At 48.6% G+C, this 57671-nt stretch carries 53 protein-coding genes and 1 riboswitch (1 of these 54 running past the window's edge); of the genes, 44 read left to right on the top strand and 9 right to left on the bottom strand.

Going from position 1 to position 57671, the window contains the following annotated elements:
• The 18 genes from LUCIF_RS14370 to eno form a co-directional block, all read left to right on the top strand.
• Nucleotides 1-709 carry part of the coding region annotated (locus LUCIF_RS14370; protein ID WP_122628579.1) for an amino acid permease on the top strand (this coding region is incomplete at its 5' end). The annotated region extends 302 nt beyond the left edge of the window, so 709 of the 1011 annotated nt are shown.
• Between the two features lie 157 nt (nucleotides 710-866).
• The gene (locus LUCIF_RS14365) at nucleotides 867-2624 is read left to right on the top strand and encodes a sigma-54 interaction domain-containing protein (RefSeq protein WP_122628582.1); all 1758 of its coding nucleotides are present in this window, start codon (nucleotides 867-869) and stop codon (nucleotides 2622-2624) included.
• Nucleotides 2625-2912: 288 nt separating this feature from the next.
• The gene (locus tag LUCIF_RS14360; RefSeq protein WP_122628578.1) at nucleotides 2913-3992 is read left to right on the top strand and encodes a Leu/Phe/Val dehydrogenase; all 1080 of its coding nucleotides are present in this window, start codon (nucleotides 2913-2915) and stop codon (nucleotides 3990-3992) included.
• Nucleotides 3993-4357: 365 nt separating this feature from the next.
• Nucleotides 4358-4561 (top strand): 4Fe-4S dicluster domain-containing protein, encoded by a 204-nt coding sequence (locus tag LUCIF_RS14355; protein WP_122628577.1) that lies wholly within the window; start codon nucleotides 4358-4360, stop codon nucleotides 4559-4561.
• Between the two features lie 15 nt (nucleotides 4562-4576).
• Entirely contained in the window at nucleotides 4577-5653 is a 1077-nt protein-coding gene (locus LUCIF_RS14350; RefSeq protein ID WP_122628576.1) for a 3-methyl-2-oxobutanoate dehydrogenase subunit VorB, read from the top strand.
• Nucleotides 5646-6398 carry a thiamine pyrophosphate-dependent enzyme gene (locus LUCIF_RS14345; protein WP_122628575.1) on the top strand — a complete coding sequence of 251 codons (753 nt, stop codon included), beginning with the start codon at nucleotides 5646-5648 and terminating at the stop codon, nucleotides 6396-6398. Before LUCIF_RS14350 ends, LUCIF_RS14345 begins: the two co-directional genes overlap by 8 nt.
• Nucleotides 6395-6934: a 2-oxoacid:ferredoxin oxidoreductase subunit gamma family protein gene (locus LUCIF_RS14340; RefSeq protein ID WP_122628574.1), complete on the top strand. Its 540-nt coding sequence runs from the start codon at nucleotides 6395-6397 to the stop codon at nucleotides 6932-6934. The genes LUCIF_RS14345 and LUCIF_RS14340 overlap by 4 nt, the downstream gene beginning before the upstream one ends.
• Nucleotides 6935-6975: 41 nt before the next feature.
• Entirely contained in the window at nucleotides 6976-7893 is a 918-nt protein-coding gene (locus LUCIF_RS14335) for a bifunctional enoyl-CoA hydratase/phosphate acetyltransferase (protein ID WP_165866007.1), read from the top strand.
• Nucleotides 7894-8022 carry a 4Fe-4S binding protein gene (locus LUCIF_RS27325; protein ID WP_122628572.1) on the top strand — a complete coding sequence of 43 codons (129 nt, stop codon included), beginning with the start codon at nucleotides 7894-7896 and terminating at the stop codon, nucleotides 8020-8022.
• Nucleotides 7976-8188, top strand: a complete 213-nt coding sequence (locus tag LUCIF_RS14325) for a 2-oxoacid:acceptor oxidoreductase family protein (RefSeq protein WP_122628570.1) — start codon at nucleotides 7976-7978, stop codon at nucleotides 8186-8188. Before LUCIF_RS27325 ends, LUCIF_RS14325 begins: the two co-directional genes overlap by 47 nt.
• 311 nt (nucleotides 8189-8499) lie before the next feature.
• Nucleotides 8500-9465 carry a ferredoxin-like domain-containing protein gene (locus tag LUCIF_RS14320; protein ID WP_122628569.1) on the top strand — a complete coding sequence of 322 codons (966 nt, stop codon included), beginning with the start codon at nucleotides 8500-8502 and terminating at the stop codon, nucleotides 9463-9465.
• 13 nt (nucleotides 9466-9478) lie between these two features.
• Entirely contained in the window at nucleotides 9479-10150 is a 672-nt protein-coding gene (locus LUCIF_RS14315) for a hypothetical protein (RefSeq protein WP_122628568.1), read from the top strand.
• 254 nt (nucleotides 10151-10404) lie between these two features.
• Nucleotides 10405-11439 carry a sugar-binding transcriptional regulator gene (locus LUCIF_RS14310; RefSeq protein WP_122628567.1) on the top strand — a complete coding sequence of 345 codons (1035 nt, stop codon included), beginning with the start codon at nucleotides 10405-10407 and terminating at the stop codon, nucleotides 11437-11439.
• Between the two features lie 19 nt (nucleotides 11440-11458).
• On the top strand, nucleotides 11459-12466 hold the full coding sequence (gap, locus tag LUCIF_RS14305) for a type I glyceraldehyde-3-phosphate dehydrogenase (RefSeq protein WP_122628566.1): 1008 nt from the start codon (nucleotides 11459-11461) through the stop codon (nucleotides 12464-12466).
• Nucleotides 12467-12532: 66 nt separating this feature from the next.
• On the top strand, nucleotides 12533-13714 hold the full coding sequence (locus LUCIF_RS14300; protein WP_122628565.1) for a phosphoglycerate kinase: 1182 nt from the start codon (nucleotides 12533-12535) through the stop codon (nucleotides 13712-13714).
• A 20-nt stretch (nucleotides 13715-13734) separates the two neighbouring features.
• Entirely contained in the window at nucleotides 13735-14553 is an 819-nt protein-coding gene (gene tpiA, locus LUCIF_RS14295) for a triose-phosphate isomerase (protein WP_442405257.1), read from the top strand.
• Between the two features lie 17 nt (nucleotides 14554-14570).
• Complete coding sequence (gpmI, locus tag LUCIF_RS14290; RefSeq protein WP_122628564.1) at nucleotides 14571-16115, top strand: 2,3-bisphosphoglycerate-independent phosphoglycerate mutase; 1545 nt, start codon at nucleotides 14571-14573, stop codon at nucleotides 16113-16115.
• Between the two features lie 49 nt (nucleotides 16116-16164).
• On the top strand, nucleotides 16165-17451 hold the full coding sequence (gene eno, locus LUCIF_RS14285; RefSeq protein ID WP_122628563.1) for a phosphopyruvate hydratase: 1287 nt from the start codon (nucleotides 16165-16167) through the stop codon (nucleotides 17449-17451).
• 72 nt (nucleotides 17452-17523) lie between these two features.
• Here eno and LUCIF_RS14280 read toward each other — a convergent pair whose 3' ends face one another.
• On the bottom strand, nucleotides 17524-18843 hold the full coding sequence (locus tag LUCIF_RS14280; protein WP_207857713.1) for a hemolysin family protein: 1320 nt from the start codon (nucleotides 18841-18843) through the stop codon (nucleotides 17524-17526).
• 159 nt (nucleotides 18844-19002) lie between these two features.
• Here LUCIF_RS14280 and LUCIF_RS14275 point away from each other — a divergent pair, with 159 nt between their 5' ends.
• The 8 genes from LUCIF_RS14275 (at nucleotide 19003) to LUCIF_RS14235 (ending at nucleotide 25780) form a co-directional block, all read left to right on the top strand.
• Complete coding sequence (locus tag LUCIF_RS14275) at nucleotides 19003-19629, top strand: hypothetical protein (RefSeq protein WP_122628561.1); 627 nt, start codon at nucleotides 19003-19005, stop codon at nucleotides 19627-19629.
• Nucleotides 19630-19747: 118 nt separating this feature from the next.
• Nucleotides 19748-19978, top strand: coding sequence for a preprotein translocase subunit SecG (secG, locus tag LUCIF_RS14270; protein WP_122628560.1), 231 nt, complete (start codon nucleotides 19748-19750; stop codon nucleotides 19976-19978).
• 123 nt (nucleotides 19979-20101) lie between these two features.
• The gene (locus tag LUCIF_RS14265; RefSeq protein ID WP_122628559.1) at nucleotides 20102-22111 is read left to right on the top strand and encodes a sodium-translocating pyrophosphatase; all 2010 of its coding nucleotides are present in this window, start codon (nucleotides 20102-20104) and stop codon (nucleotides 22109-22111) included.
• Between the two features lie 157 nt (nucleotides 22112-22268).
• Nucleotides 22269-22907, top strand: coding sequence for an MBL fold metallo-hydrolase (locus LUCIF_RS14260; protein WP_122628558.1), 639 nt, complete (start codon nucleotides 22269-22271; stop codon nucleotides 22905-22907).
• Nucleotides 22908-23267: 360 nt separating this feature from the next.
• A complete protein-coding gene (locus LUCIF_RS14255; RefSeq protein ID WP_122628557.1) occupies nucleotides 23268-23651 on the top strand; it encodes a hypothetical protein in 384 nt (127 codons plus the stop codon).
• A gap of 563 nt (nucleotides 23652-24214) precedes the next feature.
• Nucleotides 24215-24772, top strand: coding sequence for a hypothetical protein (locus tag LUCIF_RS14245; RefSeq protein ID WP_122628555.1), 558 nt, complete (start codon nucleotides 24215-24217; stop codon nucleotides 24770-24772).
• Nucleotides 24773-25028: 256 nt separating this feature from the next.
• Nucleotides 25029-25229: a hypothetical protein gene (locus LUCIF_RS14240; protein ID WP_122628554.1), complete on the top strand. Its 201-nt coding sequence runs from the start codon at nucleotides 25029-25031 to the stop codon at nucleotides 25227-25229.
• A gap of 185 nt (nucleotides 25230-25414) precedes the next feature.
• Nucleotides 25415-25780: a VOC family protein gene (locus tag LUCIF_RS14235; protein ID WP_122628553.1), complete on the top strand. Its 366-nt coding sequence runs from the start codon at nucleotides 25415-25417 to the stop codon at nucleotides 25778-25780.
• A 199-nt stretch (nucleotides 25781-25979) separates the two neighbouring features.
• Here the strand turns inward: LUCIF_RS14235 and LUCIF_RS14230 are convergent, their stop codons facing one another.
• Complete coding sequence (locus LUCIF_RS14230; RefSeq protein ID WP_122628552.1) at nucleotides 25980-26708, bottom strand: MBL fold metallo-hydrolase; 729 nt, start codon at nucleotides 26706-26708, stop codon at nucleotides 25980-25982.
• Nucleotides 26709-27188: 480 nt separating this feature from the next.
• Between LUCIF_RS14230 and ilvB the strand changes: the two genes are divergently transcribed.
• Nucleotides 27189-28886, top strand: coding sequence for a biosynthetic-type acetolactate synthase large subunit (gene ilvB / locus LUCIF_RS14225; protein WP_207857710.1), 1698 nt, complete (start codon nucleotides 27189-27191; stop codon nucleotides 28884-28886).
• Between the two features lie 3 nt (nucleotides 28887-28889).
• Complete coding sequence (ilvN, locus tag LUCIF_RS14220; protein WP_122628550.1) at nucleotides 28890-29387, top strand: acetolactate synthase small subunit; 498 nt, start codon at nucleotides 28890-28892, stop codon at nucleotides 29385-29387.
• Between the two features lie 5 nt (nucleotides 29388-29392).
• Here ilvN and LUCIF_RS14215 read toward each other — a convergent pair whose 3' ends face one another.
• Nucleotides 29393-30688 (bottom strand): acetyl-CoA hydrolase/transferase family protein, encoded by a 1296-nt coding sequence (locus LUCIF_RS14215; RefSeq protein ID WP_122628549.1) that lies wholly within the window; start codon nucleotides 30686-30688, stop codon nucleotides 29393-29395.
• A gap of 408 nt (nucleotides 30689-31096) precedes the next feature.
• On the opposite strand from LUCIF_RS14215, the gene LUCIF_RS14210 reads away from it, so the two are divergent.
• Nucleotides 31097-32755 (top strand): ribonuclease J, encoded by a 1659-nt coding sequence (locus LUCIF_RS14210; RefSeq protein ID WP_122628548.1) that lies wholly within the window; start codon nucleotides 31097-31099, stop codon nucleotides 32753-32755.
• A 319-nt stretch (nucleotides 32756-33074) separates the two neighbouring features.
• Here LUCIF_RS14210 and hprK read toward each other — a convergent pair whose 3' ends face one another.
• The gene (gene hprK / locus LUCIF_RS14205; protein WP_122628547.1) at nucleotides 33075-33953 is read right to left on the bottom strand and encodes an HPr(Ser) kinase/phosphatase; all 879 of its coding nucleotides are present in this window, start codon (nucleotides 33951-33953) and stop codon (nucleotides 33075-33077) included.
• 496 nt (nucleotides 33954-34449) lie between these two features.
• Here hprK and LUCIF_RS14200 point away from each other — a divergent pair, with 496 nt between their 5' ends.
• From LUCIF_RS14200 to LUCIF_RS14190, 3 genes are all read left to right on the top strand, one after another.
• On the top strand, nucleotides 34450-35049 hold the full coding sequence (locus LUCIF_RS14200) for a type II glyceraldehyde-3-phosphate dehydrogenase (protein WP_122628546.1): 600 nt from the start codon (nucleotides 34450-34452) through the stop codon (nucleotides 35047-35049).
• Nucleotides 35042-35575, top strand: a complete 534-nt coding sequence (locus LUCIF_RS14195) for a TIM barrel protein (protein ID WP_165866006.1) — start codon at nucleotides 35042-35044, stop codon at nucleotides 35573-35575. Before LUCIF_RS14200 ends, LUCIF_RS14195 begins: the two co-directional genes overlap by 8 nt.
• Nucleotides 35576-35738: 163 nt before the next feature.
• The gene (locus tag LUCIF_RS14190; RefSeq protein WP_279386962.1) at nucleotides 35739-37187 is read left to right on the top strand and encodes a sugar porter family MFS transporter; all 1449 of its coding nucleotides are present in this window, start codon (nucleotides 35739-35741) and stop codon (nucleotides 37185-37187) included.
• Nucleotides 37188-37350: 163 nt separating this feature from the next.
• Here the strand turns inward: LUCIF_RS14190 and LUCIF_RS14185 are convergent, their stop codons facing one another.
• The 4 genes from LUCIF_RS14185 to LUCIF_RS14170 all read right to left on the bottom strand — a co-directional run bounded on the left by LUCIF_RS14185 (nucleotide 37351) and on the right by LUCIF_RS14170 (nucleotide 41682).
• Nucleotides 37351-39189, bottom strand: a complete 1839-nt coding sequence (locus tag LUCIF_RS14185; protein ID WP_122628543.1) for an ASKHA domain-containing protein — start codon at nucleotides 39187-39189, stop codon at nucleotides 37351-37353.
• 25 nt (nucleotides 39190-39214) lie between these two features.
• Nucleotides 39215-39958, bottom strand: coding sequence for a DUF1638 domain-containing protein (locus LUCIF_RS14180; RefSeq protein WP_122628542.1), 744 nt, complete (start codon nucleotides 39956-39958; stop codon nucleotides 39215-39217).
• A gap of 82 nt (nucleotides 39959-40040) precedes the next feature.
• Complete coding sequence (locus tag LUCIF_RS14175; protein WP_122628541.1) at nucleotides 40041-40361, bottom strand: DUF6951 family protein; 321 nt, start codon at nucleotides 40359-40361, stop codon at nucleotides 40041-40043.
• A gap of 34 nt (nucleotides 40362-40395) precedes the next feature.
• Entirely contained in the window at nucleotides 40396-41682 is a 1287-nt protein-coding gene (locus LUCIF_RS14170; protein ID WP_122628540.1) for a PocR ligand-binding domain-containing protein, read from the bottom strand.
• Between the two features lie 242 nt (nucleotides 41683-41924).
• On the opposite strand from LUCIF_RS14170, the gene LUCIF_RS14165 reads away from it, so the two are divergent.
• The 4 genes from LUCIF_RS14165 (at nucleotide 41925) to LUCIF_RS14150 (ending at nucleotide 46434) form a co-directional block, all read left to right on the top strand.
• Complete coding sequence (locus tag LUCIF_RS14165) at nucleotides 41925-42935, top strand: uroporphyrinogen decarboxylase family protein (RefSeq protein WP_122628539.1); 1011 nt, start codon at nucleotides 41925-41927, stop codon at nucleotides 42933-42935.
• 109 nt (nucleotides 42936-43044) lie between these two features.
• Nucleotides 43045-44073: a LacI family DNA-binding transcriptional regulator gene (locus tag LUCIF_RS14160; RefSeq protein WP_122628538.1), complete on the top strand. Its 1029-nt coding sequence runs from the start codon at nucleotides 43045-43047 to the stop codon at nucleotides 44071-44073.
• A gap of 90 nt (nucleotides 44074-44163) precedes the next feature.
• The gene (locus LUCIF_RS14155; RefSeq protein ID WP_122628537.1) at nucleotides 44164-45462 is read left to right on the top strand and encodes a uroporphyrinogen decarboxylase/cobalamine-independent methonine synthase family protein; all 1299 of its coding nucleotides are present in this window, start codon (nucleotides 44164-44166) and stop codon (nucleotides 45460-45462) included.
• Between the two features lie 48 nt (nucleotides 45463-45510).
• On the top strand, nucleotides 45511-46434 hold the full coding sequence (locus LUCIF_RS14150; protein ID WP_122628536.1) for a PocR ligand-binding domain-containing protein: 924 nt from the start codon (nucleotides 45511-45513) through the stop codon (nucleotides 46432-46434).
• An 89-nt stretch (nucleotides 46435-46523) separates the two neighbouring features.
• On the opposite strand, the gene LUCIF_RS14145 is transcribed toward LUCIF_RS14150, so the two are convergent.
• On the bottom strand, nucleotides 46524-47171 hold the full coding sequence (locus LUCIF_RS14145) for a cobalamin B12-binding domain-containing protein (protein ID WP_122628535.1): 648 nt from the start codon (nucleotides 47169-47171) through the stop codon (nucleotides 46524-46526).
• A 271-nt stretch (nucleotides 47172-47442) separates the two neighbouring features.
• Between LUCIF_RS14145 and LUCIF_RS14135 the strand changes: the two genes are divergently transcribed.
• The 8 genes from LUCIF_RS14135 to LUCIF_RS14100 form a co-directional block, all read left to right on the top strand.
• Entirely contained in the window at nucleotides 47443-49161 is a 1719-nt protein-coding gene (locus LUCIF_RS14135) for a methyl-accepting chemotaxis protein (protein WP_122628533.1), read from the top strand.
• Nucleotides 49162-49251: 90 nt separating this feature from the next.
• A riboswitch (cyclic di-GMP riboswitch) is annotated at nucleotides 49252-49337 on the top strand.
• Nucleotides 49338-49525: 188 nt separating this feature from the next.
• Nucleotides 49526-49879, top strand: a complete 354-nt coding sequence (locus LUCIF_RS14130) for a response regulator (RefSeq protein ID WP_122628532.1) — start codon at nucleotides 49526-49528, stop codon at nucleotides 49877-49879.
• 70 nt (nucleotides 49880-49949) lie between these two features.
• Nucleotides 49950-52016, top strand: a complete 2067-nt coding sequence (locus LUCIF_RS14125; protein WP_122628531.1) for a chemotaxis protein CheA — start codon at nucleotides 49950-49952, stop codon at nucleotides 52014-52016.
• Nucleotides 52017-52105: 89 nt separating this feature from the next.
• Nucleotides 52106-53950 (top strand): methyl-accepting chemotaxis protein, encoded by a 1845-nt coding sequence (locus LUCIF_RS14120; protein ID WP_122628530.1) that lies wholly within the window; start codon nucleotides 52106-52108, stop codon nucleotides 53948-53950.
• Between the two features lie 41 nt (nucleotides 53951-53991).
• Complete coding sequence (locus tag LUCIF_RS14115; RefSeq protein ID WP_122628529.1) at nucleotides 53992-54489, top strand: chemotaxis protein CheW; 498 nt, start codon at nucleotides 53992-53994, stop codon at nucleotides 54487-54489.
• A gap of 29 nt (nucleotides 54490-54518) precedes the next feature.
• Nucleotides 54519-56246 (top strand): methyl-accepting chemotaxis protein, encoded by a 1728-nt coding sequence (locus tag LUCIF_RS14110; protein ID WP_122628528.1) that lies wholly within the window; start codon nucleotides 54519-54521, stop codon nucleotides 56244-56246.
• 62 nt (nucleotides 56247-56308) lie between these two features.
• Complete coding sequence (locus LUCIF_RS14105) at nucleotides 56309-57127, top strand: CheR family methyltransferase (protein WP_122628527.1); 819 nt, start codon at nucleotides 56309-56311, stop codon at nucleotides 57125-57127.
• Nucleotides 57124-57671, top strand: a 548-nt coding sequence (locus LUCIF_RS14100) for a response regulator (RefSeq protein WP_122628580.1), incomplete at its 3' end; no start/stop codon positions are given. The genes LUCIF_RS14105 and LUCIF_RS14100, both read left to right, overlap by 4 nt.

The following is a 57671-nucleotide window of genomic DNA, read 5'->3' as shown; positions in this document are numbered from 1 at the left end:
TGACGCCGTATCGACGGCGGCGGAAGAATGTAAAAATCCCAACAGGGACATTCCGATCGGCATCGTCGGGTCTCTGGTAGTCTGTACGGTGCTGTATATTGCCGTGGCAGCCGTTCTTACCGGCGTTGTTCCTTATACGTCTTTGAACAACAGTGAGCCTGTTGCTTTTGCTCTCCGGGCGATCGGCATGAATTTCGGTAGCGCATTGGTTGCGCTTGGCGCGATTTGCGGGATTACAACCGTTCTTCTGGTCATGATATACGGTCAGACTCGCGTGTTTTTGGCAATGTCTCGCGATGGGATGATCCCCCGGAAGCTGGTGAAGATTCATCCCCAATATGGTACGCCCCATGTAATCACTGTCATTACCGGAATTATTGTGTGCGTGCTGAGCGGACTACTGCCCATCAACATTATTGCGGAACTCTGCAACATGGGAACGTTATTCGCGTTTTGCGTAGTATCGATCGGGGTTTGGGTACTCAGAAAGACACAACCGAATGTTCATCGGCCTTTCCGTTGCCCGGCCTACAAGATTGTGCTACCGCTTGCTGTTCTTTTCTGCGGGTATCTGATTGCCAATCTGCCGATAGAAACGTTTATCTTCTTTGGAAGCTGGTTTGCCATCGGTATGGTGGTCTATTTCAGTTACAGCCGTCATAACAGCGAACTGGCGGTAAAACCTACAGAAATATCTCTCCGTCAATAGAATATATAAAATGAATAAATCTCCCTTCACACTGTGGGCGCGGCTAAATGGCCTGCGCCTCCTTTTTTTGAGGCTGTTAGCAGGATGCTGCATACCACCACGTAGAAATTAGCATGGAGGGAAGGCGCTGAATGTGCAGAGTATGGGGGAATTTGATATGGCGAAAGTACGCAGTCTAATCACGAAGACTGAGTGGAATATCAGCAGCCGAGAAATGCGGGATATTTTGAATTCGACGCACGACGCCATAGTGGCTGTAAATGAAAAGGGAGTGATCGTTCTCTTCAATACTGCGGCGGAGAGACTCTTGGGCGTATCATCGTGGCAGGCGTACGGTGAGTACGCACAGGATATTATTCCTGGTTCGCGCTTGCACTGCGTACTGGAGAGCGGGATGCCGGAACTTAATCAGCGGCAGGAAATTGGGGGTACCTGTATCATCACCAATCGCGTACCGGTTAAGGACGAAGACAACCGGACAGTCGGTGCGGTGGCAGTATTTCGGGATATGACCGAAATTAGTCACTTGGCGGAAGAAATTACCTGTATGAAAGAGGTGAAGGAATTACTGGAATCGATTATTAACACCACACAGGACGTAATTTCCGTCGTGGACGATAAAGGGAAAATTATTATGGTAAATCCGGCATATACGCGGCTGATTGGCATGCGTAAGGAAGAGGTGCTGGGCAGGCCGCCGACAGTAGACATTCGCCAGGGAGAAAGCGTTCATCTGGAAGTTATGAAGACCCTTGAGCCGGTTCGGGGGGTACCACTAAGAGTGGGACCGGCTAATCGTGAAGTAATCATTAATGCGGCACCGATAATCGTTAACGGCCGTTTGCGCGGCAGTGTGGCGGTAGCTCACGACATTTCGGAAATCAAGCATCTTACCGAAGAGCTTGCCCGGGTAAAATCTTTGATGAATCAGGGGCAGGCCCGCTATACCTTTGAAAATATTATAGCAAACAGCCCGCTCATGCAGGTGGTGGTGGAGAACGCCCGCCGCGCTGCTGTTACACCTGCTACGGTATTGTTGACCGGTGAGAGCGGAACAGGAAAAGAGCTACTCGCCCATGCTATACACAATATAAGCCAGCGAAAATCTAGGCGGCTTGTTCGGGTGAATTGTGCTGCCATACCGGAAACGTTGCTGGAAAGCGAGCTCTTTGGGTATGAAGCAGGGGCTTTTAGTGGAGCTCTTAAAGGCGGGAAAAAGGGTCTTTTTGAAGAAGCTAATGGTGGTACGCTGTTTCTTGACGAGATTGGTGAAATCCCTCCTCCTATCCAGGTGAAATTATTACGGGTGTTACAGGAAAGAGAAATTACGCGGGTCGGCGGGGTAAAACCTATAAATATAGACGTAAGGATTATCGCTGCCACCAATCAAAACTTAGAAGAATCTATAAAAAACGGAACGTTTCGCGAAGACCTCTATTATCGCATTAATGTTTTCCCGATTACAATCCCGCCGTTACGCCATCGCGTGGAGGAGTTACCGCAATTGGTGAGACATATGTTGACAAAATTAAACCGGGAATATGGCCGCAGCGTGCAGGGAATTACCAATGACGCAATTGCCATACTATCCGAATACCACTGGCCGGGCAACGTTAGAGAACTTGAGAATGTCCTCGGCCGCGCCCTTATTAATATGCGATTTAATGAAGATACAATAATGGCCAACCATTTGCCGCTTCTTAATGAAATGAGCAGGGCGAATAGTGGGCAGGAACCTTTGAAAAATGCCGCGTTGTCTCGCCGGACTTTAGTGGAAATAGTGGAGGACGCAGAGCGGAGAGCCGTGGCGCTTGCCCTTGCCGAGTATGACGGTAATAGAGCGGAGGCCGCGATGCATCTTAATATCTCTTTGCGCGGCCTGTATTATAAACTTGAGAAGTATGGCCTAAAATAAACAGAAGCATGATATAAACTGCAAAATAATTCACTGCAAAACTTTGCGATAGTGCAAAACTTTGCAGTGAATTATTTTTATGGGATCGGAAAGTATAACTTTTCGGGTTGTTTCTAAATAATACATTCTTCTTAAAAATACCGAAAAGTAAAATACTTTCCTTCCACTCAAAGACCCTTTGGGTCTTTCTTGTCTGATCGCATTTTAGGGAAATTCAAGTATGGCATATATATTGCATTTTGAAACAGTAGTAATCTGCGCAATATTTTAAACTAGGGAGGATATTTTATGGAAATCTTCAAGCACCTGGAAAGGTATGGTTACGAACAACTGGTTATTTGCCATGATCAGGCATCCGGATTGAAGGCCATCATATGCATCCATGATACCACACTCGGTCCGGCACTGGGCGGTACCCGCATGTGGAAATACGCGAGCGAAGACGAAGCTATTTGGGATGCTCTACGTCTTGCCAGGGGTATGAGCTACAAAAACGCTGCCGCCGGTCTTAACCTGGGCGGGGCAAAAGCAGTGATTATCGGGGACTCTAAAACGGACAAGAGTGAAGCCCTCTTCAGAGCCTTCGGCCGTTTTGTCCAAAGCTTGAATGGCCGGTACATCACTGCGGAAGACGTGGGAACTTGTATGGAAGACATGGACTATATTCGTATGGAGACCAATTATGTAGCAGGTCTCGGGTCGGTTGCCGGCTCCAGTGGTGATCCTTCTCCTATTACCGCCTACGGAACTTGGAAAGGCATTAAAGCATGTGCTAAGGAAGTGTGGGGAACCGACTCTCTCGAGGGGAAAAGCGTGGCGGTACAAGGGCTTGGCCATGTGGGCTACACTCTGTGCAAACATCTCCATGAGGAAGGTGCCAACCTCATTGTTACCGACATCAATGCAGAAAATGTCAGCCGCGTGGTTAAGGATTTCGGCGCCACTGCCGTGAAACTCAACGAAATCTACGGTGTGAACTGCGATATCTTCACACCCTGCGCCTTAGGTGCCATTATTAATGATGAAACAATTCCTCAGTTCAAGTGCCGCATCATCGCTGGTGCCGCGAATAACCAGCTAAAGGAGGAGCGCCATGGGGATATACTTACTAGCAAAGGCATTCTATATGCTCCTGATTTTATCATTAATGCCGGTGGTGTTATCAATGTGGCGGACGAATTGCAGGAAGGTGGGTACAATCGTAATCGGGCAATGCACAAAGTGGAGACCGTTTACGATAATATTGAAAAGGTGATCGCCATCTCTAAGCGGGACAACATTCCCACGTATAAGGCGGCGGATATTCTGGCCGAAGAGCGAATTGAAGTTATCCGAAAAGTCAAGAAAACTCTTCTGCCGTGCGGTTAGGTTTAGAACAATTTGGAGCGGGCTTTTCTGCGGGTATCTGATTGACAATTTGCCTAAAGAAACTACGAAAAGCCAAATACTAGGTTTTGGGCGCCAACTTGGCGCTCCTTTTATGGGAGCGGAAAGTATAACTTTTCGGGTTGTTTCTGAATAACGCGATCTTCTTTTAAAATACCGAAAAGTAAAATACTTTCCTTCCACTTAAAGACCCTTTGGGTCTTTCTTGTCTGGAGGATAATGCTGTAGTAATTTCTGCAGCATTACTCTACTTGATCTTTAGCATGACCACTATTTTATAACCCCATTTTCTGTAGTAACGGCGGCGAAAACCTCTTTTTGTCAATTTAAAAGAAGGAGGCATACAGATGCCAAAACCTGTGTTCAATCAGGAAAGATGTAAAGGTTGTGAACTGTGTACCTTAGTTTGTCCGAAAAAGATTGTTGTCATATCCAGCCGCATTAACAGTAAGGGATATCGGCCGGCAATGTGTACCGACGAATCCCTATGTATTGGTTGCATGTTGTGTGCGAGAGCATGCCCGGATGTGGTAATTGAAATTCATAAATAGACGGGAGGGACTATTATGGCCGAGAAGATTCTCATGAAAGGCAATGAAGCAATCGGTGAAGCGGCTATTGTCGCCGGATGCCAATATTATTTCGGATATCCGATTACGCCGCAGAGTGAACTGATCGAGTACATGGCCCGCCGCATGCCCCAGGTTAACGGAGTATTCCTGCAAGCTGAGAGTGAAGTTGCGGCCATCAACATGGTTTATGGCGCCGCCGGCGCCGGAGCCAGGGTCATGACCTCTTCATCCAGTCCGGGGATTAGTTTAAAACAGGAGGGTATTTCGTACATCGCCGGAGCTGAACTACCCTGCGTTATAGTAAATATTATGCGCGGCGGTCCCGGTCTGGGGAGTATCCAGCCTGGGCAGTGCGACTATTTCCAGGCTACCAAGGGCGGTGGTCACGGAGACTACCATAACATCGTCCTGGCACCGAATTCAGTGCAGGAAATGGTGGATATGACCATCAGGGCTTTTGATCTTGCCGATAAATACCGCAATCCGGTCATGCTGTTGGGTGACGGCGCCATTGGCCAGATGATGGAACCGGTGGAATTAGAACCCAGCAATATTTCTCCGGCGGCGAAACCTTGGGCTATAACCGGAATGAGGGGACGTAGCGAGCCCAACATTGTGAATTCGTTGTACCTGCAGCCTGACGCGCTGGAACGGCATAATATTCGCCTTCAAGCGAAGTATAAGATGATTAAAGAGAATGAAACGCTCTATGCAGCGACCAATACTGAAGACGCCGAACTGATTTTAGTTGCTTATGGTATTACTTCGCGCATTGCCCAAACGGTGATGGCGAGAGCACGGGCGGAAGGTATGAAGATTGGGCTGGTTCGGCCGGTCACTCTCTGGCCGTTCCCGGTCGAGCCCTTTGCCCGGCTTGCCCATGAGGCCAGTGGATTCTTAGTGCTGGAACTGAGTGCTGGACAAATGGTGGAAGACGTCCGGCTGGCGGTAAACGGCGTTAAGCCGGTTGAACATTATGGCCGCTTGGGTGGCATGATACCCAGTCCGAAGGAGATTCTGGCGGTAGTCAAAAAGATCATGGAAGGCAAGGGAGGAAAGGAAAATGGCTGATAAAATATTTGCCAGACCGCAGTCTCTACGAGATATGCCGTTTCACTATTGTCCCGGTTGCCATCACGGAATCATTCACCGTTTGGTGGCAGAGGTAATTGATGAACTTGGCGTCCGGGACAGGGCTGTTGGCGTTGTGCCGGTCGGATGTTCCGTTCTAGCCTATGAATATTTCAACTTTGATACCGTGCAGGCCGCCCATGGACGTGCTCCGGCCGCTGCCACCGGGGTCAAGCGCGTGCACCCTGATGCCGTTGTATTTACTTATCAGGGTGACGGTGATCTTGCCGCCATCGGTTGTGCAGAAATTGTGCATGCTGCGGCCCGGGGCGAAAAAATTACCACAATCTTTGTTAACAATGCGATATATGGCATGACAGGGGGGCAGATGGCGCCCACGACCCTTGTGGACCAGGTCACTACAACTTCACCTTATGGTCGCAAACAGGATTCGGCGGGATCACCGATCCGTGTTTCTGAAATGCTGGCAACCCTCGATGGCGCCAAATTTATCGCCCGGGTTGCGGTTAATAATCCGGCTAATATGGTCAAAGCTAAAGCAGCCGTCAAGAAGGCCTTTGAGTTACAGCTTGGCGGTGAGGGGTTCGGCATTGTGGAAGTGCTTTCTACCTGTCCTACCAATTTGGGAATGACCCCGGTTGAGGCAACTTCGTGGTTGGAGAAAAACATGGTTCCGCTATACCCGCTGGGGGTCGTAAAAACTGCTGAGGGGGTGGCAAAATGACCAATGAAATGATTATGGCCGGGTTTGGCGGTCAAGGTGTCATGCTTATCGGCCAACTTATGACTTACGCTGGTATGCTGGAAAAGAAACATGTTTCATGGATACCGTCCTACGGTCCGGAAATGCGAGGGGGGACCGCCAATTGTTCGGTGATTATTTCCGACGAGCCGGTAGGAGCACCGATAGTAACCGCGCCGACCACCGTGATGGCTATGAATCTGCCGTCGCTGGATAAGTTTGAACCAATGTTACGCCCCGGCGGAATTCTAATTATAAATAGTTCGTTGATTGAGCGCGGAGCCAAGCGATCCGACGTCAAGACGTACCAGATTCCTTCCAATGATATTGCCAATGAGCTGGGAAATCTCAAAGTGGCCAACATGGTCATATTGGGGGCATTGGTTGCTGCTACTGGGGCAGTGAGCCATGAATCAATTATGAAGGCTTTCGCGAAAATGTTTGCCAAGAAACCGGAATTACTGGCAATAAACAGGAAAGCCATCGAGCTTGGTGCCCGTCGCGTAAATCCCCAATAACCACACTAGTAAACTTAATGGTTAGGCAGGAGGAAGCTACTGTGTTTCGGAATTTGGCTGAAATTTTGACTAAGGCTCAAACATTAGGGAGAATTACCGTTAGTGTGGCGGTTGCCCAGGACCGGGATGTACTGGAAGCGTTAAAGGCTGCGCAGGACGTCGGTCTGGCCAGGGCAATTCTGGTTGGTGATGCTGCGGCAATTCGTCCAATTTTAGTTTCAGTGGGCTTGCCGGCAGATACGCCGATTGTCGATGAACCGGATATCCCTAAGGCGGCTTTGGCTGCTGTTTCCATAGTACGACAGGGAAAAGCCCAGGTAGTAATGAAAGGAAAAGTCAACAGCAGCGATTTTTTGCGGGCGGTGTTAAACCGTAAAGAGGGGCTGAGAACCGGCCGGTTACTTAGCCACCTGGCGGTCTATGAAATTCCGGGAGAAGAAAGGCTGTTATTTTTAACCGACGGCGGGATGAATATCGCTCCTTCTTTGCCGGAAAAGAAAGATATTCTGGTGAATGCCATGTTGGCTCTGAATAGCCTGGGCATAAAAATCCCTAATGTAGCCCTCTTGACCGCTAATGAACTGGTCAATCCTAAGATGCCGGCCACCATTGACGCCCAGGCGCTGGCGGATATGAGTGCGGCCGGCAAGTTGCCGCCCGGCATAGTCGAAGGACCCATTGCCATGGATGTGGCAGTCAATCCAGAGGCAGCAAAACATAAGGGGCTGACAAGTAAGGTATCCGGGCGAGTGGATCTCTTTCTTGCGCCGAATATTGAAACCGGGAATGCCCTTGGTAAAACGTTAATCCATTACGGCAAAGCCAAGATGGCCGGAATCGTGCTTGGCGCAACTCATCCGGTGATCATGACATCCCGGGCGGAAACAGCCGAAGGAAAACTAAACTCGATTGCTCTGGCCTGTCTGGTGGCAGCCGGCACGGGGAAAGGCGATGACTAAATGGCTAAAGTGGTAGTTTTGAACGAATATTGTAAAAGCTGCGGGCTGTGTATCAATATTTGTCCGCAGAGGGCTCTGACAATTGGCGATAAGGCTAATCAAAAAGGGTATTGCCATTCCGGCCGGTGATATCGCCAATGATCTCGGTAATCCAGCCATGGCCAATATGGTCTGTCTGGGCGCGCTTTTACCCAAACTGACAATGGTGAACATGACCAGCGTGGAAAAGGCGATGGATGCCTTGACCGGCAAGAAGAAGCCGGAGCTTTGGCGAATAGGGGTTGTCTCAAAATAGGTTTTTAAACCTGTTTGAGGCACCCCTTTTTGATATTTGGCTAATCAAAATATATCAAGTTTACTCTTCCAAGTACCACTCGTTTTACGGGTGGTCATGACTATGATATGGTAAAATAAGACAATTCGTCTACCTGAGTGAGCTGCAAGATGTATCGGTGAGAATCATTGCCGGGCGGATTTTCTGCGCCCCGCGCCTTGCGCCATGAGCCGAAAAAACGCACTAAGCGTTTTTTTCTATAAATGTGTTTTATATCACATTAGACGCTGCCGAAACAGGGTATGATATAAATAAGAAGGAGGGAGAACCATATGTTACCGAAAGGAGCCAATCTGCAAAAAATCCGGGACGGGAAAAAGACCTATGCTGTAACGCCCCATATACCCGGAGGATTTATAAAACCGGACATGATACGGAAATATGCCGATGTAGCGGAAAAATACGGTGGTATTCTCAAACTGACGTCGGCCCAGCGGATTATGATTACCGCTTTGAGAGCGGAAGATATTGACAAGGTTTGGGACGACCTGGGCATGCAGCCGGCGATCGGTTTTGCCAATTGCGTGCGGAGCATCAAGGTTTGTCCGGGAAATTCGTTTTGTAAACGGGGCAAACAGGACAGTGTCAAGTTGGGACTGGAACTGGATAAGCTGTATCATAAAAAGGAAATGCCTTCCCGGATGAAACTGGGGGTGGCGGGGTGCCCGAATTCTTGCTCGGAAGTCTATATTAAGGATATTGGGGTAATGGGCACCGATAAAGGCTGGGATGTATATGTAGGCGGCAGCGCCGGCTCGCATCCCCGTCTGGCCGACTTGTTAATGCAGGATGTAACCTATGAGGAAGTATTGCGTCTGGTGGACATTATCATTCGTTATTATCAAAAAAATGCCGATATTGAGCGTATGGGACAATTTATCGACCGGGTCGGCTTTAAAAAATTTAAAGCCGATGTATTGGCTGAATTCTATCAGAATGTAAGCGCACAAACGCCGCCTAAAATTGAGCAGTCGGCAGCGGGAGCAAAGATTGCCCCGGTTGCAGGCGGACTTACGGAAGGGTCCTTAGTGTTTGGCGATCCAATTACGGCAGATAGCGTAATCAGTGATATTATCCGTGTTTATCCGCAAACCGTCCCGGTGTTCCGTTCTCTTGGCATGGGATGTCTGGGTTGTCCGTCGGCTACCGGTGAAGCCGTGAAAAAGGCGGCGGAAATTCACGGTTTGAATTTGACGGAAGTATTGGCGGCATTAAATAAGGTGATTGCTGAAAAATAGAGGAGGCAGGAAAATGAGCGCATTTTTGGGACAAATCCATTACTGGCTGTATGGTAAAATCAGGCGGGTTATTGAACGGGAAGAATTAATCTGTGAAAAGGCGGCTGCCATGTGCAGGCCTACGGCGGAAGAATTGCGGGAACAGGTGTGGCAGACTTACGGCAGTCCGCTGCCGGATGCCGAACTGGCCGGATTGATCGACCATGATAATATTCACGGCTGGCTGCAGCGGCAGATTAATATTGCCGAAACGCGGGAAGCGGCGTTCATTAAAGAACTGCTGGATATGTGCGGCGAAGCGGCCCGGGAAAATGTCGGCCAGGCTTTTACCGAGCACGGGATATTATGCGGCCGTCACGCCAGAGAACAAAGCAGCGGTGAAATTGCCGGCGCCGATGCCATCTACAAGGTACTGAATGATTATTATTTGAACGGTATGCCCTGTGACCAGGCGGACATGGTGGTATCAAGCAATTCCGATTCCGTTGCCTGGGAAAATGAAAGCTGTTTGCAGGCGAAAAACTGGTCGCGGGCCAGAGTCGGTGAAACCGACATGAAAGAGTTCTATCAACGTTGGCTTGCAGGCTTCGTCCAAGGCGCAAATCCGGCTTATGAGTATAAACAGATTGCCGATACCGCGAAAGGGGACCGGGTAAACCGGTACGAGGTACGGAGACGGGGATGATTGGAATTTTGGTAATTGGGGATTGGAAATTGGACGGGCACGGAGTTCCAACCCCCAATACCCAACGTCCAACATCCAATATCCAAAATTTTATACAAACCTCTTGCATGTTTAGCCAAGATTCGGTATTATATTAGTAGAATATGTTGTTTCGCAGATGCATAAAATATAGTGAACTGTGAGACATTTTTTTATTCTTAGATTGGGACGCGATATGTTCCAGTGGGGGCATGTGATGTCCCAAAGGAGAGCCTGTGGAAAAAGTTGTTCAGCTGCATCATAAGATTGCACCGGAGTTAATTTCCGTAATTGAAGAGCGTTACAATATTCTCCGCCATATTCAATATGCGCAGCCACTGGGACGGCGGGCTTTGGCAGGCATGCTGGAGACCGGCGAACGGGTGGTCCGGACCCAGGTTGATTTTCTTAAAAGCGCAGGCTTGGTTGATTTCTCTCCCTTAGGTATGACTGTTACCCGGGAAGGGGAAGAAATCCTGGCCGATCTGGCGGAATACATACGGCTCTTGCGCGGTTTGACCAGCTTGGAAGAGGAAATCGCCCAGAAACTCAGTGTGAAGCAGGTAATTATCATTCCCGGCGACAGCGGCGTGGATGATACGGTTCAGAGAGAGATGGGCCGGGCCGCCGCAAGTTTGGTTTATAAACACTTGGGACAGAATATGACTATTGCTGTCAGTGGTGGTTCCACAACGGCCATGATGGCGGAAGCAATCAATTTTACGGAGCCGACGACAACCGTTGTGCCGGCCCGCGGCGGACTTGGCGAACGGGTGGAATACCAGGCCAATACGATCGCGGCGGTAATTGCCACCAAGCTGGGGGGACGGTACCGTTTGCTTCATGTTAAGGACGCGATCAGTGAAGAGGTGCTGGAATTTATTCTGGCCGGGGATGCGGCGATTTTAGAACTCTCCAATATTATCAAGCATGCCGACATTTTGGTGCATGGTATCGGCCAGGCGGCGAAAATGGCTGCCAGCCGCGGCTTAGACGAAAGCGTGGTGGCGGAAATTGCCGGCAAGGGGGCTGTGGGCGAAGCATTAGGACAATACTGCGACTTGCAGGGGAAAATTGTCTATTCAACCAGCAGCGTTGGCGTACGGCTGGATGGCCTGGAAGATATCGGTGTGGTCATTGCCGTGGCCGGAGGCAGGAAAAAGGCTGAAGCTCTTGTGGCAGTAGCGAATGCCGGTGGTCAGGATATTCTGATTACCGACGAAGCGGCTGCCCGGGAAGTTCAGACTATTATAAATATAAAACATAAATAAAAAGTAGGGGGTATTTTAAATGGCAACAAAAGTAGGTATTAATGGTTTTGGCCGGATTGGCCGTAATGTATTCCGGGCGGCTCTGAAGAATCCCGCCGTGGACATCGTCGCAGTAAACGACCTTACCGATGCGAAAACACTGGCTCATCTTCTGAAGTATGATTCGGTTCACGGTATTCTGGACGCCGATGTAAAAGCAGTAGACGGCAATATCGTCGTTAACGGCAAAACTATCAAAGTGTTGGCGGAAAAAGATCCCGCCAGCCTGCCCTGGAAAGCTCTGGGTGTAGAAGTTGTTGTTGAATCCACCGGCCGTTTCACGGAAGGTGCGAAAGCAGCCGCTCATTTGACGGCCGGCGCAAAAAAAGTCATTATTTCGGCTCCTGCCAAAGGCGAAGACATCACCATCGTTATGGGCGTTAACGAAGACAAATATGATGCTGCAAAACATAATGTTATTTCCAATGCATCCTGCACGACGAACTGTCTGGCTCCTTTCGCCAAAGTGCTGCATGAAACCTTCGGCATTAAAAAAGGTTTAATGACTACCGTTCACTCCTATACTAACGACCAGCAGATTCTTGACCTGCCCCATAAAGACCTGCGCCGGGCCCGTGCCGCCGGTATGTCGATTATTCCGACCACGACCGGTGCTGCGAAAGCCGTTGCGCTGGTTCTGCCGGAACTGAAAGGCAAACTGAACGGTTTTGCTATGCGGGTTCCTACCCCGAATGTTTCCGTAACCGACTTGGTTGCCGAACTGGAAAAACCGGCTACGGCGGAAGAAATCAATGCTGCCCTGAAAAAAGCGGCGGAAGGCCAGTTGAAGGGCATTATGGCTTATTGCGAAGAGCCGCTGGTTTCCAAAGACTTCAACGGCAACTCCCATTCCTCTATTGTTGATTCCCTTTCCACCATGGTTGTCGGCGATAACCTGGCGAAAGTCGTTTCCTGGTACGACAACGAATGGGGCTACTCCAACCGGGTTGTTGACCTTGTGTCTTACATCGCTAAAAAGGGACTGTAAAATATAACATAAATCCATTAACAACAAAGGGCCACTGGTGTGGCCCTTTTTGGGAGGTAAGATACTATGAAAAAAAACATCCGCGATATTGACGTGGCCGGTAAAAAGCTTTTTGTGCGCGTCGACTATAATGTGCCGATGGATAAAAACGGCAATATTACCGATGAAACCCGCATCCGGGCTACATTGCCCACTTTAAATTACCTCTTGGACAAGGGGGCAGCCCTCATTCTGGCCAGCCACCTGGGGCGGCCCAAAGGGGCACCGGTACCCGAGTTTTCCCTGGCGCCCGTAGCCAAACGCCTCTCGGAACTGCTCAACAAAGAAGTGACCCTGGCGCCGGACTGCATCGGTGAAACGGTGGAAGCCATGGCGAAAGCTTTGAAACCGGGACAGATTCTGTTGTTGGAAAACCTGCGTTATCATAAAGAAGAAGAAAAGAATGAGCCGGAGTTTTGCCGCAAGCTGGCTGGTCTGGCCGAATTGGCCGTCAATGACGCTTTTGGTGTTTCCCACCGCGCCCATGCTTCGGTGGAAGGAATTACGAAATTCATTCCCGCGGTTGCCGGTTTCCTTATGGAAAAGGAAATCGCTTTCCTGGGCCAGGCCGTAGCGAATCCGGTCCGTCCTTTTGTAGCCATTATCGGTGGGGCGAAAGTGTCCGATAAGATCGGCGTAATTGAAAATCTGCTGCAAAAAGTAGACAGTTTAATGATTGGCGGCGGCATGGCCAACACGTTTATTGCCGCCCAGGGATATGCCACCGGCAAGTCACTGGTGGAAGAAGACAAACTGGAACTGGCTAAAAGCCTGATTACCAAGGCACGGGAACAAGGCGTCAATCTCTTATTGCCGGTTGATGTGGTTATTGCCGACAAATTTGCTGCCGATGCGGCAACGAAAGTGGTTGGTATTGACGCCATTACCGACGGCTGGATGGCCCTGGATATCGGACCGGTGAGCCGGGACGCTTTTGCCAAAGCCTTAGCCAGTGCCAAAACGGTTGTTTGGAACGGGCCGATGGGCGTGTTTGAAATGGACGCTTTTGCCAAAGGAACCGAGGCCGTGGCCAAAGCTGTGGCTGCTTCCGGTGCGACCAGCATCGTTGGCGGCGGTGATTCGATTGCCGCTTTGGAAAAAACGGGACTGGCCGGCAAGATCAGCCATATTTCCACCGGCGGTGGCGCATCGCTGGAATACCTCGAAGGAAAAGTTCTGCCCGGTATCGCCGCACTGCAAGATAAATAACCGGGTATTTCCAGTAAAATTTGTCAAAAAAATTTCCGGCTGCGGGTATGAATCCCGCAGCCGGACAAAAAATAAAGGAAGTGGAACTTGTGCGTAAACCGATTATTGCCGGCAACTGGAAAATGCATAAAACCATTGCGGAAGCGGTAGCGTTAGTGGAAGATTTGTCTAAGCTTACCCAAGACGTTCAAAATACGGAGGTCGTAGTTTGTCCGACGTTCACGGCGCTGTATGCCGTGAAGGAAGCATTGAAAGGCTCTGTCATTCAACTGGGCGCTCAAGATATGTTCTGGGAAAAACAAGGTGCGTTTACCGGGGAAATTGCGCCGGCAATGCTTAAGGATGCCGGCTGCCGGTATGTCATTATCGGCCATTCCGAACGCCGCCAGTATTTTGGCGAGACCGACGCTACGGTTAATAAAAAGCTGAAAGCGGCTCTGGACAACGGTTTAACGCCGATCGTGTGTGTTGGTGAGATGCTGGCCGAGCGGGAAGCCGGTTCGACGGAAACCGTAGTCGGCACCCAGGTGAAAAACGGGTTGGCCGGTCTTACGCCGGAACAGGCGGCTTCTCTTGTAATTGCTTATGAACCGGTTTGGGCCATCGGTACGGGCAAGACGGCATCCTCCGACGATGCCAATGCCGTATGCGCGTTTATCCGCCGGACTTTGGCAGCAATGTTCGGCCAGTCCGTGGCCGATTCCATCCGGATTCAATACGGCGGCAGCGTAAAACCGGACAACGTTGCGGAATTGATGGCCAAGAGCGATATTGACGGAGCCTTGGTCGGCGGTGCCAGTCTGGATGCAGCCGGTTTCAGCAAAATTGTTAAATTCTAATTTATAGGAGATAGCAGATGAGCAAGTTAAAAACTCCGGTCGCGCTGATTGTCATGGATGGATGGGGCCTCGGTGCCGCCAACGGTCCGTATAATGCCGTTGCCCGGGCTGAGACACCGCACATGACGCTTTACACAGAAATGTACCCCTATACAACGCTGCAATGTTCCGGTGAGGCCGTTGGCCTGCCGGAGGGCCAAATGGGCAATTCGGAAGTGGGCCATCTTAATATCGGCGCCGGCCGGGTCGTTTATCAGGAACTGACCCGGATTACGAAAGCGATTCGGGAAGGGGATTTCTTCACCAATCCTATACTGTGCCAGACCATTGACCGGACGAAAGCGGACGGCGGAGCCCTGCACTTGATGGGCCTGTTGTCGGACGGTGGTGTACATAGCCATATTACCCACCTCTATGCGCTTTTGGAATTGGCGAAACGGCACGGCCTGACCAAGGTATATGTGCATGCGTACCTTGACGGGCGGGATGTGCCGCCCGCTAACGCTCAGGAGTATATTACGGCGCTGGAAGCCAAAATGACCGAATTGGGGATTGGCCGGATTGCCAGCATTGGTGGCCGCTATTATGCCATGGACCGTGACAAGCGCTGGGAGCGGGTGGAAAAAGCATATGCTGCTTTAGTCTACCGGGAAGGGGAACATGCCCCCACGGCCACGGCTGCCCTGGAGGCCGCTTACCAGAGAGGCGAAACGGATGAATTTGTTTTACCCACTGTAATTGATTCTTGTGGCAGTTGCAGCATCAAAGCAGGCGACGGAGTGATCTTCTTCAATTTCCGGCCCGACCGGGGCCGGGAATTGACGCGGGCCTTTGTCGATAAAGACTTTACCGGCTTTAACCGCCGGGATGGTTATTTTCCATTACACTTTGCGACTATGACGCAGTATGACGAGACCCTTGATGTGGAGGTAGCCTATAAGCCTCAGTATCTGAAAAACACCTTGGGCGAAATCATCAGTCAGGCAGGCCTGACCCAATTGCGCATTGCCGAAACGGAAAAATATGCTCACGTCACGTTCTTCTTTAACGGCGGGGAAGAAAAACCTTCGGCCGGCGAAGACCGCATCCTGATTCCTTCGCCTAAAGTTGCCACCTATGATTTGCAGCCGGAAATGAGCGCTGTGGAAGTTACCGACAGGGTTGTGGAAGTGATAAAATCAGGCAAATATGATTTTATTATTCTCAATTACGCCAACGGCGATATGGTAGGCCATACCGGCGTAATGGAAGCGGCGGTAAAGGCAGTGACTGTGGTGGACCAATGCGTGGGACGTTTTGTGGACGCCATGCGTTCTATGGGAGGCATTACCTGTATTACCGCCGATCATGGCAACGCGGAAGTGATGGTAGATCCGGAAACGGGGGAACCGTTTACGGCGCATACTACGAATCCGGTGCCGTTCGTACTGGTATCCGAAGCTCACCGCGGACAGAAATTGCGCAATGACGGCATTCTGGCCGACATCGCGCCGACTATGCTTAAATTAGCGGGACTTCCCGTGCCGGCGGAGATGACCGGTAAAACACTGATTCAAAAGTAAATAAATCGCCCGCGCCAGGCGCGGGACCCAATAACAAGGAGGACATATCATGACGACAATTACCGATATTTTTGCCCGTGAAATTATGGATTCCCGGGGTAACCCCACGGTAGAAGTAGATGTAGTGCTGGAAGACGGTACTCTGGGCCGCGCTGCTGTTCCCTCCGGTGCTTCGACCGGTATGTATGAAGCGGTGGAATTGCGGGACGGCGACAAAGGCCGTTATATGGGCAAGGGTGTTTTGAAAGCCGTTGAAAATGTAAACAATATCATCGCTCCTGAAATCGTGGGTATGGATGCTCTCGACCAAGTGGGTGTCGACCAGGCCATGATTGAACTGGACGGTACTCCTAACAAGGCCAAACTGGGAGCCAATGCCATTCTGGGCGTGTCCATGGCTGTTGCCAAAGCAGCCGCCAACGCTCTTGGATTATCCCTGTATCAGTATTTGGGCGGCTTCAATGCCAAACAACTGCCGATTCCCATGATGAACATCCTGAATGGCGGTAAACATGCCGATAATAACGTTGACATTCAGGAATTCATGGTTATGCCCGTTGGCGCTAAATCCTTTGCCGAAGCTCTGAGAATGTGTGCGGAAGTTTATCACAATCTCAAAAGTGTATTGAAAGGCATGGGCTTGAATACCGCCATTGGCGACGAAGGCGGTTTTGCGCCGAATCTGAAATCCAATGAACAAGCTATTGAAGTGATTATCGAAGCCATTAAGAAAGCCGGATATAAACCGGGTGAAGAAATATTCATCGCCTTAGATCCTGCTTCCTCCGAGTTCTTTGAGAATGGTAAATACAATCTGGCGGGAGAAGGCGTTGTCAAGACTCCGGCGGAAATGGTTGAATTCTATGCCAACTTAGTGGAAAAATATCCGATTATTTCCATTGAAGACGGAATGGCGGAAGATGACTGGGAAGGCTGGAAGCTTCTGACCGACCGTATCGGCAATAAGGTTCAGATCGTCGGCGACGATTTGTTTGTGACCAATACCCAGCGCCTGAGCAGAGGAATTAAGTCCGCTACCGCCAACTCCATCCTGATCAAAGTTAACCAAATCGGTTCTCTAACCGAAACTTTTGATACTATTGAAATGGCCAAGCGGGCCGGCTATACCTGCGTTATTTCCCACCGTTCCGGTGAAACCGAGGATGCTACCATTGCCGATATTGCCGTTGCCGTGAATGCCGGCCAAATCAAAACCGGTGCTCCTACCCGTACCGACAGGGTGGCAAAATACAACCAATTGCTTCGCATTGAGGAAGAATTGTCCAATCTGGCTCAGTTCAAAGGCCGCGAAGTATTTTATAACCTGAAGAAATAAATAAAGCATAAAATAAAAAGTAGGCAAAACCATCTGGGGTTGCCTACTTTTATTTTATTCTGAAAAACCGCGTTAAGCGATTTTTTCCAATACCGTTACCAAGACCTTATCAATCCGGGTCCGGTCCATATCCATGATTTCCAGGCGCAGGTCACCCCATTCGACAACATCGGCAACCTGGGGTATGTCATTTAAATAAGAAGTAATAAAGCCGCCGAGCGTCTGATAATGTTCCCGGTCCTCACCGGGAAGTTCGGCCAGCGAAAAGTGATCCTTAAAATCATCGACAGCCACCAGGCCGTCAATAAGCCAGGAGCCATCCGCCCTCTGGACCATATCCGGCGCATCGGCCTCGTCTTCCTGGGCTATTTCGCCAACTAACTTTTCCAGTATATCGTAAATCGTTACTAATCCGGTCATGCCGCCGAATTCGTCAATTACTACGGCGATATGATTGCCGGTTTGCTGAAATAATTCCAGGAGGCGGACGGCGCGCATGCTCTTTGGTATCATTAACGGTTCTTCAATATAGCTTTCCCAATTTAGCTTCTGACCGGCCAAAGAATGTTTCAAGACATCCGCGGTATGGATAACGCCTGTCAGATTATCCAGGTTCTCTCTGGCCACAGGCAGACGGGAATGACGGCTGTTGATTAAAACATTTAAATTGTAATCAGCCGGATCTTCCAAATCGAGCCACTCAACCTGGGTCCGTGGCGTCATAAGCGAACCGACGCCCATATCACCAAAGCGGAACACCCGCTCGACCAAATCTTTTTCTGCCGGCTCAACGGTTCCGTATTCTGCGCCTTCGGCAATCAGCAGCTTGATTTCTTCTTCTGTGATCGGAGCTTCCCCGGATTCTTTAATGTGCAGAAGCCTTAGTAGAATTTCGGTAGAGAAGCTTAGCAGCTTTACCACGGGGAAACAGAACCGGGAAAAGAAGCGCATCGGCATGGCAATGGCAACCGCGATCGCTTCCGGGGTATTTAACGCGATTCGTTTCGGAACCAGTTCGCCGATAATAAGAGACAGGTACGTAATGGAAACAATTACGACCGCCAAACTGACCGGCTCACTATAAGGCTCGAACCAGGGAATTGTTTTAAAATATGCCGCCAGTGGCTTAGCCAGAGTAGCGCCGCCGTAGGCGCCGGTGACAATGCCGATAAGCGTAATCCCCACCTGAACGGTTGATAACAATTGAGTCGGTTCGTTGGCCAGTTCGAGGGCGGTTTTCGCTTTGGCGCTGCCTTCCGCTGCCAATCGCTCAAGCCTTGCTTTACGGGAAGAGACAATAGCGATTTCGGACATGGCAAATAATCCATTGGCAAGAATAAGGATAAGAAGCATCACCAATTCCTTAGTAATTGACGCTGGGTCACTATCCAACTTTGGACCACACTCCCTTTACATATTTCATTATTTAATTATATCATATTATGCTGGAATCCGCTTTCCTGCAGAAACAAGGATTTACTTTTGCAGGCATAAAGCAGGAAAAGATGCGATATAGTAGAATGTAATGCAATACGGGGAAGGAGGAACCCTATGGAGCGAATTATACGTATGTCGGTAACCGGACTGCTTTTGGCAAGCCTGGTTTTGTTTACGAACCCCCAGGTGAATGCCCAGCCTGCACCCGCATCACCGGTGGTTACTATTGTAAAGCCGCTGGAAGTTCCTGGAGTTGGCACCTTGCTTTTACCGGCGTGGATGGAGGTTAACGATGCGGTTCTGAGCGACGGGACAACCAGGCAGCCGGTTCAATATGATTTAAGCGGGAAGGCCGACGGAGTTTGGCATTATGCCCGCTTAATGGTATACCATAATAGTTCGAATATCGTACCCATGGCAGACATGCTGCTGACTACGGATGTACAACCGGAAATTTTGCAGGCCTTATCCGGTGAGCTGAAAGACACGTTAGCGGCAAATCTGGCGAAGACCGGCGCCCGGATACTGGACTGGTATCCTCTGGAAAAAGTGACAATCGGTAACCGCCGGCTGTTGGCGGGGTCGTGTCTTTTGGTTTATGATAAATTACCGCTTCCCATGTTTACGCAGATTTATTTTTTTACCAACAAGAATCAATTGGTCGGGCTGGCCTTGATTGGCCCCGACAGTGACAAAAAATTTATGACTCCTTTGTATACTCAATTGATCAGCAAGTTATAGACGCATATTTTTTTGTTTTTTCTTATAAAATATATAAACAACTAAAAGTAGGCGTTGTCAAGCCGGCAGCGCTTGTGCTAAAATGTAATGGTACAAGAAGTAGGGGGTGTTTAGGACAGTGATAACGGGGCTGATGATTTTAGACGCCATTCTCTCTATTGCTTTAATTGCCGTTGTTGTATTGCAGTCCGGTAAGGCGGCCGGGTTGTCCGGATCCATTGGCGGCGGCGCGGAAACAATATTTGGCGGTAAGAAAAAAGGTATTGACGAGTTGTTGTCTAGGGCCACTATGGTATTAGGAGCCTTGATGGCCGTGGTGACCATGATACTGGTAAAATTAATGCAATAGGGTTTCTGTACCTCAATGGCATCATTTCCATTGAGGTATTTTCGGCCCCAAAAATGACGGGACTGATTTTGTCCCGCATTTCTACGAAACGTCCCAATACTGAAAAACTTTGGAGGAGAAAAAATGGAACTGTTATATCTTGCCCCATTGGCCGGAGTGACGGCGCTGGTTTTTGCCGCCTACTTCATGGCCAGCGTACTGCGGGAAAGTGCCGGAAACGCTAAAATGCAAGAACTGTCACAGGATATCTTTGACGGAGCAATGGCTTATTTAAACCGTCAGTATAAAACGTTGATTCCTTTTGCGCTGATTGTTTTTGTGATCCTGTTTTATGTGGATGGGTATAAGCTGGCTGTTTCCTTTCTGGTAGGCGCCGTTTGTTCCGCCATTGCCGGCTATGCAGGCATGACTTCTACGACCAAAGCCAACGCCAGAACCACCGAGGCGGCCCGGACCAGCCTGAATAAAGCGCTCAGTGTTTCTTTCCGGGCGGGGGCGGTTATGGGCTTGTCGGTTGCCGGTTTAGGACTGCTGGGGGTTTCCCTGTTGTATCTCATTTTTGACCGGGATCCGGTAGTTATTAACAGTTTTGCTTTTGGTGCCAGTGCGATTGCCTTTTTTGCCCGGATTGGCGGCGGGATTTATACTAAGGCCGCCGACGTGGGGGCCGACCTGGTAGGGAAAGTGGAAGCGGGCATACCGGAGGATGATCCTCGCAATCCGGCTGTTATCGCCGATAATGTGGGCGACAATGTGGGCGATACGGCCGGTATGGGGGCGGACCTGTTTGAGTCCTATGGCGCTACCGCGATTGCGGCTATGCTGATTGGGAATACGCTGTACCCGCAGAACGGGGCAGGCGCAATTTTTCCCCTCTTGCTCGGCGCTGCCGGAATTTTAGCCGCTATTATCAGTATTTTCCTGGTTCGCGTTGGCAAGGAAGGGGACCCGCAGGCCGCCTTAAACCGGGGACTGTGGGGAACGAATATAATTACCGCCTTTTTAGCCTATATTCTTGCAGACAAGATGTTCGGACGGCAGGGAATCGGTATTTTCATTGCTATTTTAGCCGGTTTGGTTGTGAATGTTCTGGTGGGAATGATTACGGAGTATTATACGTCCCATGCCAAAAAGCCAACCCGGAAAATATCCGACGCGTCCCGGACCGGCGCGGCAACCAATATCATATCCGGTGTAGCAACCGGCTTGAAGAGTACGGCCTATCCGATGATTGTGTTTGCCATCGCAATTTGGGTGGCTTACAATCAGGCAGGTATTTACGGAATTGCTATGGCGGCCATGGGAATGCTTTGTACTGCCGGAATGGTGGTAGCGGTTGATTCGTTTGGTCCGGTTGCCGATAATGCCGGCGGTATTGCCGAAATGGCTGAATTGGAGCCGGAAGTGCGTAAGACTACAGATCAGCTCGATTCGGTGGGCAACACAACGGCCGCCATCGCCAAGGGTTTTGCAATCGGTTCGGCGGCGTTGACCGCACTAGCCCTATTTACTGCTTTTAGCGAAGAAGTAGCGAAAAATCCTAAATTGGCGGGCCTGTTGCAAAATGGTCATTTAGTGGTGAATCTGACCGAGCCGACCGTAATTATCGGCGTTTTTTTAGGTGCGACGCTGCCGTTTTTGGTGTGCGCTTTGACTATGGAAGCCGTAGGTAAGGCGGCCTTCGAGATGATTGCCGAGGTGCGCCGCCAATTCCGGGAAATTCCCGGAATTATGGAAGGAACGGGACGGCCGGATTATGCCCGCTGCGTGGATATCAGTACGCAGGCCGCGATCCGGGAGATGGTTTTACCCGGGTTATTTGCTGTCGGCTCTCCTGTTTTTGTTGGGTTTGTCCTTGGCGCCAAGGCGTTAGCCGGGTTTTTGGCAGGGGTGACCGCAGCCGGCGTTCTCTTGGCGATCTTCATGTCCAATGCCGGCGGCGCGTGGGATAATGCCAAGAAATACATTGAATCCGGCCAATGCGGCGGTAAAGGGACTGCGGCCCATGCGGCCGCGGTTATTGGCGACACAGTGGGTGACCCTTTTAAAGACACATCCGGCCCGGCCATGAATCCGCTGATAAAAGTAGCGGGCACCATATCACTGCTTATTGCCCCCATGTTATTTTTCTAGGTTTTTTGAATTTTAGACGCGCGGGGATATCCGAAGCAATTTTGCGGCGGATATCCCTTTTGCATTAGAAGGAATCCGGCATCGCATAGAGAAGAAAAAATTAGCAAATATAATTTAAAGAATCCCATATTTAAGAGGAAGGGAAGATGACAAGCAGATGAAACTTAAATGGTTTGGACACTCCTGTTTTTTGCTGACCGGAGACAGCGGAGTGCGCATTGTTATGGACCCGTTTAATGAAAAGGTGGGTTATAAGGTACCGTCGCCGGAAGCCGATATTGTTACGACCAGTCATGACCATTATGACCATAATTACATCGAAACGGTTCGCGGCCGGTTTACCCGCATTAATACCTCCGGCGTCCACAATAGCCACGGTGTCAGTATTCAGGGGGTGCCTGTCTATCATGATGAGGCCGGTGGCACCAAACGGGGCAATAATATTATTTTTACCTTCCGGGTTGACGGATTAATCGTTTGCCACTGCGGGGACCTGGGCCATGCTCTCAGTGCGGCCCAAGTGGAAGCGGTCGGCCCGGTTGATGTTTTGCTGGTGCCGGTGGGCGGGTTTTATACAATTGATTATCAAACGGCAGCTAAGACCGTGGAAGCATTGAAACCGGCCGTTACGATTCCGATGCATTTTAAAACGGCTGCCATTGACATGCCGATTGCCGAAGTAGATCCCTTTTTGGCGGCCATGGGCGGGGGTACCCGGCTGGGACGGCAGGAAGTCGAGCTGAATAAGCAGAATATCGGTGAGTATAGCGGTGTTTTAGTACTAAATTATGAATAAAGTATAATTTCCGGCTGTTTATAAAGGACTTGGCATATGCCAAGTCCTTTATATCAGTTCAGACAGGCTTTCCCGCGCCTTGAGCCACGGGCCTGTTGGTGGTTAGCCGTTAACGGCAGAAGAATCGCCTTATCAACGCTGCGCCGTTGCCACTTAACCTCCGCTTATGACAAGACGATCCTTCTGCCTGGATGCAGCCCAAACTGGTTTCCAGATGGTTTCCCCGCGCCCCTGAGTCCCACGCCAAGAGCCAAAAAACCGCGTTAGCGGTTTTTCTTATAATTGAAGGGAATTAGTGGTTGCTGTAGAATTATAGGATAAATCTTTTGGGGTTGCAAAGACCGGTAAGGAGGAGTTTCAGTGTATGAAGACCTGCTGCTGTTATGCGGGGAACAGTCGCTTATAGCATTGGAAGCTTATAAAGAAATTGATGGTGATTTATTTCCGCTGGAAAAACGGGCAGCCAGAAAATTTATTGAATATATTGACGATGCTATTACATTAGTTGATTATATTTGGGAACTGGACTCTCTTTCCGGGCAGGTGGAAAGCGGACAGGACCGGGAATTATTACTGCGGGCCCGTAATAACCGGATCGGAGAATTTAGAAAGACGATGGATAACCGGATGAATTGGATTCAGGAAGAGTGCGCGTTATCTCAGTCCGAACAACTGAAAATTCAGGGGGAGCGGTTGCTTGATTTTCTAGGCCATCTAAAGAGCAGCGTAAGTCAGTCGGCTTGAGGGCAAAAAAAGACTGTCCTGTTAGGGCAGTCTCCCAAAGGGGTAATAGAGGGGCTGAAATTTACTTGTTTTGGCAGCAGTTTTTGCATTGCCAGGAATCGCCAGGGGTAAGGCATTTATAGACAAGTTTTGCATCAATCGGAGAATTTTGCCGGGAAAACCACTGCAAACTGGATTGGCGGGCATAATCCCTTTTTAACCGGGAACAATGAGTAGTTTTTACCTTGGTTATTATCTCCGTCACAAAAACCACTCCCTTCTTAATTTGAATCCTTCGACAATAAATTAGGAATTCCTTTGAAATAATAGTTGATTTTATATATTTTTTGTAAAATTTTTAGAATTTTTGTAAATTAATTTAAGTAAGTATAAAGAAAGGAAAGTTCGCATAAAATAAAGAAGTTTATATATTAACAGAGCCTGCTTAAAAAGATGCAGATACTAGGCGCGGCGAGCATTCGAACGAAGGCGTACTTAGGCGTACGTTGAGTGAGAACACACAGCTGCAACAACGTTAGGTCCCACATTTCGCACTCTGAAATAAAGACGGAGGACTGCGAAAAATGGGATTGGTGCGCTTTTTAAGCAGGCTCAACGAAGGGAAGTATATCGGGAAGGAATTAAGTATGCGCAACTCCTTAATGCTGCGGGTGATTATTTTAATAATCGTATTAACCGGTATATGCTTATTAGTGCAAGGTATACCGGACGGCGGGGGAAAGAATCCCGTTCCGGCCAGGCAGAAAGCCGATACGCCGGCCGATACCCGGTCAGTCGCCCCGGTTGAGAAGCAGCCGGTTCATTCGGGTTTTCCGGCCGGAACCGGCGAGAATCGTACGGGTACGCTGCGCTTGGTACCGGAGCCTCAAACGGTTGTGTCGCCATCCCGGCCCACAGCAGACATTTCCTATTCAATTAGAAAAGAGAAGAAGCAGGATTATCCTATAATGCCCGGTGTAACCTTTGAACCGGGGGAAGGACTTAATATTAAAACGGCTGATGCTGCGGATGGGATTCAGGTCCGGCGCGAGGGGATTAATATCAAACTGAGTAATGATCCGGATGCGGCAAGTATTCAAATTAACAGGGACCATCAGATTTTATGGCAGAAGAAATTTTAGGGTTATCCCAGTTTTCGCAATCCTCTGTCATTCGTTAACAATTTTCCTATAAGACCTTGACAATTTTTAAATTCGTTGTATAATGTAGAAGATTAATTGCCATATAGATAGTAAGTAATTTTGGGGGCGTATAAATAATCCAGGTTTCGTCTTCGAGTCTTATAGGTGTTGGTAATGGTCAGAAGGTAATTGCGCGGCTGAGTGATGCAGAATCGCATCATTAATTACCAATCAATTTATAGAACGGAGGAGAAACATGGAGCAACGGGTAAGACGGCTATGGAGACGTTTGTTGTTCCTCGGATATTGCACCTTTGAAATTCGGCGTATTGTACAAGAAGCAATTGGTGACAGCAATTTTGACTTGGCCGATTTAGGGCAGTGCACTTTGGCTGTTAGTGCTTTGGAAAAGTATGAGAAGCTGGGTTCGGAATATCTGGGGCTATATAGTAAATAAATAGATACGGGACTGCCTAAAGGATTGGTTTTTAGGCGGTTCCTTTCTTTTTGATCCACTTTTGAGCAGGAAATAACTACCAGTAGGACGAATGAAATAATTTGTTGGCTTACTATGCATAATCGCCTGGCATTTGTAAAGCTTATAAAAACCTGTTTATTTATTTGAGGAGGGAATGAATACTTATGAACTTTACCTTCGCGCATAATAACCTGAATGTATTGAATTTGGAAAAGAGTCTGGCCTTTTATAAACAGGCCTTACAGCTTGAGGAAACGCGCCGCTTGGAAAAAACAGATTTTACACTGGTCTTTCTTGGTGACGGTAAAACGCATCATAAGCTGGAACTGACTTGGCTAAAGAACCGAAAGGAACCTTATAATCTGGGGGATAATGAAATTCACCTGGCTTTCACGGTCGACAATTTTGAACAGGCGTACGGGCTGCATAAAGAAATGGGTTGTATTTGCTACGAGAACAAGGACATGGGGATTTATTTCATAGCCGATCCGGACGGATATTGGCTGGAGATTATACCGGAGCGGCGCTAAATTAAGCCGTTAATAAAAAAAGGGGATTACTGCCTTGTAAGCAGTAATCCCCTTTTTTATTGAATCGCCTTATCAACGCTCCGCCGTTAACACTTAACCTCCGCTTATGACAAGGCGATCCTTCTGCCTGGATTGTTGCCTAAAATGATTTCCAGATGGTTTCTCTGCGCCATGAACCAAAAGATTGCATAGCGGTTTTTCAAAACAGTATTGTCTGACCCTCCCGGGTAATTTCCACAGTCGAAATAGAAGGGCCTACTTTTTGGGCAAAAGCCCGGCTGGCGCCGAAATCACTGCCGAAATGCATCGGCACCAGTAGTTTGGGCTGTAACTTGGATGCGAAGTACTCGGCTCCCAGGGAATAGAATTCTTCCAGGCGGCGGTCGACCGGGAAAAAGGCAATGTCAATCACCTCACCGGCAATCTTATCAATTTCCGCTTTGAAAATAGTTTCGGCATGGCGCTGTTCTTTATGGCTTTCCCCTTTCCAATGCCACCAGTTCAAATCGCCGGCATGAAAGATAGACAGGTGGTCAACCTTCACGAGAAAGGATACGCCAAGGTCGGTAGAGCCGAAGGCATTGACAGTTAACCCTCCCTGACTGAATGTTTCATAGGGGGACAGGAACCGGCAGGAAGCCGTACCCATGGCCGGATGGATATCACTGCTTAAAACGTAGGTGATATCCGGGTTGGCCTGCGACCATTTCAGGATGGCCGGATCAAAATGGTCGGCGTGGCTGTGAGAAACAAATACAAACACATTGGACTTGGGTTTCAGAAAGTCGGCAGTAATAACCCCCTCGGTCAACCCGTCTTTTTTTGGCGGATGAGGACGATAATAGTCAAAAATCAAAAAATGCGTTGCGGTTTTTACCGCATAACCGCTGTGAAATAAATACGTGATTTCTGCCTGAAGTGAATTCATGCAAAACGCCTCACTTTTCCTCCGGATACGGAGGTCTATTACTTATATTATGACATACATCAAACTGGAGGAACAAGACCTGCTGTAATTAAAGGATAGTAGACATAAAATGAAAAGCGGCTTCGGCGCAACAGCAGGCCACGAAAAGGAAAAATGTGTTTTCTTTTTTGCAGGAAACCCCTTGACTGTTTGTGAAAAGATGATATATTGTATACAATATATCGATTTTATTATACCTTTTGTATTCTGACGGTGGAACATAAATGGACGATGCAATATAGTTTTGTATACGGAATATAGGGATACCGTTTTACTGCGGCGGCTGCCGGGCGCAAAGAGGCGCGATAGGATTCCCAGCGAGGGTGACGGGAACTGCGTTGATGCTTGCGACTTGGCAAAAGCCAGGTCTTTATTTTTGGGAATTTTACGGACCATGGGCCGAAAGACCGCGTCTGCGGTATTTCTCATAAAGGGAGGACGATGAGGTTGAAAATGTTGGGAGCGGAGGCAATAATTGAATGCCTGAAACAAGAAGGGGTAGACGTAGTGTTCGGCTATCCCGGCGGGTCGGTCCTGACGCTGTATGACGCGCTATACAAAGCGAATTTTCCGCATATATTAACCCGGCATGAACAAGGAGCCGTACATGCTGCCGACGGGTATGCCCGGGCCACGGGTAAAGTGGGGGTTTGTCTGGCTACTTCCGGTCCGGGGGCCACGAATTTGATTACCGGTATTGCCACCGCGTTTATGGATTCGGTGCCGCTGGTGGCGATTACCGGACAGGTTGGCGTATCGCTGATCGGCAAGGATTCGTTTCAGGAAGCGGATATTTGCGGTATTACGACACCGGTTTCGAAACATAATTATCTCGTTAAGCGGGTGCAGGATTTACCGCGGGTACTGAAAGAAGCGTTTTATATCGCCCGTACGGAGCGTCCCGGTCCGGTGGTGGTTGATATATCCAAAGACGTATTTGCTGCGGAACTGGATTTCGTGTATCCGGAGACCGTCCGGCTGCGGGGATATCATCCTATTTTTGACGGCGATGCAAGCGCAGTGGAGCAGGTTGTCCGGGAAATGCGGGAAGCGAAACGGCCTCTTTTATTTGTCGGCGGCGGCGTTACTTTATCCGGTATGGATGAAGAACTGAAAGAGCTGGTTTCCTTTACCGGTTTTCCGGTTACCTCCAGTCTTATGGGGCTGGGCTGTATTGCCGGGAACGACGAGCGTCATCTGGGCATGGTTGGCATGCACGGCACCTATGCCGCCAATATGGCTACGGCCGAATGTGACCTGCTGATCGGACTGGGGGTGCGGTTTGATGACCGGGTTACCGGTTCGGTGAAAGATTTTGCCCCCAAGGCCAAAGTAATCCATTTCGATATTGACCCGGCGGAAATTAATAAAAATATCCGGGCTGATTGGCGGGTTGTAGGGGATTTGCGCTGGTCCCTGCCGCTGCTGTGTGAAAAAATTGCCGTCTGGACAGCGGACGAATGGCGTGGCCGGGTGAAGGAATGGAACCGGCAGGTGCAGACATGGAAAAAAGAAAAACCGCTGTCCTATCAGACAGACGGTCCGGTTATAATGCCGCAGGCAGTGGTGGACACCGTGAGTGATCTTACGCAGGGAGAAGCGATGATCGTTACCGATGTCGGCCAACATCAAATGTGGACGGCTCAATTTTATAATTTCCGGCACGCCCGCTCCTTCCTGACTTCCGGCGGACTGGGTACCATGGGGTATGGGCTCCCGGCAGCGGTAGGAGCCCAAATCGGCCTGCCGGCGAAACAGATCATATTGTTTACCGGTGACGGCAGTATCATGATGAATTGTCAGGAACTGGCGACGGCGGCTAATTTGGAACTGCCGATTAAAATCATCGTTATGAATAATCAGGTACTGGGGATGGTCACCCAATGGCAGCGCATGTTCTATGGGCAGCGGTATTCTCATACCAGTCTGAAAGGGCGCACTGATTTTGTAAAACTGGCGGAAGCTATGGGCATGACGGGCATGCGGGTGACCAAGCCGGAAAAATTAAGGCAGACTCTGGAAGAAGCGTTTCGCACGGCGGGGCCGGTATTGGTTGATGTTTTGCTGCCGGAGACGGAGGACGTTTTACCTATGGTTCCGGCCGGAGGACGTCTGGACCAAATGATATTGGGGGGATGACCGATGAAACATACATTGGCTGTTCTGGTTGAAAACCGGCCGGGTGTGCTGACCCATATATCCGGGTTGATCAGCCGCCGGGCATTTAATATTGAAAGTATTGCCGCCGGACATACGGAAGATGAGGCGACAACGCGCATTACCATTGATGTGGAAGTGGATGACCAAATTGCCTTAGAGCAGGTTGTCAATCAATTGTCCAAATTGATTGACGTGATAAAAATTGTAAACCTTACCCACGTTGATTCCATTCACCGGGAATTGGCGCTGATTAAGGTGAAGGCCAGTAAAGTAAACCGCTCCGATCTGGTTGATATCGTCGAGATTTTCCGGGCAAAAATCGTTGATGTCAACCGGGAGACCATGGTCATTGAGCTAACGGGAGAAGAAACAAAAATTGACGCCTTTTGCGAAGTACTAATGGACTTTGGCATCATTGAAATTGTCCGTACCGGCAAGATTGCCCTTTCCCGGGGGCCGGTAGCGGCGAAAGAAATGTAGTCAAATTATAATAAACCGTCTTGTTTGGCTTCAAAAGTCAAACGTTCACGAAAAGCGGGATGGCTGATGGCAAGCAGGGCCTGGGCGCGTTGGCGCAGGCTTTTGCCCCTGAGATCGGCAATCCCGTATTCTGTTATTATGTAGTGCACCTCACTGCGGGCTGTTGAAACAGCGGCGCCATGATCCAGTACGCTGCAAATGCGGGATATTTTGCCACCTGCGGCAGTGGAAGGAAGAGCAATAATCGATTTGCCGCCCCAGGACCGGCTGGCTCCCCGGATAAAATCCACCTGGCCGCCAATGCCGCTAAATTGTTTCGTGCCAATCATTTCCGCATTGACCTGTCCCATCAGGTCCACCTGCAATGCCGAATTAATGGATATCATCTGTTCGTGCTGGCCAATAATATAAGGGTCATTGATATAATCAACGGGATATAATTCAACATCCGGATTGTTGTCGACAAAATCATATAGCTTTTGTGTGCCCATCAGAAAGGTAGCCAGATATTTTCCGGCATGGAGTGTTTTTTTGCGATTGGTAATTACGCCGGCTTCCGCCAGATAAACAACTCCGTCGGAGAACATCTCCGAATGAATCCCCAAGTCCTTTTTGTCTTTCATAAATAACAGCGCCGCGTCTGGAATGGCACCAATGCCCAATTGCAATGTCGCCCCGTCCGGGACCAGACCGGCGATATTCTCACCGATTTTTTTTTCCACATCGCCGATTAGCGGCGGGGTTAGTTCAAATAGCGGTTCATCCTGCTCAACGATAAAATTGATTGCATCCAGGGCTATTTTGGCGCCGCCTGTCCGCGGCATGCAGCGGTTCATCTGGGCGATGACGGTCCGGGCGCATTCGGCACCCGCCACAGTGTAATCGGCCGATACGCCATAGCTGCAAAACCCTTGCTCATCGGGCGGAGTAACCTGAAGCAGCATTACATCAACCGGTAAAATCCTATTTTTAAATAACCGGGGAATCTCGGAAAAGAAGCAAGGCGTATAATCCGCCCGTTTTTCGGCCACCGCATTCCGGGACGGACCATTGACGAAGAGAGAGTTATGACGAAAACTTTTTTCCATATTTGGTTCCGTATATTTGGCCGGTTTCATTGCCAGCATGTGAACGATTTCCACGGATTGCAGTTCCGGCTCCCTGCCAACCAGCGCGTCCACCAGGGCGGACGGTCCGCCGCAGGCGTTGCCGATTACAACTCTGTCACCGGAACGGACGCAGCGCAAAGCCTCTGTGGCGGAAACAAGTTTGTGACCATAGGTTTTTTTCCAATTGTCCAAAATAATCCCTCACTTTTCATCGATCCCACTTTTCACAGTTCAATGTTATTATTATCGCTATAAGTTCAAGGTGTGAAATGTAGGATTCATGTATTTGCCTTGCCGTTAAAGTGAATTTTTTCACGTTGTGCATAATAGTATTCTACCGCAAAAGTTAATTTATGGCAAAACAATTATAGCTCTATAAGACCGCATATTAGTGCATATAAGTGCAGAAAATTGGAATAAAGCTGAATTGCATCAATTTTGCCGGTGCAATCATTGGCGCACCGGCCGTCAAAAGCAAAAAAGGTCTTTTATTTAGGGTTTTGCCTTCAGATACTTGTAAACCGAAGGTAAAGTTATGTATAATAAATTAGTTGTGTAGGGGCGGATTTCCGGTAAATATGTTTAGGAGGTATTTTTTATTTGAATCAGAATGAACTTTTAATTATTCCTTTGGGAGGACTTGGTGAGATCGGCAAGAACATGACCATATTCCGTTATGGTGACGATATGATTATCCTGGATTGTGGTCTGGCATTTCCCGAAGAAGATATGCTGGGCATTGATCTGGTAATACCGGATATGACTTATGTATTCGAAAACCGGGACAAAATCCGGGCGGTGGTTTTGACCCACGGTCATGAGGATCATATTGGCTCTTTATTTTATCTTTTACGGCAGGTTGATGTGCCCGTATATGGTTCGAGACTGACCCTGGGCCTGGTAGAAGGAAGACTCAAGGAATACAATGTATCGGCCGAAAAATTAATCCCCGTTGCCCCGGGCGATACGGTCAAGGCGGGGCTGTTTGATATCGGCTTTATCCGGGTTAATCACTCCATAGCCGACGCGCTGGCGGTGTATTTAAAAACGCCGGTGGGAGTGGTTGTGCATACGGGTGACTTTAAAATTGATCAGACCCCTGTGGATGGACAAATGATTGATATTCACAAGTTTGCCGAATTGGGGGACAAGGGAGTCTTAGTGTTGCTTTCGGACAGCACCAATGCCGAACGTCCCGGTTACACCAAGTCGGAACGAACGGTCAGCGAGGCTTTGGATGAGAAGTTTGCGGCCGTAAAAGGACGGATCATTCTCACCACCTTTGCTTCCAATGTGTCCAGACTGCAACAGGCAATTAATGCGGGAGATAAATATGGCCGTAAGGTTGCCGTACTGGGCCGCAGCATGGCTACGGTAGTCGCCAAGGCCATGGAATTGGGGTATATGACCGTTCCGGAAGGAGTAGTCATCGATATTGATGAAATAAACCGCTATCCTGATAATCAAATTCTTATTCTGACGACCGGCAGCCAGGGAGAACCGATGGCGGCTTTGAGCCGGCTCGCTTCCAGGAATCACCGGAGCGTGGAATTGAGCTATGGCGATACGGTTATTATATCGGCTACGCCCATCCCGGGGAATGAGCAGTCCGTAGCCAGAATTATTGACGGCCTGATGCGTTTGGGTGTCGACGTGATCTACGAGCGTTCGTCCGGCATCCATGTTTCCGGCCACGGCAGCCAGGAGGAAATGAAACTGATCCTGAATCTGGTGCGGCCTAAATTCCTGATTCCTGTACACGGCGAATACCGTATGCTCAAATGCCAGGAGAAATTGGCGGAAAAAGTGGGATTGGCCAAAGAAAATATATTTATCGGGGAAAATGGCCATGTTTTCGCTTTTACCGCCACGAGCGGACGGTTTGCCGGCAAGGTTGCCGCCGGCAAGGTTTTTGTTGACGGCCTGGGAATTGGCGATGTTGGCAATATTGTTATCCGGGACAGGCATCAATTGTCGCAGGACGGTGTCTTCATCGTCGTGCTTACCCTGGATAAGCAGCGGGGCTGTATTGTGTCCGGTCCCGATGTGGTTTCCCGCGGCTTCGTATATGTGCGGGACGCGGAAATACTGATGAATGAGGCCCGACAGATCGTAAAAGAAGTGCTGGAAGGAATGACGAACGGGCCGGTAACGCAGTGGGCGCCAATTAAAAACAGTATACGCGAAGCTCTGAATCGCTATTTGTTTGCCAAGACGGGCCGCAAACCGATGATTTTGCCCATTATTATGGATGTATAAAGAAAAAACGCTGTGCGGTCTTTCGGTCCATGGCGCAGGGAAGCCATCTGGAATCATTTCGGGCGAACAATCCAGGCAGAAGGATCGTCTTGTTATAAGCGGAGGTTAAGTGGCAACGGCGGAGCGTTGATAAGGCGATTCTTCTGCCGTTAACGGCTCTATTTAGTCCCCAAAACTTATATTTATAAAAAAACGGTTTTAGCACAGTTAGGATGTGTTAAAATCGTTTTTTTCTCCGTGGGAGGGCGAGCGCTTTCAGCACAGGTTCCCCGCGCTCTGGGCCTTGCGCTACGAGCCGAAAACCGCTCCGGCGGTTTTCTTAGAGTCCGCTGCTGCCCAGCATTTTCTGGCGGTAGTTCATGGCCGCCACATCGACGATAGCGGCTAAATTCCTTCCCGGCAGAACCGGAATAATAAATTTGGGCAGGGAGATTCCCAAAATTTCTTCTTTTTCTTCGTCCAGTCCCCAGCGATCGTAGTATTTGTCTTTTTGCCACGCATCCAGCTGAATGACAATATCAATTTTGAGCGATAAAAGAACAGAACCCGCACCGAACAGTTTTTTTACATCCATAATTCCTAAGCCCCGTACCTCGATCAAGTAGCGTACCAGGTCGGGCGACGTGCCGATCAGTACGTGGTCGCCGCGTTTCGTGACGTCGACTACGTCATCGGCTACCAGCCGGTGACGGCGGTAAAGCAGTTCCAGTACGGTTTCACTTTTGCCGATACCGCTTTCACCGGTAATCAGCACGCCGACACCATGCACGTCGATTAAGTCGCCATGCACGGTAGTACAGGGAGCCAGACGATTTTCCAGATAATCGGTGAGCTGGCTGATAAAACGGGTGGTTGGCAAATGAGTTCGCAATACCGGCACTTGTTCCGCCTCGGCCCAGCGCAGCCATTGATGGGGAAAATCCAGCCCCCGGGTAACAATCAGGCAGGGAAATTTGGTGGCGAAAAGGGCTTGCCAACGGCTTTGCAGCAAGTCCGGCGAAAGAGAACTGAGAAAGGCCAGTTCGGTCATGCCGGTTACCTGAATCCGCAGATTGTCGAAATGTTCCAGATAGCCTGCCAGACCTAGTCCGGGCCGGTTTAAATCGGCCACCGATACGGTCCGTTGAAGATATTTTTGTCCGCACAGCACTTCCAACTGGCAGGGGTCGATAAGTTGTTGAATTGTTGCATAAGCCATGGGTTCCTCCTGTTGGGATCAAATGATTTCCTGTTAATCTTTCGCGCCGGGAGGCCGTTTTCCTCTCTTTTTTTACCAGGCGGCTTCTGACAGGGAGTTTTTTTAATATTCCAAACAAAATTACAAAATTACAAAGAAATTACAATATAAGCAATGACTGCTTACGGTATATTTTATATAGAGTTTAGTGTTCTGTAAACCCTAACTCTATAGTGTTCTTGCGAGATACTTTCCGCCCTGCTTTGTTGTCGTCGGCTTACATATTCTCGATATGCGCGTCTCCTCCGCCGTGCAGGACGAAAAATCTCTCACAATTCATCCTACAGATTTAGGGTTAACAGAGCACTAGTTGCAATTTGAATGATTTGAGAATTTTGATTTAACTTTATAGTCAGCTTATTGTAAAAAACGATTACCTTTTTTTGCAAGCGGTTGCAAAGGGAAAGGTTATCGCTATAAAAAATGATCAACATGAGATGAGAGAGGAGTAATTTACATGGTAAAAGTAGGAGTTGTGGGCTACGGCGTCATTGGCCAGCGATTGGCGGACGGAGTAGCCCGGCAGAAAGACATGGAACTGGTGGGGGTGGCCGATGTGGCGCCGACCCTGGCGATCCGGGCGTTAAAAGAAAAAGGCATGCCCTATGCCTTCTACCTGGGCATGGCGGAAAACCGGCCTCAATTCGACGCGCTGTCGATCCCCGTAGCGGGCACGCTGGAAGAACTGGTGCAGAAAGTGGATGTCGTGCTCGACGCCACCAGCGCCGGCATTGGCGCTAAAAATAAAGAACTTTATGCCAAATACAATAAAAAAGCCATCTTCCAGGGCGGCGAAAAGAACTCCGTAGCCGACGTTTTCTTCCACGGCTATGCCAACTATGAAAAAGGCTTGGGCAAACAATTCCTCAAACTGACTTCCTGCAACACCACGGGACTCATCCGTTCCGTCGACTGCCTGGACCGGGCGTATGGCGTGGAAAAAGTGGCCATCACCATTATCCGGCGGGTTGCCGACCCGGGAGACTATCACCGGGGCCTCACGAATGCCCTGCAAATCGATAAGGCGCCGAGCCACCAGGCTTTCGCCTGTGTTTGACGCCAAGCCCGTATTCACGGCGGCGGAATGGGAGAAGCTGGCCCGGGGTCTGGAGAATCTGGGCCGGCTGGCGGCGGAGAAGGGCATGAAAATCGTTTATCACCATCATATGGGCACCGGCGTGCAGACGACGGGCGAAATGGAGCGGCTCATGACCCTGACCGACCCGGATCTCGTTTCCTTGCTGTTTGACACGGGCCATCTGGTTTTCTCGGGGGAAGACCCGGAATACATTCTCCGGAAATATGCCGCCCGGATCCGGCACGTCCATCTTAAGGACGTCCGGCGGGATGTCCTGGCCCGGGTCAAAGCGGAAAAAATGAGTTTCTTACAAGCCGTCAAAGCCGGCGCCTTCACCGTACCCGGCGACGGGATGATCGACTATGGACCGCTCTTTAAGGTGCTGGCGGAAGGCGGCTATGAAGGCTGGTTCGTCGTTGAGGCCGAACAGGACCCGGCGGTGGCCAATCCTCTGGAATACGCCATCAAGGCCCGGCAATACATCAAGGAAAAGACAGGACTATAGGAGGGCAGGGTAAAATAACTTGCGAAACAGATAGGGCAAACATTGTTGCTTTTATGTAAAAATGGAGAATATAATTTTTGTGGATGTAAGAAATGAGATAACAGCTTCAAAATTTAACCCAAATTTTATCTTACAAAAAGTAAGCAATCGGGAGGCGGAATTGTTGAATAAAAGTGGAAATGTACAAAAACTGTCCCCAAAATTATTTTTACGCTTAGTAATGTTTATATCTACATTCGGTGGTTTACTATTTGGTTATGATACAGGCGTTATCAATGGTGCCTTACCCTATATGGCCAAACCGGACCAGTTGAATCTAACGCCGTTGACGGAAGGCCTTGTAGCAAGTTCTTTGCTATTTGGAGCAGCTTTAGGATCATTAACTAGTGGACGACTTTCCGACCATATCGGCCGCAGAAAAAATATTCTTAATTTAGCAGCACTTTTCTTTATTGCAGCAATGGGATGCACCTTTGCCCCCAGTGTAAATGTTATGGTTTTTTTCCGGTTCATACTTGGTCTCGCTGTAGGGGGCGCTTCGGTTACTGTACCTACCTATCTGGCGGAAATGTCTCCGGCAGAAAATAGAGGCCGGATGGTCACACAGAATGAATTTATGATCGTCTTGGGACAGTTTTTAGCCTTTGTTTTTAATGCTGTTCTCGGTGTTACTTTAGGAGAGTCCGGTCATGTATGGCGGTATATGCTGGCCATCTGCTCATTACCGGCAGTTGTATTATGGCTGGGAATGCTGGCGATGCCGGAAAGTCCCCGCTGGCTGGTTTCTAAAGGAAGAGTTCAGGAAGCAATGACGGTATTACGCAAAGCCCGTACGGAGGCAAGAGCCGAAAATGAACTGAAAGAGATTCAAGGTATGTTGACTGCAGAAGCCCATATGAAAAAAGCTACGCTCAAAGATTTTAAAATCCCCTGGGTTCGCAGAATTCTTCTTATTGGAATCGGCCTGGCCGTAGTACAGCAACTTACAGGCATTAATACAATTATGTATTATGGAACGCAGATCTTGGAAAAATCAGGATTTAGCGCCCAAACCGCATTATTGGCCAATACGGTAAATGGATTGACCTCCGTTCTGGCTGTTGTTGTAAGCATTTGGCTGATGGGTAAGGTAAGACGAATTCCCATGCTGCTGGTTGGCTTGGCAGGAACAACTACTTCTTTATTTTTGATTGCTATGGCATCAAGACTGCTGGAGGGATCACCGCAGCTTCCTTATGTGGTGCTTTCGTTAACTGTAATGTTTCTGGCTTTTATGCAAGGAACCGCCGGACCGATCGTATGGCTGTTACTCGCCGAAATTTTTCCGCTTAGAGTTAGAGGACTTGGGATGGGTCTGGCGGTGCTGTGTTTGTGGCTGACTAATTTCCTGATTGGTTTAACTTTCCCGGTACTGTTGGCTGATGTTGGATTGTTCTCGACATTCATGGTATTTGTTGTGCTTGGTATTTGTTCCATGATTTTCGTAAAAGTTTATGCACCGGAAACCAAGGATTATTCCCTGGAAGAACTGGAAGAAAGTTTTCGCAATCATGGAAATTGCGAGATAATGGAAAATGAACCCGTCGATATAAAGAATCCCAAATTAAACTAGGATAACTTATCACGAAAAGAGGACTGCCTAAAGACAGTCCTCTTGCTATTTTATTGTGAGCCTGCTTAAAAAGCGCATCAATCCCATTTTTCGCAGTCCTCTGTCATTATTTTCAGAGTATCTGCATCTTTTTAAGCAGGCTCTATTGTGGGGGAAAACGGATTTATTCTTCAGTGAACAGCATCGCATCGATAAAAAAGTCGTTAAATTCCCGGCAGGACGATAATTCGATGTATTTAATTTTTTGTTTAATTTTTTCTGCTTGGTGCAGCGAACGCCGGGAAAGCAGGATCTCAACAGCGCCGGCGCCGGCGGCATTGCCGATGGCCTCCAGGCGTCCGCTCAATTCTAAGGGAATTAAGCCAATATGGATGGCACTGGCGGCTTTGATATAACTGCCGAAACCGCCGGCCAGGTAAGTTTTTTCAATATCCTGCAGCCGGATTCCCGCTGTTGCGGCTAAAACTTGTATCCCGGCGGCGATAGCGGCCTTGGCATTCTGGAGTTCTCTGATATCCTTCTGGGTAATATAAACTTCCTGATGGTGGGCACTTTCGTCGGCGGACGCAATGAGGAAGGCCGCCATTCCGTCAATTACGGCGAGCCGGTCTTTGAGTGACTGCGGCAGATTGGGCAAGCCGGTCCCGGTTGCCATCCTTCCCGTTGCGTCGATAATACCGGCTTTATAGAGTCCGGCAGCGATATCAATCAAGCCGGTGCCACAAATTCCTACCGGCTTTTCACCGCCGATGGTCGTATATTTCAGTTCTTTTTCAATTAGAAAACTGTCGATGGCGCCGGGAATGCTTCCCACGCCGTTATGGATATTAGCTCCCTCGAAAGCAGGGCCGGCTGCGGCCGAGCAGGCCAGCAGCCATTCGCTGTTGCCAAGAACGATTTCACCGTTGGTGCCAAAGTCGATGAGCAGGGAAACCGGTTTACGGGTGCTCATCCCACTGGCCAAAGCCGCCGCCACCGTATCGGCGCCAATATAGGCCGCCACGGCAGGAACCAGGACGACGATGGCATTTTGATTGATCGTAATGCCGGCTTCCGCCGCCTGCAGGATGAAGGTCTGCGTCGTTACCGGAATGAAAGGGGAGGCCGCCATATTTTTGGCCGCAAGGTTTAGTAAAAAGTGCAGCATTGTCGTATTGCCGACCAGGACAATTTCGTAAACGTCCGTGGGCTGCAAGCCGGCAGCAGCGGTCAATTGCCTGACTGCCTGATTAATGCCCTCCAGGATGGCCGCCTGCATCTCGGCAAGCCCATTGGGTTTTTCCAGAGTATGGCTAATTCTAGCGATGACATCGGCGCCGAATTTCTTCTGGGGATTTAAGCCCGAATAAGTAGCTAACTGGTCACCGGTATTCAAGTTCAAAAGGTACGCCGCGAGCGTGGTTGTGCCGATATCCACGGCAATGCCGAAAAGCTTGGCAGTGGTATTGCCGGCTTCTAAACCGGCCAGTCTGGTCCGGTTAAAGAGCAAAGTGGTTTCAAAATTGGCGGCCCGTAAGGTTGCCGGTAATTGTCTAAGTAAAGACAGGGAAGCCGTTTCTTGTTTTAAGCCCAGAGTATCGGCCAGGCGCCGGCTGTCGGAACGCTGGTCCTCAAGGTCAGGTGGGGTCAGGGTAATAAAGCGTTTGGAAACAGCCGGGGACAGCCTGACCTTTCGCCGGCGGCCTTCCGTTACCACTTTGGCTTTTAGAAAATCGGTATCGTCAAGCCGGATGTCCAGGTCACTGTTTATCGTTGTCCGGCAGGCCAGCCGGTAGCCGGCTGTGATTTCTTCTGTGCTAAGAATTGTATGGCCTTTACTGGTTGGTTCGGGGCCGGCCGGATCAATCAGCCTGATCTTGCACTTGCCGCAGGTCCCGTTTCCGTTGCAGGGAGCATACATGTCATAATTATGCTGCAATAACGTCTGGAGAAGGTTGCTGCCTTCTTCCGCCTGCAGTTCTTCGATTTGAGACTGACGATGTATTCTTATCTTATAAAGCATAAATTTCCTCCGGTTAGTTATGGAATCATTCAAAAGTTATAATGCTGTCATCATAACTGGGGATTACTTTTTTTTCCGGCGGTACCACCAGGACTTCCGAGTCATTGAAGACTCCATTGAGTACTCTTTGCAGCAAGCCCTGTTTACCCTGGATCTCCAGATAATTCCAGGCAAGATATTTGGCCGTATCCTGGGTAAATTTACGATAATATTCGCTGTTGTTCAGAATATCCCAGCAGATATAGGCCGCCTGCCGGTAATCCTTCATCCAGTGTTGTTCCATGGTCATTAGATATTCGGCATTTTCTTCGCCATACTTGCGGCTATATTCTTCATATAACACCTTATATTTCAATTCACTGGGCTGCCAGCCCCGCTCAATCCAGCCGGCGGAAAACCAATAGGTGCCGGGATGATCCTGAAAACAGCAGCGGTAGGTTTCCTTAGAACCTAATAAAAGAGTGATACAGTCATGCCCCCGGGGAATAACCAAAGGGATCCGGCGGCTGCTGATTCCCGCAATTCCGTTACTGCAGAGGCCATAACCCACAAGAATGTAATCGTAATCAGGAACGGTATTGTAATAGTTATAAGGAAAGCCGGAATTAGCTTTGTCAATTTCCTGCTGGAGAAGCACTCGAAGCTTTTCGGGAGTATCGTGCAGTCCCTGATGGAGAAACGTCACGTCAACGTAGCAGCGGGATTGGCTGCTCAGCAGGGAAATTTCCCGGTTTAATACGTCACAGGCAATTACTTTTAGTCGCAGCATTGTTTCACCTTCCCACTGTTCGCAGTTCTCTGTCACCCGAGAATAATTGTTGTCATAAGTTCAGGGGCGAAATGCGGGACCCTTATGAAACCGGCTTGATTTGTATTGCCGCATCCTTAGGCAAGGCCAGACCGCAGGCTGCTTCGATTCCCTTGATAATTCCGCAGGGAACCGGACAGGCAGGGTGCTTGCAATATTTGGCGGCCAGTTTGTACACGCCGGATTCACCAATTTTGGCGAAACATTCTTTGAAGCTGTCGGCTGTCTTTAATTCCGCCGTTAAAGGCTTGAGATTGGGGCAGTCGGTTTCAATTTCCAGTGAAGCGTTTTGCATATCTTCCGAGTCGGCCCTGATCACGGTGCGGAAGCCGCAAATGCCGGAATTTACCTGTACTTCAATCATTTTTTGTATCCTCCCTTACTGATTTAGTACTATTTTAAGCGGACTGGCCTCTGGATTCTCTAAATTTACCGGGTGTTACCCCGGTTGTTTTTTTGAAAACTTTAGTGAAGTAGCTTTGATCTTCAAACCCAATCAGATTGGAAACATCGGTCAGCGGGATGGATATATCCAGTAATAGATTTTTACTGGCATTGATCCGGATTTTATTGACATACGATACAAAGGTGCATTTCATTTCGCTCTTAAAGATTTTGCTGAAATAGGAGGAATTAAGATATACGTGATTGGCTACTTCCTCCAGGGTAATACGCTTCATGTAGTTTTTCTTGATGAAATCCACCGCCTTATAAATCGTGTCCTTATGGCGCACGGCGGCTAAGTTAAAAACGCAGTCGGTAAACCGGGCCATGATCCGGGAACACCAGAAGGTGATTTCCTCTACTGTTTTGAAGTTTTGAATTTCGGAGAGATATTCATAATTGAGACCGAAAATTTCCGTGGAATCGGCGCCGCCCTCGACTGCGGCCCGGGATAGGAGAACGACAAGCTCCATTACTCTTGCTTTGATTACTTCCAGGTCTTTGCCGGAAGCAAACAGAACGTAGCCCAATATCTCATTTAAAATTTTTTGGGAAGCCGCTTTATCGCCCAGTGATATTTTCGCTAATAATTCCTTTTCTTTGTCAAAAGGATATGTTACGGGTTCTTTTTCATTATCCTCTAATAATTTAATATGATGGATGGTTTCTGAAATACGGGCCTGGATTTTATGATACTGTCTTTGTGCTTCATGGGGAGATGTTTTGTGGTCCGAGAGACCGGTCGCCACTAAAAAGAGCAATTCCGACAGACTGTCAACAATATCGGGCGGAATAACAGGTACATTTTGCACATACTTGTCGAACTTTTCCAGCTGAGTGTCATCAATCCCATTCTTTTTGATGAGGTCCCCCAGCAGGAATTGGTCCGGTTCCAACATTAATACCGGGCCGCCGACCAAAGCTCCCTGAATGGTGCCGTTATGGATTAAGGGGGAGGCCCAGTGCACCATGCCGATGGGACAAAAATAAATATATTTGCCGCCAAACCGTTCCGCCTGGTAACTGCCGTAGAGGTGCACGCTGGCGCAACTGGGGCGATGGAGCATGACGGACTGAATATTATTACAGAATTGACACAAATTTCCGCTCAAACAGGATTCATAAAGGAAGTTTCCTTTTGCATCGACGATATAACTTTCAACACCCGTTGACCGGCTGTAGGCCTGCAGGCTTTTTTGCACCCGTTTCAGGTCGAAGCCGGCTTCATTCCTCAATTCCATACATATCACTCTTCTTATTCAGATTAAAATTTGAGCGAACCGTAAATGGATAATTCCGTCTTATTATAATTTTACAACAACTGATTCAGATTGAATTGTAAAATAAATCATATTATTTGTAATATTTTTAGAATGATCTCTTTAAAACAAAAAATGTCGTATAAAGAAAAAATAATTCATAGAAAGAAAAACGGGATTTCGTTACAATAAGAACAAATTTAACGCGAAGGAGAGATTGGACGATGAAGCGGAATATGGTTCAGTGGCTGGATACGATAGTGAAGGAAAGGGCGGCACTGCCTATCATGACGTATCCAGGATTAAACCTAGTCAATAAGAGTGTAATGGATGTGATTACGGACGGACAAAACCAATTTTTATGCATTGAAGCGCTTTCCCGGAAATATCCTATGGCGGCGACAGTGACCATCATGGATTTGTCGGTGGAAGCAGAAGTCTTTGGCAGCCAAATCAGATATTCGGAACAGGAAGTGCCTACGGTTATCGGGAAGATCGTTTCCGGGTTGGAAGATGCTGAAAAGCTGCAAGTCCCTCCAGTTGGCGACGGCAGGACCCAGGCGTATCTGGATGCGGCCAGGATTGCGGCGGCTCAGATCAAGGACCGTCCGGTTCTGGCGGGGCAGATCGGACCGTTTTCTTTGGCCGGGCGTCTCATGGACATGACGGAAATTATGATTACCATGATGGAAGACCCGGAAATTGTGCATTTAGTACTGGAAAAATGTACGTGCTTTCTTGTCGAGTATTGTAAGGCCTTTAAAGCGGGCGGCGCCAACGGAGTAATTATTGCCGAGCCGGCGGCAGGGTTGTTGTCGCCGGCCAAATGCGACGAATTTTCCTCACAATATGTTAAACGAATTGTCGATGCGGTGCAGGATGAAACTTTTGCAGTTATTCTGCATAACTGCGGCAATACGGTAAAGCAGGTATCTTCCATGGTTTCAACCGGCGCCAAGGGTTTGCATTTCGGTAATGCCGTAAAGATGACCGATATTTTACCGCAAGTACCTGCGGACCGGATTGCTTTCGGCAATATCGACCCGGCCGGTGTTTTTAAAGGCGGTACCAGGGAAGAGGTAAAAATGAAGACAAAAGAATTGCTTTCGGCAATGCAGCCATTTTCTAATTTTGTTTTGTCGTCGGGCTGCGACATACCTCCCGGAACTTCCCTCGATAATATAGATGCTTTTTTTCAGGCGCTTAATGAATACAACTCGAATTTAGAAAAATAAATATATTTATAATAATTCAAAATATTATGATGAAATCTGTTGACTGCCGTTATGCTGCATGCTACTATAAAGTTAGTTGCGTGCCCGAGCACGAATAGGAGAGAGAAAAATGGCGGCAACGATACGGTCTATTGCGGCAGCAGCCAATGTATCCAGAGGAACGGTTGATAAAGTTTTAAACGACCGGCCGGGTGTGAGCCGGGAGGTCCGGGAACGGGTGCAGAAGATTGCCGCCGAGATGGGCTATAAACCTAATTTGGCCGGCAAGTCTCTGGCGTTACAAAAAAAGCCTCTACGAATTGGGGTCATTATTTTGGATAAGAATGACCCCTTCTTTCAAGACGTTTATGCCGGCGTGAAAAAGGCGGCGCAGGAACTGAAAGGCTTTGGAATGGTTGTGGAATGCTGTGTTATGGATCATGTCAGTGTTCCGGAGCAATTACGATGCATTCGTGAATTATATAGTAAAAATATAGTTGCGTTGGTCTTATCGCCCCTGGATGAAGCAGTGATACGAACGGAACTGAATCAGCTTGCGGCGGAAAATATAAAAATTGTGACCTGCAATACGGATATAGCCGGTGTGGAACGCTTATGCTTTATCGGGCAGGATTTAAAAAAGAGCGGCCGGGTTGCCGGCGATCTGATTGGCAAGCTGCTGCCGGACGGCGGCAATGTATTGATCATTACGGGACCGGAAAAAATTAATGCTTTACAAGAGCGGATCGCCGGTTTTGAGGAGATTATAGCCGGGAAATATCCCGAAATAAAAGTAGCGGCAATTCTCAAAAACATAAATGACAACGCAACTTCTTACCGGCAGACCAGGGAGGCTTTGCAAAGATTGGACTCCTGCAATGCCGTCTATATCACGGGCCGGGGTATCGGCGGTGCCGGCAAAGCGGTTCGCGATATTGGCGCCGGACGGATAAAATTTGTATGTTTTGATAAAATTCCTGAAACGGTGGAACTAATCAAAATGGGTATCGTTGATTTTACAATCACCCAGGAACCGTTTATGCAAGGATATTTACCGCTTAAAATTCTGTTTGATTACCTTTTTCTTGACAAACTGCCCGCTAAGAAACAAATATATACCAGACTGGAAATCAGAACCAAAGAAAATATTGCGGATTAAAGAGTTACCTTGCGGGAGAGAATGGTTGGTTTAATTTTTTTTGCGCTTTACGTGCCCGGGCACGTAAATAGAATATGGGAGGTAAGACGTATGTTTGAACAATTGAATTTTCGAGTTAATTTCAACGGCGCGGACTACTCAGACCTTTATTTTTCTAATGAGGACAAAACCATTCTTAAGGAACTGGGCAAAAAGGTGGCAGAAATCGCAGCCAGGCTGGTCATGGAGGAACGGAAGCAGCTGTGGATCCGGCATAATAAACTGGAACGGACCCGGCCTGTTTTATTGTGCGACCCGGAAAACGGCTGGAATGAACTGATACCGGAAAGCCAAATACAATGTAAAAACAGCATTGCCAGACACTGGGAAGACCATTTGCGAAAACAGATCTATTGGGGCAATGAAATGAATGACGATTATGTCGTTGAACCGTATTTCAATTTACCTTATGTGTACAAAGAGAAACCGTGGGGGGTGGCCGGTTCCGCCAAAGTGCAAACGGAGAAGAAGACGGCGGAGCAGGGAAAAGCGTATCATATCGAAACGGTTTTGGAAGACTTCAGCCAAATAAAGGATATTACCAAAGCCGAACTGCATATAAACCGGGAAGCGACGCAAAGCCTGCTGGCGACGGCTCATGAAATTTTTGACGGAATACTAACGGTCAGACTGAATACAGTCTGGTTCTGGTCGTTCGGCCTTACGGATGATCTGGTATTTTTACGGGGCATGGAAAAACTCATGTATGATTTCTATGATGCGCCGGAGAGCCTGCATGCGGTCATGAAATTATTATTTGACGGCACAATGGAAAAGCTGGATTTTTTGGAAAGCAATGATTTGTTGTGTCTTAATAATGACGGTACCTTTGTCGGTTCCGGAGGAATGGGATTCATTGATACACTGCCGGCGGCGGACTTTAACGGCAGGGTAAGGACCCAAGATATGTGGGGACTGGCCGAAAGTCAGGTAACGGTTGGAATTTCACCGGATATGTTTGCCGAATTTATTTTTCCTTATCAGCAAAAGATCATGGAACGGTTTGGCCTCACGTGCTATGGGTGCTGTGAACCCATGGACAACCGGTTTGACATTGTAAAAACGGTGCCGAATTTACGGCGGATATCCGTATCTCCCTGGGCCAATAAAGAGCTTATGGCCGCGAAGCTGAAACGGGATTATATTTATTCGCTGAAACCTTCTCCCTCTCATTTGGCGGTGCCGAAAATGGACGAAGCGGTTGTTAGAAAAGAACTGAGGGAAGCATTGAAAATAACCAGAGACAACTGTCTGGAACTGATCATGAAAGACAACCACACTCTTGGCAATAACCCGGGAAATCTCAAAAATTGGGTGAAGATTGCCCGGGAAGAAATTGCATCGTTATAAGGGTTATAGATGGGCCGGGAAAGTATGCGATAGGAATGAGGTAGCAGGATGGGTGAGGTATCCTATCTGTTCGACCGGAATTCTGTTGATAAGGATGTAATTGCCGAAAGCGTAAAAGCGTACTATGTTTCTACCGGGATCACGGTAGCGGCAATTGACAGGCATGGTAACCTGGTGTATTCTTGTGGAAAATGCCCGGAATTTTGTGAATTTTTTCAGAAATGTACTCAAGTCGTACATACTTGCCATCAGGAGCATTTAAAGGGCAGTAAAATAGCTAAACGGTTGGGGGACGATTATGTTTTCACCTGTTCGGCCGGGTTAGTTCACTTTACATCACCGATTGTGGCCGGTAAAGCCTTCTGTGGGGCTCTGATTGCCGGCCCTATCCTGATGACGGAGCCCGATGATTTTGCAGTAGACGGAATTTTAGCCAAAAATAAAATTCCCGTGGTAAACAAGGCGGAACTGTGGAACCATTTAAACGCGGTGCCTGTCATTCCACCGGCCAGAGTAAGGTATTTAAGCAAACTTCTATTTATAACCGCTTGCAGTTTGATGCCGGAAGAAAAATTTGCGCTCCGCGAGTCTAGAGAGCGGGTAAAACAGCAGGCGGAAAATATATATATTCCGGATTCGAAAAACAGTGAACTGATTAAACTCGCCTTAAATTATATTAATGATAATTATAACCAGCGAATAACCCTTGATTCTGTCGCCAGTTTTGTCCATCTAAACGCGTCCTATTTTTGCGGTTTATTAAAGAAAGAGATCGGCATCGGCTTTTCCGATTATTTAAATAAGGTCAGGATTGAGAAAAGCAAGCAACTTTTGCTGGATATCAAACATTCCATTTCCGAAGTTGCTTTTCTGGTTGGTTTTGAAAACCAAAGCTATTATTCAAAAGTATTTAAAAAGGTTACTGGCAATACACCAAGGGAGTTTAGAGAATGTCACTTATGTAAAGGCTAATGCCTAACCAAAAACGGATAGGCGTGTTTTAGATAATAAATGCTAACGGGATATTCGCTCTTAAACGAGGCGAATATCCCGCTATTTTTTTAACCGGCTAAGGACTGGGTACATACCTTGACGGCGGCGTCGGCAGCCGTTGCCGCATCCGGCGCATAAATATCGGCTCCTATTTTTTTAGCGAAGGTGTCGGTAACAGGCGCTCCGCCAATCAGAAAAGTTACTTTATGCCGCATACTTGCTTTGACTGCGGCATTAATAACATTTTGAATTTCACCCATGGTTGTAGTTAATAAGGCGGAACAACCGATGATCTGGGCATTTTCCTTAATGGCTGTATCGATAAATTTTTCGGCAGGTACATCGACACCGAGATCGATTACTTCCAGGCCCTTTCCTTCCATCATCATTCGTACCAGGTTTTTGCCAATGTCATGCAGGTCGCCGGCGACGGTTCCCAATACGACTTTGCCGGTAGCGGTAACCCCGCTTGCTGCAAGCAAGGGTTTAAGCAGTTCCGAGCCGGCGTTCATTGCTCTGGCAGCGATCAGCACATCCGGTACATAAACCTCATCTTTCTTGAATTTTTCGCCGATGATACCCATTCCGTGGAGCAGGCCTTCTTTTAAAATCATTTCTGCTGTTATTCCTTCATCAATCGCTTTTTGAACCAGTTCTTTTACGACTTTTGCCTTGCCATTTTGAAGATTCTGTGAAATTTCCTTTAAAATACTCATTGCCGATTCCTCCATTTTATAAGTCTGCAGTAACATTACTTGCTTTAATTTTAGCGTGAATTTTTTTTGTTGTATTGAAAATATTTCAGTTTTTTGGTACTTTTTATTATTTATATCCCACTTTTCGCAGTCCTATTATTCGACAAAAAATAAAAAAAATACCAAAAAAGACAAAACGTTGCTATATTTTTCAGAAAATTTCCTCTATGATCATGATGAAAAAATAGAGATGAATCCCGTTTTGATTTAACCGATAATAAGGAGGGACGAAATGAGAAAAGTAAGTTTAGCTGCGTTGACAATCGGGCAAAAGATTTATCTCATCCTAACGCTGGTTTCCTTCGTGGCGATCGTGGTTGGAACGGTTGGATTAATTGGCATCGGCAAGTCGAATGAATCCCTGCATATTGTCTATAAGGAGCGGGTAGTCCCTTTAAAGCAACTAAAAATGGTTTCCGATATGTATAGTATCAATATCGTGAATACCTGCCAGAAAGTAAAAAACGGATATCTTTCCTGGGCGGAAGGAATAAAAAACATTAAGGAAGCAAGGAAAGTCATTAAGCTGCAATGGGATAACTACAAGAGCATCCATTTAAGTCCACAGGAGAAAGCCATTGTTATTGAAGCCGAGCCTTGGCTGAAAAGAGCCGATTTATCGGCGGCCAAAGTTCTGGAATTAATGCAGGCGCGGGATAGGAAAGAGCTGGAGAATTATACTATTACCGAATTATATCCTACGGTTGACCCAATTGCCGGCAAAATAGAAAAGTTGGTGGATTTGCAGCTTGAAGGCGCTAAACAGGAATATGATACAGCCCAAAAAAACTATTTTCTATTTCGCAATCTTTTTATGGTTCTCTTGGGGGGCGGAATCAGTCTGGCTCTGTTTATCGCATTTTTTATTATTGGAACAATTACCACCCCGCTGCAAAGGATGCTGGATAATGCCCAGGCGGTAGCCGCCGGTAATTTAGCCATTCAGAGCATTCATGTGAAATCCCAGGATGAAGTGAGCCGGCTCGGAGCCGCGTTTAACAGCATGACCGGCAATCTGCGTCAACTGGTAACAGAGGTAGCTCTGTCGGCAGGACGGGTAGCCGCGTCTTCCGAACAATTGACAGCGAATGCCGAACAGTCGGCGCAAGCAGCCGGCCAGGTGGCCGGAAGCATCTCCGGGGTTGCTGCCGGGACAGAGAAACAACTGAATTCGGTAGATACGGCCATGACAGTGGTTGAACAGATGTCGGTCCAAATTCAGACAATTGCCGCCAATGCAGCCGTTGTCTCCGATGCGTCCGCCCAAACGGCCAAAGCAGCGAAGGATGGCGGCAAAATCGTTGATATGGTCAGCGGCAAAATGTCGGAGATTGAAGCAACGGTTAATCAATCAACGGCAATTGTAACGGAACTGAAAGAATATTCACGGGATATCGGTCGGATTGTTGAGACAATTACAGGAATTGCCGGTCAGACCAATTTATTGGCTCTTAATGCCGCTATTGAGGCGGCCCGGGCCGGGAAAGAAGGACGGGGGTTTGCCGTGGTGGCGGAAGAGGTGCGCCTATTGGCGGAACAATCGCAACTTGCGGCCAAACAAATTGTTGCTCTCATCGCTACGATTCAGGGAAATATTGATAAAGCGGTTGCGGCTATGGCGGAAGGAACCTGTAAAGTAAAGAGCGGGACCGAAACAGTTACTATTGCCGGGCAAGCTTTTACCGAGGTCGTCCGGCATATTGAGCAAGTATCGGACCAAGTGAAGGATATTGCCGCTTCCATTCAGCAAATAGCAGGGGGCAGCCGGCAAATTGTCGGATCGGTACAAGAAATTGACCAGATTAGCCGGGCAACGGCGGCGGAAACGCAGGCAGTGTCGGCGGCAACGGAAGAACAGGCGGCGGCTATGGAAGAAATTGCTTCTGCCAGTGACGCTTTGGCAAAAATGGCGCAAAAATTGCAGCAGGCTGTTAACCGTTTTAGCGTATAGATACCAGCTATTTACAGGACCTGGGACCTAAGATCCAGGACAAAAGTCTTGACAAAATAACGAGGATATTGTAAGTTTATATCAAGAAGTGTATTATTTTGGCAAACTTACCGAAAGGTGAGGACGCAAAGCTATGGGTCTAAGGATGAAGAGTCTATGACTGCCAGGTTGCATTTACTTGATGAAAAACCAGGCGAAAGCCTGGTTTTTTTTTATCGAGACTGCTTAATTTAAGAAGTAAAAATTGTAAATTTCTTAGAAGTTTGTCGAAAAAGTGTAGGAATTTAGTATTTTGTATCGAATTATGGAAACGTGAATAGTAAACTCTAGTTTGCAGACGAAAAGGGAGGGTACGAATACGAATATGAAGGTACTGATTGTTGATGATGCCGCCTTTATCCGGGTAACACTTAAAATGATGCTGGAGAAGAATGGTTATGAGGTAATTGGCGATGCGGCCAATGGTTCAGAGGCAATTTTAAAATATAATCAACATAAACCAGACTTGGTTACCATGGATATTACTATGCCGGTTATGGACGGGATCAGCGCGTTAAAGGCGATAAAAAAGATGAATCCCGCCGCGAAAGTAGTAATGATATCGGCTATGGGACAGGAAAATCACGTGCGGGAAGCCGTGATGGCCGGCGCCAACGGGTTTATTGTAAAGCCGTTTGTGGAAGACCAGGTTATTCGCGGCCTCAGCAAATTGCAGTAATACGGCAGGGCCGTTAAAAAACACAATTGCATTCCGGTATTTGCAGTACATAGGTGAAGGTGGTTTTAAATTGAACGACCAATATAGCAAAGCCCCAATGCTGGACCTCTTTGTGTTTGAAACCAATCAGCTGCTGGAACAACTTGAGCATATTATTTTGGATAGTGAAAAATCCGGCGGCTTGGAATCATTTATCGACGAAGTCTTTCGTATCATGCATACCATAAAAGGGTCGGCAGCGATGATGCTGTTCGATGATATCTCATCCCTTGCCCATTCGGCGGAGGACGTTTTCTTTTATCTGCGCGAGGTTAAGCCGGCGGAGGTCAATTATTCCGAACTGGCCGACCTGATTTTGAATGTTGTTGATTATATCAAAGGTGAAGTGGCACAAGTAGAAAATGGGGGAAGCCCCGTAACGGATTGCTCGGAGTTGAATGAATTAATCCGAGCTTTTTTGTCTGCTTTAAAGGCGTCTGGTCCCGGGACGGATGACCGTGCCGGCAGTGCTGCCAAGAGCCCGGCGGAATGCCAATACTATATTGGCCCGCGGCGAAGCCCCGGGGGGGATGGTAAAAGCGTATATGAAGCCCTGGTCTATTTTGACGAGGACTGCGGCATGGAAAATATAAGAGCCTTTACCCTGGCGCATGAACTCAGCCAAATTGCCGCCGATATCGACTATTCACCGGCCGATATTCTGGAAAATGACAGCACGGCGGAGAGCATCCGGCGAGAAGGTTTTAAAATAGTGTTTGCCAGCGAAAATACGCTGGAAACAATCCAGGCGTTTTTTGATAAAGCCATGTTTCTGAAAGAAGTCAGAATCAATCCGGTTAACAGGGCTGAGCCCGTTAAGCCGAAGGATAAGAAAACGATTAGCCTGGATGGTCCGGTTCCTAACGCAGCACCGCCCTGCGGACCAGCGGCGGATACTAGGCCGCCGGCGGCGGAACAAAAGGGGGAGCAGCGGGGAGAGAAACGGAGTTTCATCAGTGTCGATGTAGCTAAAATGGACATGCTCATGGATTTAGTCGGGGAACTGGTCATTGCCGAGGCTATGGTAACCCAGAATCCGGAACTCCAGGGGCTGCCTCTGGACAAATTTTTCAAATCGGCCCGGCAGCTAACCAAAATCACCGGTGAATTGCAGGATATTGTCATGTCAATCCGGATGGTTCCGTTGGCGGCGACATTTCACAAGATGAACCGTATCGTAAGGGATATGGTCCGGAAGCTTAACAAACAGGCGGAACTTGAGATTATCGGCGATGAGACCGAAGTAGACAAGAATATTATTGAGCATATTTCCGACCCGCTCATGCATTTAATTCGCAATGCGGTGGACCACGGAATTGAATCGCCGGAGGAGAGAGCGGCCAAAGGAAAGCCGGCCGCCGGTAAAATCCGGTTGGAAGCCAAAAACGCCGGTGGGGATGTATGGATCCTTGTTCAGGATGACGGCGGCGGGCTTAACCGGGAAAAAATCCTGAAAAAGGCATTGGAACGGGGCTTGATTACACGGGAAGATAGTTCGTTAACGGATAAACAGGTGTATTCCTTCATTTTACAGCCCGGGTTTTCCACCAAAGATACGGTAACAGAGTTTTCCGGGCGAGGCGTCGGCATGGATGTCGTGGCGAAGAACATTGAAAAGGTTGGCGGAACCATCAGTGTTGACAGTGTAGAAGGAAGCGGCACAACGATGTCTGTTAGGATTCCGCTTACACTGGCGATTGTGGAGGGAATGACTGTAAAAGTCGGCCAGGCTGTTTATACAATCCCAATTGTAGCCATTAAGGAGTCGTTCCGGCTGAAAGAGCAAAACTTGATAAAAGACACCGACGGCAACGAAATGATTATGATACGCGGCCAATGTTACCCGGTTTTACGCCTGAGTGAACGGTTCCGGTCACAGGGAGCGGTAACCGATTTATACGAAGGCATTATGATCATGGTTGAGACGGACGGAAAAAGCCTCTGCCTGTTTGCCGACGCCTTACTGGGGCAGCAGCAAGTGGTGGTGAAAGCCCTGCCGCGTTATATTAAAAAGACTAAAGATATAGCCGGCTGCACTTTGCTCGGCGACGGCAGCGTGAGTTTAATTCTGGATGTCGCCGGGTTAGTTCGTACATAGTGTTTGAATGAAAGTTGAGCGAATTTCATCGTTGTCTGAAGCATTATCTGATTGGCGGGAAACCGGAGCAATTATAAGGAGGAATTGGAATGACCTGGTTTTATAATTGGAAAATAGCCAAAAAGTTGCTTACCGGCTTTGTTTTGGTTGCTGCCATTGCCGGGATTGTGGGTGCTTTCGGAATTTATAACCTTTATACGCTTACCAACGAAGACAAGCAATTATATGAACTCAGTACCGTTCCCCTGGGTGACGTGATGGATATGCTGGAAAGCTATTATATTACGCGGGTTCAGGTTAGAAACATGATGCTGTCGAAAGACCCGGCGGAACGGGAGAATTTAGCCGCTCAGTCCAGACAGGAAGTACAGAAGTTTAAAAAATCAATCGAAAAATACGCAACTACGGTGCATACCGACGCGGGAAGGCAGAATTTGGCCGCTTTGCAGGCCGGCATTGCCGCCTATGAACCGTTAATGGAAAAGGCAATCGGTCAGGTTCAAAGCGGTCAAATGGCAGCAGCGGCGCAACTGTCCCAAACCGAAGGCATACGGGTGGGGAAAATGGTCGAGGACGCACTGCGGGCGGCGAAAGACCTGAAAATAAAAGAAGCGGAAGCTAAAGCGGCGAGCAATCAAGTGGCGGCTCACCAGGCAATGATTGTCGTGAACGGTATTGTCGTATTGGCAGTGCTGGTAGCTATACTTCTGGGATTCTTCCTGTCCCGTATTATCAGTAATCCGATCAACCGGCTGGTGGCAGCGGCGGAACGCCTTGCCGTAGGCGATGTGAACGTAAATATAGAAGCCTCGACTTCCGACGAGGTCGGCATTTTAATGCGATCGTTTGGGAAAATGGTGGATAGTATACGGGAGCAAGCCCTGGCGGTGGAAAAAATAGCTGCCGGTGATTTGACGGTTCAAGTTAAGGTAAGATCGGAAAATGACCTGTTAGGTAAGAAACTAAGTGAAATGATTGAGACCAATAACCAAATTCTGGGCAGTGTCAGTTACGCCGCCGAGCAGGTGGCCGCCGGCTCCCAGCAGATTGCCGCCTCCGGCCAGGCCCTGTCGCAGGGTTCTACCGAACAGGCCAGTTCCATTGAGGAAATTACGGCGTCCATGACCCAGGTTGCCGCCCAGACCAAGCAAAATGCCGTGAATGCCAACCAGGCCAATGAATTGGCTGCTATGGCCAGGGAACAAGCCACGGAAGGTAACATCCAGATGCAGGGAATGGTTAAGGCCATGGCGGAAATCAACGAATCCTCCACCAATATTTCCCGGATCATTAAAGTGATTGATGAGATTGCTTTCCAGACCAACATACTGGCGCTGAATGCGGCGGTGGAAGCGGCCCGGGCGGGACAGCACGGCAAAGGGTTTGCCGTAGTGGCGGAAGAGGTAAGAAACCTGGCCGCCCGCAGCGCCAACGCCGCCAAGGAAACCACGGCGATGATCGAGGGTTCGATCAAGAAGGTGGATGCCGGGACTAAAATCGCCAATCAAACAGCGGAGGCGCTGAACGGCATCGTAGACGGCGTGGCAAAAGCCGCCGCCCTGGTCGGTGAAATTGCCGCCGCTTCCAACGAACAGGCCACGGCCATTTCGCAGGTCAATCAGGCCATTACCCAGGTATCGCAAGTAGTGCAGACCAATTCGGCAACGGCGGAGGAAAGTGCCGCTGCCAGCGAGGAACTGTCGGGTCAGGCCGAAATTATGAAAGAAAATGTGCGGCGGTTTAAACTGAAAAAAATCAGCCGGGGGGTAAAAAACGGGGGAGAAACAGCTTTGAGTCCGGAGGTTTTGCAAGCGATTGAGTCCATGCTGGAAAAAAGGAAGCAGACCGAACCGGCCGGTGACGGACGATGCCAGCCGGCCCTGACGGCGAAAGCGAAAATAGTGCTTGACGATAACGAGTTCGGTAAATATTAGCCGGAGAGAAAATCTTACATTGCATGAAAGGAGCCGGGGTTATGTCCGAAAGCATGGAAAATGATTGGGAACTTGAGGAAGATACACAAAAAGGCAAATTTCTTACCTTTCCTTTGGGTTCGGAGGTCTATGGCATTGAAATCAAATATGTTACCGAGATTATCGGTCTGCAGTCCATTACGGAAGTTCCTGATCTTCCTACGTACGTAAAGGGAATTATCAATCTCCGGGGAAAAATTATTCCGGTGATTGATGTAAGATTGCGCTTTAAAAAGCCCTTCCGGGAATACAACGACCGGACCTGTGTAATTGTTATAGACATAAGAGAACTTGCCGTAGGATTGATTGTTGACACCGTGTCGGAGGTTTTATCCATCGCCGAACAGGATATCGTTCTGCCGCCGCAAGTGAACGATCATTATCACCAGCGGTACATCAAAGGGATTGGCAAGGTGGGCAGCGAGGTAAAACTGATCCTGGATTGTGACCGGCTGTTAACGGATGACGAAGTGGCAGGTCTGGAAGAACTCGAGCGATAAAGACACGGTTAAAAAGGGAGGGGCTTTGTGTGACTTGGTTTGAAAATCTGAAAATAGCCAACAAATTGATTATCAGCTTTCTGATGATAGCCATTATCGGCGCCGTTGTCGGTACGGTGGGGGTATTTAATCTCTACAATTTAACGGCGGAAGACGGAAGATTGTATGACTACTATACGGTTCCGCTGCCCCAAATCAGTTCCGTCGCGGAATCCTATTATAAAATCCGGGTAAATGCCCAGGAAATGATGCTGGATAAAGATGTGAACAACCGGGCCGCCTATATCGCCAAGACGGATGCGGAATTAAAAAGCATGAAGGATCAAATTGCCATATTTACCAATACTTTGGTAAGCGACGCCGGGCGCCAGGAAACGAGAGAATTGGGCAAAGCGGTCGACGGCCTGGAGTCTTATCTTAAAAAGTTTTACAGCCTGATTGAGGCGGGGCAGAATGATCAGGCTTATCAATTGATGCGCACGGAAGGGGTGGAACGGGAAGCTGCCATCCAGAAATCCATTGATAATTTGATCGGCATGAAAATTAACCTGGCTCAAGGTCAGGCGAACCGCAACAAAGCGGATGCCCACCGGGCAATTTACATCATGATTGCTTTTGTCATAATGGGGGCGATGGCTGCCTTGGCATTAGGCGTTTTTATTGCCCGGAGAATGTCGCAGCCGGTCAGGGAATTAGTCACAGTCGCCGACAAAGTGGCAGGCGGGGATCTGAATGTGGCCATTCAGGTAAGATCCCGGGACGAAATTGGCCTGCTGTCCCAATCCTTTTCTTCCATGGCCGAAAATATCAACCGGGCCATGTGCAGCATTGACGAAGCGGCCGAGCAAGTGGCCGCCGGAGCGCAGCAGATTGCCGCTTCCGGCCAGGCCCTGTCGCAGGGTTCTACCGAACAGGCCAGTTCCATTGAAGAAATTACGGCGTCCATGACTCAGGTTGCCGCCCAGACCAAGCAGAATGCTGTCAGCGCCAATCAGGCCAACGAACTGGCCGCTATGGCCAAGGAACAGGCCATGGAAGGCAACATCCAGATGCAGGGAATGGTTAAAGCCATGGCGGAAATCAACGAATCGTCAACCAATATTTCCCGGATTATTAAAGTGATTGATGAAATTGCTTTCCAGACCAACATACTGGCGCTGAATGCAGCAGTGGAAGCAGCCCGGGCCGGACAGCACGGCAAAGGCTTTGCCGTGGTGGCGGAAGAGGTAAGAAACCTGGCCGCCCGCAGCGCCAACGCCGCCAAGGAAACCACGGCGATGATCGAGGGTTCCATTAAAAAGGTAGACGCCGGGACCCAAATTGCCAATCAAACAGCGGAGGCGCTGAACGGCATTGTGGACGGAGTGGCAAAAGCCGCCGCCCTGGTCGGTGATATCGCCGCGGCTTCCAATGAACAGGCCACGGCCATTTCGCAGGTTAATCAGGCTATCGCCCAAGTATCGCAAGTGGTGCAAACCAATTCGGCGACAGCGGAAGAAAGCGCTGCCGCCAGCGAGGAATTGTCGGGCCAGGCTGAAATCATGAAAGAAAATGTGCGGAAATTTAAATTGAAGCCAATTGGCCGGGGTCTGAAGGGCGGTGCGGGAACGACCGTAAGTCCGGAAGTTTTACAGGCAATTGAGTCGATGCTGGAAAAGAAGAAACAGACCGAACCGGCAGGCAGCGGACCGCATCAACCGTCCCTGACGCCGAAAGCAAGGATATTGCTTGATGATAACGAGTTTGGCAAGTACTAGCAGTTTCAGAGAAAGAGAGTTCTTGCCGGCTCTCTTTCTCTGATTTTAAGGACGGGAAAAACATGGAAGCCATAACCGAACGCGAATTTACTGAACTTGTCTGTTATATTAAACAAAATTACGGCATCAATTTAACGCAAAAGAAGACGCTCATACTGGGCCGTTTGCACAATTATATTATTCAGAATGGTTTTGACAGCTTCTCCGAGTATTTCCAGCATGTGGTCAGTGACCACACGGGAAAAGCCGGCACGATTCTGATTAACAAGCTGACTACCAATCATACTTATTTTTGGCGGGAGCCCAAACATTTTGAATTTTTGGCGAAAGTAGCACTGCCGTGTCTCATCCGGAATGCCGGGGACAGAGATCTCAGAATATGGAGCGCCGGCTGTTCCACCGGGGAAGAGCCCTATACCCTGGCGATGGTGATTGATTCTTATTTGGGGAGTGAAAAAGCGCAGTGGGATACTAAAATTTTAGCTACCGATATTTCCACTGCCGCTTTGGAGCGGGCCGAAAAAGCCGTTTATTCCACCAGCCAGTTGGAAATGCTGTCCAGCCAGTGGCGGGGCCAATATTGCCGGAGAGTCGATGCGGAGAACAGTATTCTTACGGACCCAATCCGGCGTGAAGTCATTTTCCGGCGTTTTAATTTAATGAATGAAGTTTTTCCCTTTAAGAAAAAATTTCATCTGATCTTTTGCCGCAACGTGATGATTTACTTCGATGCCGAAACCAGAAGGGAACTGGTGAACCGGTTTTATGACCATACGGAGCCCGGCGGTTATTTATTTATCGGACATTCCGAATCGATCAACCGCTATGAAAGCAAATATAAATTTGTAGCACCGGCTGTTTATAGAAAGGAATCGCAATGATGACAACTGTTAAAAGGAGGATTCGGGTTCTGATTGTGGACGATTCGCTGGTTTTCCGGGAGACTTTGGCGAGAGAGATTGTCCGGGATCCCTCCATCGAAGTGGTGGCTACGGCATCGGATCCCTATGTGGCCAGGGATAAAATATTGGAGTTCGAACCGGATGTTATGACGCTGGACGTTGAGATGCCCCGTATGAGCGGTATTGAGTTTTTAAGAAGGCTTATGCCGCAGTACCCAATACCGGTTGTGGTAGTCAGTGCGGTCAGTGAGAGTGTTTTGGACGCTTTGGACGCCGGGGCGGTGGACTTTGTCGCCAAGCCGGATTTTAGGGGCGGACGCAGGGTCGAAGCCCTGGTCAATGAGTTGATTGTTAAAATAAAGATTGCATCGACCGCCAAAGTAGCCAGGCATAGAGCGAATGATCCGGTTTTAGGAGCGACCGGGGGACCGGGTACAGTTAAGCGAAATTGTCTTATCGCCATCGGTGCGTCTACCGGCGGGACTGAGGCGATAGATACCTTGCTCAAGGCATTTCCCGCCGA

Source organism: Allolucifera butyrica, from assembly GCF_900476375.1.
Taxonomy (GTDB): Bacteria; Bacillota; Negativicutes; order Sporomusales; family UPPP01; genus Lucifera; species Lucifera butyrica.
This window is presented reverse-complemented; position numbering and strand designations above follow the sequence as displayed.

Coding starts and splice junctions, on each gene's coding strand:
- LUCIF_RS14275 (WP_122628561.1), top strand. CDS start 19,003: ATGGAGCGAATTATACGTATGTCGGTAACCGGACTGCTTTTGGCAAGC.
- LUCIF_RS14240 (WP_122628554.1), top strand. CDS start 25,029: ATGGAGCAACGGGTAAGACGGCTATGGAGACGTTTGTTGTTCCTCGGA.
- LUCIF_RS14320 (WP_122628569.1), top strand. CDS start 8,500: ATGTTACCGAAAGGAGCCAATCTGCAAAAAATCCGGGACGGGAAAAAG.
- LUCIF_RS14350 (WP_122628576.1), top strand. CDS start 4,577: ATGGCCGAGAAGATTCTCATGAAAGGCAATGAAGCAATCGGTGAAGCG.
- LUCIF_RS14360 (WP_122628578.1), top strand. CDS start 2,913: ATGGAAATCTTCAAGCACCTGGAAAGGTATGGTTACGAACAACTGGTT.
- LUCIF_RS14165 (WP_122628539.1), top strand. CDS start 41,925: ATGAAGCGGAATATGGTTCAGTGGCTGGATACGATAGTGAAGGAAAGG.
- LUCIF_RS14175 (WP_122628541.1), bottom strand. CDS start 40,361: ATGATTGAAGTACAGGTAAATTCCGGCATTTGCGGCTTCCGCACCGTG.
- ilvN (WP_122628550.1), top strand. CDS start 28,890: ATGAAACATACATTGGCTGTTCTGGTTGAAAACCGGCCGGGTGTGCTG.
- LUCIF_RS14170 (WP_122628540.1), bottom strand. CDS start 41,682: ATGGAATTGAGGAATGAAGCCGGCTTCGACCTGAAACGGGTGCAAAAA.
- LUCIF_RS14150 (WP_122628536.1), top strand. CDS start 45,511: ATGGGTGAGGTATCCTATCTGTTCGACCGGAATTCTGTTGATAAGGAT.
- hprK (WP_122628547.1), bottom strand. CDS start 33,953: ATGGCTTATGCAACAATTCAACAACTTATCGACCCCTGCCAGTTGGAA.
- eno (WP_122628563.1), top strand. CDS start 16,165: ATGACGACAATTACCGATATTTTTGCCCGTGAAATTATGGATTCCCGG.
- LUCIF_RS14200 (WP_122628546.1), top strand. CDS start 34,450: ATGGTAAAAGTAGGAGTTGTGGGCTACGGCGTCATTGGCCAGCGATTG.
- LUCIF_RS14135 (WP_122628533.1), top strand. CDS start 47,443: ATGAGAAAAGTAAGTTTAGCTGCGTTGACAATCGGGCAAAAGATTTAT.
- ilvB (WP_207857710.1), top strand. CDS start 27,189: ATGAGGTTGAAAATGTTGGGAGCGGAGGCAATAATTGAATGCCTGAAA.
- LUCIF_RS14120 (WP_122628530.1), top strand. CDS start 52,106: ATGACCTGGTTTTATAATTGGAAAATAGCCAAAAAGTTGCTTACCGGC.
- LUCIF_RS14130 (WP_122628532.1), top strand. CDS start 49,526: ATGAAGGTACTGATTGTTGATGATGCCGCCTTTATCCGGGTAACACTT.
- LUCIF_RS14300 (WP_122628565.1), top strand. CDS start 12,533: ATGAAAAAAAACATCCGCGATATTGACGTGGCCGGTAAAAAGCTTTTT.
- LUCIF_RS14265 (WP_122628559.1), top strand. CDS start 20,102: ATGGAACTGTTATATCTTGCCCCATTGGCCGGAGTGACGGCGCTGGTT.
- LUCIF_RS14245 (WP_122628555.1), top strand. CDS start 24,215: ATGGGATTGGTGCGCTTTTTAAGCAGGCTCAACGAAGGGAAGTATATC.
- LUCIF_RS14355 (WP_122628577.1), top strand. CDS start 4,358: ATGCCAAAACCTGTGTTCAATCAGGAAAGATGTAAAGGTTGTGAACTG.
- LUCIF_RS14160 (WP_122628538.1), top strand. CDS start 43,045: ATGGCGGCAACGATACGGTCTATTGCGGCAGCAGCCAATGTATCCAGA.
- LUCIF_RS14180 (WP_122628542.1), bottom strand. CDS start 39,958: ATGCTGCGACTAAAAGTAATTGCCTGTGACGTATTAAACCGGGAAATT.
- LUCIF_RS14230 (WP_122628552.1), bottom strand. CDS start 26,708: ATGAATTCACTTCAGGCAGAAATCACGTATTTATTTCACAGCGGTTAT.
- gpmI (WP_122628564.1), top strand. CDS start 14,571: ATGAGCAAGTTAAAAACTCCGGTCGCGCTGATTGTCATGGATGGATGG.
- LUCIF_RS14115 (WP_122628529.1), top strand. CDS start 53,992: ATGTCCGAAAGCATGGAAAATGATTGGGAACTTGAGGAAGATACACAA.
- LUCIF_RS27325 (WP_122628572.1), top strand. CDS start 7,894: ATGGCTAAAGTGGTAGTTTTGAACGAATATTGTAAAAGCTGCGGGCTG.
- gap (WP_122628566.1), top strand. CDS start 11,459: ATGGCAACAAAAGTAGGTATTAATGGTTTTGGCCGGATTGGCCGTAAT.
- LUCIF_RS14185 (WP_122628543.1), bottom strand. CDS start 39,189: ATGCTTTATAAGATAAGAATACATCGTCAGTCTCAAATCGAAGAACTG.
- LUCIF_RS14235 (WP_122628553.1), top strand. CDS start 25,415: ATGAACTTTACCTTCGCGCATAATAACCTGAATGTATTGAATTTGGAA.
- LUCIF_RS14365 (WP_122628582.1), top strand. CDS start 867: ATGGCGAAAGTACGCAGTCTAATCACGAAGACTGAGTGGAATATCAGC.
- LUCIF_RS14340 (WP_122628574.1), top strand. CDS start 6,395: ATGACCAATGAAATGATTATGGCCGGGTTTGGCGGTCAAGGTGTCATG.
- LUCIF_RS14155 (WP_122628537.1), top strand. CDS start 44,164: ATGTTTGAACAATTGAATTTTCGAGTTAATTTCAACGGCGCGGACTAC.
- LUCIF_RS14105 (WP_122628527.1), top strand. CDS start 56,309: ATGGAAGCCATAACCGAACGCGAATTTACTGAACTTGTCTGTTATATT.
- LUCIF_RS14345 (WP_122628575.1), top strand. CDS start 5,646: ATGGCTGATAAAATATTTGCCAGACCGCAGTCTCTACGAGATATGCCG.
- LUCIF_RS14315 (WP_122628568.1), top strand. CDS start 9,479: ATGAGCGCATTTTTGGGACAAATCCATTACTGGCTGTATGGTAAAATC.
- LUCIF_RS14260 (WP_122628558.1), top strand. CDS start 22,269: ATGAAACTTAAATGGTTTGGACACTCCTGTTTTTTGCTGACCGGAGAC.
- LUCIF_RS14145 (WP_122628535.1), bottom strand. CDS start 47,171: ATGAGTATTTTAAAGGAAATTTCACAGAATCTTCAAAATGGCAAGGCA.